Genomic DNA, 46,145 nt, shown 5'->3' with positions numbered 1-46,145 from the left:
TTTGTTACCGAATTATCTAACCTTTACAGAAATGACAAACGAGGCGAAGTGAGTATGTCGAAATAAAACTCAATAAAAAAGGCTTTCAGATTTCTGAAAGCCTTTTTCTATGATAACAGTTTAAATCTGTGTAATTCGTGTTTTTAATCCAAACTAAAATTATAAATAATTTTTCCAACTTGTTTAGCAGGAGCATCACTATCAGATTCCCATTTGGTATTCATTGCGGCAATCCTTGCTTGATCTAGTAAACATTTCGCAGTATTTGTTGTTCCTTTAATTCCAGCTGTTGCGCTTATTGTTTTTCCGTTCTGATCCACGCTAACTTCAACCACAACTTTACCTTCTTCATTACAAGTATATTTTGGTGCCGGTTTAGATAATGCTTTTCTGTTTCCTAAAGAATATCCAGTTCCGCCGCCAGAACCGCCACCAGTTCCTGCTCCGTAACCGCTTCCGGTTCCAATGCCATTTCCGGTTCCGTTACCGCCACCAGTTCCTCCACCAGAACCACCACTTCCGTAGTAACCGCTAGAGTTTAAACTTCCGTTAGATTTTCCTTTATTTCCTGCTGCTTTATCGTCTCCGTCACCACCTTTGTTCGAACCCTTCATAATGCTGGCTAATGCATCGTTTGTCGAATTAGAAACTTTTGGTTTCTCCGGTACAGGTTTTTGTATCGGTTTTTCTACTGGAACAGGTTTCTTTGGTTTTTCTTTGGTCGGAATTACAACATCATTATCGGCAGTTGTGTTTTCCTGTGTAATTATCGATTCTTCTTCTGGAGTTGCTTTTGCAGGAGCTTGTTTTACATTGTTTTTTACATCCAGAACTTCGCTTTTATAATTAGCGCCAGAACCTAAATCGCTGTCTCCAAAATTTATGGTTACGCCACCGCCACCTCCGCCACCATCAGCAAGAGCTACGTTATTTTCTGGATTGTATGGAGGCCAGAAACGTATAAAAAACAGCAATAGAATTATTATTGCATAAATAGCTGTTGTGAATAGCAATGATTTCTTTTGATCTGAAGAAATAGACGAACTCATTTAGATTCTAAATTTTGAAATGTATTATTTTAAAAACGTTTAAAAGTAGTAAAAATTGTTTAGAATGAAAGGAGAATTTAATCGCGCATTAAGTGTTTTTAGAAATTAATTATAACGCAAAGTTCACAAAGGCTTACGCAAAGAAACGCAAAGTTTTTATCTGTTTAATTTGAGAAATCTTTAGATAAAAGTTCACAAAGTTTATATAGACACAGCTTTGCGAACTTAATATTTAGATATTGTAAAATATCTTAGCGTGCTTTACGTTAAAATCTATGGGTACAAAAAAAACGAGCCAAATAAAAATCTGGCTCGTTATATATTAAAGTATAAAATATATTACACTAACTGTTTCAATGCAATCTCAAAAGCAGTTGCACTGATATTTGTTTTAGACGAACTCAAAGCATGCGCTTTAACGATCGCATTTTTAATAGTTTCTGAAGTGTCATTAAAAATTGCCTCGTCTGTCATTTGAACTTTTTTCTCCATGAAGTAAGCAAAAACTCTTGCCATTCCGCAGTTTGAAATAAAGTCAGGAATCAAACTTACTTTGCTGTCTACTTCTTCCATAATAGAACCAAAGAAAATTTCTTTGTCAGCAAAAGGAACATTTGCTCCACATGAAATAACTTCCAATCCGTTTGCAACTAAACTGTCAATTTGAGCTTGAGTTACCAATCTTGAAGCGGCGCAAGGCGTGAAAATCTCAGCGCCAATTGTCCAGATTTTAGAATTGATTTCCTCAAACGGAATCATATTGTCGGCAACTAATTTGTTTCCGTCTTTGTTTAAAAACAAAGTTCTGATTTCTTCAAAGGAAAAACCTTCTTCTTTTATTAATCCGCCATCGCGGTCAATAATTCCGATAACTTTTGCTCCCATTTCAGCTAAATAGAAAGCCGCTGCAGAGCCTACGTTTCCGAAACCTTGCACAATTGCTTTTTTATCTTTAATGTCTCCACCATAAGTTGCATAAAAATGACGAACTGCTTCGGCAACACCAAAACCAGTAATCATATCAGCAACTGTATATTTTCTAGTTACGTCTGGTGAGAATTTTGGGTTCTCGATAACCTTAATTACACCTTGACGCAATTGCCCGATTCTATTAATTTTATCAGCTTCTGTAGGTTTAAAATGTCCGTTGAAAACTCCTTCTTGCGGATGCCAAACACCACATTCTTCTGTCATTGGAATTACTTCGTGAATCTCATCAACATTCAAGTCTCCTCCAGTTCCGTAGTAGCTTTTCAATAAAGGAGAAACCGCTTTGTACCAACGCTGTAAAACACCTTTTTTGCGAGGATCGTTCGGATCAAAATTTATTCCAGATTTAGCGCCACCAATTGCAGGACCAGAAACAGAGAATTTAACTTCCATTGTTTTTGCTAAAGACAAAACTTCATTCATGTCTAAGCCTTTTCTCATTCTTGTTCCTCCACCAGCAGCTCCTCCGCGAAGTGAATTAATAACAGTCCACCCTTCGGCTTCTGTTTCTGAATCTTTCCAATTGAAAACAATTTCAGGTGCTTTGTTTTCAAATTGTTGTAATAAATCTTTCATTTTGTTGTGATATGTTTATTTTGCGTAAATGTATAAAATAGAATAATGCGAATAATGTATTTTGCATCAAATTTATAAAACAAAAAATAAAAGCCGAAAACTATTTGGTTTTCGGCTTTCAGAATATTTAAAAAATTAAGACTTATTGTCCTAATAAGTGTTTTTTCAAAGTTTCGTCTACTGGTTTATCAGAAAGCCAGATTCCGAATAATGCTTTTTTGAAATCGAATCCAGGAATTTTTCCTTTTAAAACTTCATTTTTACTCACATAAACATTTTGATCTAACGGATTGTAAGCTAAAATGAAAACATCTTTTTCTGTAATGGCATCGCTTAAAAAGCTCTTTAATTGCTCAATTCTAGGGCGCAATTGTTCCAAATTTGCACCAGCAGATTTTTCAAAACCTGTATTCATTGCTTTTGTTAATTTGCTAGAAGAAACCATAGAAGAAGTGATTTCGATTCTCACAGCCATTTCTGTGTCACTGTCAATAATGAATTGTGGATCTTGAGTTAATTGAGATAAATACAATGCCTGAACATAAACTTCTAACCACATTTTTGATCTTCCGCCTGCTCCGTTTAATTGTAATGACTTGCCTAGAAATTCTATTTTTCTAGGAACTGTAACGCCATTAACATCGATTTGAGTTTGTGCTGAAACAGTAGAAAATTGCAAGCTTAGAAGGATTGTCAGTAAAAGTAAAATCTTTTTCATATTCATCAATTTTTTATTTTTAGGGCAAAAATAATAGTAATTTATCAATATTTAGGTCACATTGAAAATGTTTTTTTACTAAAATTTTCATGTTTAATTTTTGTATTGCATTAGCAATCAATTTAGTAAGAGTAGGTTTACGTAGTTTTACTGATTTTAAGAATTGTTTAATTTTCTGACTGATTAAAAACGGCTTTTTTTAGAATTAAATACTCTTTCTGAACCAATTTTTCAATTAAAAATTTTAGAGAAATTGTTGTCAAATTGATGCTCTTTTGAAAAAAAATATAAATAATAACGAAAACGTTATCGTAATCTTTGCTGATCTATTAATTTTATATGCGCGCATTGTAATTTAAACATTAAAAAATTATCTTTGGAAGCCTTTGCACAAAATAATAAGGCATCGAAAAAACACAAAAAGCATAAAAAAATCATCAACTATAGAAATCTGTTTTGAAATCTGGTTGAGAAAAACATTTAAAGTAAACTACTATGGATTTTAATCTTACCGAAGAACATTTAATGATTCAGCAGGCAGCAAGAGATTTTGCTCAAAATGAATTATTGCCGGGAGTTATTGAACGTGACGAAAAACAAATTTTTCCAAGTGAGCAAATCAAAAAAATGGGTGAGCTTGGATTTATGGGAATGATGGTTGATCCTAAATACGGAGGAAGTGGCCTTGACGCTATTTCTTATGTGATTGCAATGGAGGAAATTTCTAAAGTTGATGCTTCTGCTTCTGTTGTAATGTCGGTAAACAATTCATTGGTTTGCTGGGGATTACAAGAATATGGAACTGAAGAGCAAAAACAAAAATATCTGCCGGGTCTAGCGTCTGGAGAAATTCACGGTGCATTTTGCTTAAGTGAACCTGAAGCTGGAAGTGATGCAACTTCGCAAAAAACGACTGCAATCGATATGGGAGATCATTATTTAGTTAATGGTACAAAAAACTGGATTACAAACGGAAATACTGCATCTGTATATTTAGTAATTGCACAGACTCATCCAGAATTAAAGCACAAAGGAATTAATGCTTTGATTATGACCAAAGATATGCCAGGTTTTTCAATTGGCCCGAAAGAGCAAAAAATGGGAATCCGTGGTTCTGATACGCATTCTTTAATGTTTTCTGATGTGAAAGTTCCAAAAGAAAACAGAATCGGTGAGGATGGTTTCGGATTTAAATTTGCGATGAAAACTCTTGCTGGAGGTAGAATTGGTATTGCATCTCAAGCTTTAGGAATCGCTTCTGGAGCTTATGAGTTGGCTCTAAAATATTCTAAAGAGCGTAAAGCTTTTGGAACTGAAATCTGCAACCACCAAGCAATTGCTTTTAAATTGGCAGATATGGCAGTTAATATTGAAGCAGCACGTCATTTATGTATGAAAGCAGCTTGGGATAAAGATCAGCATAAGAGTTATGACGTAAGCGGTGCAATGGCTAAGCTTTTTGCTTCGCAAGTTGCAATGGATACAACGGTTGAGGCTGTTCAGATTCACGGAGGTAACGGATATGTAAAAGAATATCATGTAGAGCGTTTAATGCGTGATGCAAAAATCACTCAGATTTATGAAGGAACTTCTGAAATTCAGAAAATTGTAATTTCTAGAGCGGTTATTGCTGGATAAATAATCTTAGAATTTTTTTTATACCCTTTCGGCTTTTAGTTGAAAGGGTTTTTTTATGAATATTCTATTACTTTTCATAAGTTTATACTCCAATAAATTATATAATCAATCATCAATAAAAAACAGAAAACCATGAGAAAGCTATACTTTTTGCTTCCAGTTATTTTTTTAGCCTGTAAATCGGGAACTTCAACAACAAAGGAAAATGAAGTAAAAACAGATTCAAAGCCAATAGAAATCAGCTATAAAGTAAAAGAAAATGAAATCTCAGATTTTCTTAAATACCTTTCTTCTGATGAATTAGAAGGTCGTGAAACCGGAACAAAAGGAATTGAAAAAGCTGCGGTTTTCTTGGAAGATTTTTTGAAGAAAAATAAAATCAAACCTTATTTTAAAACCTATAGAGATACGTTAACAAATTTTGAACCGGTAGCTTTTAATATTGTTGGTGTTATTGAAGGAACTGATCCTGAACTTAAAAAAGAGTTTGTGGTATTGAGTGCGCATTACGATCATATTGGTATTGAGAAAAAAGATCAGGCCGATAAAATAAATAATGGTGCAAATGACGATGCTTCGGGGGTGACTTCTGTAGCGGCAATGGCAAAATATTTTAGCGAAACAAAATCGAATAAGAGAAGCATTTTAATTGCGTTTTTTGCTGGCGAAGAAAAAGGATTATTAGGATCTAAAAGTTTAGTTCAGAAATTGAAAAAACAGAATTTTAATCTTTATACCCAATTAAATATTGAAATGATTGGTGTTCCGATGAAAAGAGATTACCTAGCTTATATTACTGGTTTCGATAAATCTAATATGGCGCAAAAAATAAATGAATACACTGGGAAAAACACTATCGGCTTTTTGCCAAAAGAAGCAGAATATCAATTGTTCTACCGTTCTGATAATTATTCATTCTTTCAAGCTTTTGGCAAACCATGTCAATCTTTAAGTACTTTTGATTTTGAAAATTTTGATTTTTATCACCATGTTTCAGATGAATTTAAAGTAATGGACATTCCTCATATAACTAGATTCACACAAGAGTTATTGCCAGCCGTTACCAAAATTGCGGTTTCGCCTAAGCAAGAAATAACCATGAATAAATAAGAGGCTGTTTTACAGCATTTGATTATTTTTGCTCCATGAAAAATATTATCGTTACAGGAACAAGCAGAGGAATTGGTTATGAATTAGCCTTGAAATTTGCTGAAGCCGGCCATCAAGTTTTGGCCATTTCCAGAAAAATACCGCAAGCACTTTTAGAAAATAAAAACATAACTTGTCTATCTGTTGATTTGGCAGATGAAACTGCTTTAGATCAAGTTGAAAATTTCCTTTCTTCAACTTGGAAAAAAGTAGATGCAGTAGTTCATAATGCAGGAGCCTTACTTTTAAAGCCTTTTGCAGAAACTACTCAAGCAGATTTTGAAAGTATTTATAAAGTGAATGTTTTTGCAGTGGCGAATTTAACCCGTATCTGTATTCCGTATTTAGAAAAAGGAAGCCATGTTGTTACGATTAGTTCTATTGGCGGAGTTCGCGGAAGTTTGAAATTTGCAGGATTAGCGGCTTACAGTTCTAGTAAAGGAGCAGTAATAACTTTAACTGAATTGCTAGCAGAAGAATATAAAGAAAAAGGAATTTCTTTTAACGTTTTGGCTCTTGGCTCTGTTCAAACCGAAATGCTAAACGAAGCTTTCCCTGGTTATCAAGCGCCAATTTCAGCAGAAGGAATGGCAACTTATATTTATGATTTTACGCTTAACGGAAATAAGTATTTTAACGGAAAAGTTTTAGAAGTCTCTTCAACAAACCCTTAGTTAATTATAAATTATGAGTTATGAATTATGAGTGAGAGTATTGTGAAAACTAAAAGTTTTGAGTTAGCTGTAAGAGGAGTTAATTTTTATAAATGGCTAGTTGCGGAAAGGAAAGAATTTATAATGAGTAAACAATTTTTACGTTCTGTTACCTCTGTTGGTGCAAATGTTCGTGAAGCTGTAAATGCACAAAGCAAACCTGATTTTATTCATAAACTGTCAATTTCTCAAAAAGAATGTGATGAGTCAATGTATTGGTTAGAAATATTAATTGCAACAAATTATATTTCTAATGCTGAATTTGAATCAATTCATAAGCAATGTGAGGAAGTGCTAAAGATCATAAAAAGTATAATCATAACGTCAAAGAAAAAACTCAAAACTCATAATTCATAATTACCTTGAGCGAAACTTTAGCTAAATATATTCCAGAACATGCGGTAAAACCCGTTTTCGATTTGATAGTGGCCAATCAGGTTCATTTGAAAATTGTAAACGAACGCCAGACGCGTCATGGAGATTATAGACGCGGTCCGAGTGGAAAGCATGAAATTACGGTTAATGCTAGTTTGAATAAATACAGGTTTTTAATCACTTTAATTCATGAAATTGCACATTTGGTTGCTTTTGAAAGGTTTGGAAGAAATATAAAACCGCATGGTAATGAATGGAAATTTACTTTTCAAAGATTGATGGTTCCTTTTATTCGGCCAGAAATATTTCCAGGACATATTTTACCTTTGTTGGCGAGGCATTTCAAAAATCCTTCAGCAAGTAGTGATACAGATACAACTCTTTCTTTGGCTTTAAAGCAATATGACAAAGAGAATGACAAGAACTATGTTTTTGAAATTCCCTATGGGAGTATTTTTAGAATCAAAAATGGTAAAGTTTTTAAGAAAATAGCTGTTCGCACAAAACGTTTTGAGTGTTTAGAAATCAGCTCAGGAAAAACCTATCTTTTTAATCCAAATGCGGAGGTTGAATTAATTACTTTAAAAAATTCCAATACATAAATTTCAAATTCCAATAATTGGAAAAATCAATAAAAAAATCCCAAATTCCAAGTTTACTACCATTGGAATTTGGGATTTTAAAATATTGGAATTTAAAAGACTATAATCCTTTCAAATAAGCTTCACGTACTTTCTTAAATAAGTTTGAAGAATAAACGAATTTGACGATTGCTTCATTATCGGTTCTAAAGATTTCTTCTTTAGTTCCCTGCCAAGCTTTTAATCCTTTCTTTAAGAAAACGATATTTTCACCGATTTCCATTACAGAGTTCATATCGTGCGTGTTGATTACGGTAGTGATATTGTACTCTTTTGTGATTTCCTGAATCAAGTTATCAATCAAAATCGAAGTATTTGGATCTAAACCTGAGTTTGGCTCATCGCAAAATAAATATTTGGGATTGTTTACAATAGCTCGCGCAATTGCCACACGTTTCTGCATACCTCCAGAAATTTCAGAAGGTAATTTTTTATGAGCGTCTACCAGATTTACTCTTTCTAAAACAAAATCAACACGTTCTTTGATTTGTCCTTTGCTATTATTGGTAAACATTTTTAATGGAAAAGCCACATTTTCTTCAACAGTCATAGAGTCAAATAATGCAGAACCTTGAAATACCATTCCGATTTCAGTTCTCAAGTCACGTTTTTCATCTTTATCTAAGTCAGAATAAACTCTTCCGTCAAATTCAATTGTTCCTGAGTCTGGCGTGTGAATTCCTAACAACGTTTTTAATAAAACTGTTTTTCCAGATCCACTTTGTCCAATAATCAAATTGGTTTTTCCAGTTTCAAAGACCGTCGAAACGCCTTTTAAAACTTTGCTGTCACCAAATGATTTTTCTATATTTTTTACTTCTATCATTATCCTAATAATAATTGAGTTAATATATAATTTAGAAGGATAATAGTAACCGATGTCCATACAAACGATGTTGTACTTGCTTTACCAACTTCTAATGCACCACCCTTCATATAATAACCATGAAAAGACGGAATTGTTGCCAATAACATAGCAAAGATTAAAGTCTTGATAAAGGCATACGTAATATGAAAGGGTATGAAATCTTTCTGTGCTCCCATAATAAAATCTGCGCCCGTTGAAAATCCTCCGTAAGCGCAAGCAAGCCATCCTCCAAAAATTCCTAAAAACATACTAATCCCGATTACAAAAGGGTACATTAATAAAGCTATAATTTTAGGAAAAACAAGGTAGTTTACTGAGTTAACTCCCATAACTTCTAAAGCATCAATTTGTTCTGTTACACGCATTGTTCCGATACTTGAAGTAATGTAAGATCCCATTTTTCCAGCCATAATTACCGAAATAAAAGTAGGAGCAAACTCCAAAACTACAGATTGACGCGTTGCAAAACCAATTAGATATTTTGGAATCAAAGGATTAGTTAAGTTTAATGCCGTTTGGATAGCAACAACTCCTCCAATGAAGAAAGAAATAAAGCATACAATTCCAAGTGAATCAATAATCAAATCGTCTATTTCTTTGAAAATTAAATTTTTCATAACCGACCATTTGGTCTGTTTATTGAAAATTTCTTTCAGCATTAAAAAATATTTTCCTATTTGGGATAAATAACGAATTAGCATCATAAGTTTTAAATATTGGCTAAGGTAAAAAGAAGTTATGAGTTTTGGGTTATGAGTTCAGTTTTTTCGAGTGTTTTACTACTCAAATTAACTTTTCTTTCATTTTTTTTAAACGATAATTTCTAATAAACGTAGCTTGTTCAGGAGTTACAAGTAAAGGAGTTTTGGCGCTTTTAGCTTTCATAAATCCTTTAATGTAATCTAAAAATAGAAATGGTTTTTTCTTCATCATCGCCAGTTTTGCCGAAGCAATTGCCGTAATCCAAAAACCATAACCTAAAGTATAAAAAGCTTCGCCTTGTTTATAACGAGCTGTTTTGTTGTAATTTGCACCAGTCGGTTTTAGATGTTTTACATGCAAAGATTGGTCTGTAACTATTTTCCAATCGTAATATTTGCAAAGTAATTCATCTACAGTATCCCAACCCATCGCTGGTTTTAAACCGCCAATTTGCTGAAAAGTTTCTTTGCGATACGCTTTCAAAGCTCCGCGAATATGATCTTTATCTGTTAGATTTTCTAAAACCCATTCGCCGTTTTTATCAATATAACAAAATCCGCCAACCATTCCGATTTTTGGATCAGATTCGAAATGTTTGATTATGGTTTCAAAGTAGTTTGGAGGAAAAATTAAATCGCCATCTATTTTTACAATAATATCGTAATCAGAATCCAGAGTTTCAAAACCTTTTTGAAATGCCTGAATTACTTTGCTTCCTGGCAAATGAATCGCATCTGAAGTTTTGTTTACAACAGAAATGTATGGATTTTCTTTTGCAAATCCTAAAACAACTTCTTCTGTTTTATCAGTTGAATTATCATTTACGACTACAACCTTTGAAGGCAAAACGGTTTGTGTAATCAAAGATTGTAAAGTCAAGCCAATTAAGTCTTGCTCATTATGTGCCGGAATGACGATATAATATTTCATTTTGAGAATTTTAGATTTTAGATTTTAGATTCTGTGAAAGTTATCTAAAAATCAAAAATCGTTAATCAGCAATCTTAGTTCTTAACTTTTTCCGCAACAACAATATAATATCTCGGAGTGAAATATCTTAATAATGGTCTTAATCCAAGTTTTTTTACTGGATGTGTAAACTGCAGACGGTCTGTTATTTTCCATCCCGTTTTTTCTAAAAGCCAGTCCAATTGCCAATCTTCAAATTCATGGTAATGTCTGTCCCACATATCGGTTTTAGAACGATATGCTGGCGAGAACCATAAGCGTAACGGAATTGAGATTAACAATTTGTCACATTTTACATTCTGTAAAATCGTGTAAGGATTTAGTAAATGTTCGAAAATTTCAAATGCTGTAAAAACAGTGTATTCTTCTGTTTGTAAGGCAGTATGATCGTTGTCTAAATCTTCTCCTTTAGTGTTTTTTACAGTATAACCGTTTTCTTCCATTATTTTAGAAAATGGATTTGGTACGCCAAAATCAAAAATGGTTTCAGATGTGCTAACGTGTTTTTTTAAAAACTCTAAAGTAAGTTTGAATCTTTTATTCGGAAACGTTTTTTCGTACATAGTAATTGCGAACGAATCTCTCGTTCATGAATTGTTAATTAGGTCGCAAATATACTAAAAAAGTCCGCACTATAAGATGCGGACTTTTTTTAGTTTTCAGTCTCAGTCACAGTTTACAGTTAGTTAAACTGAATACTGCGACTGCAAACTGCGACTAGTATCGGTAAACAAAAGCATTAATATTCATTCCAGCCCCAACTGAAGCAAAAATAAGAACATCACCTTTGTTGATTTCGTGGCCTTCAACTTTTCCTTGAAGAATTAAATCGTATAAAGTAGGAACAGTTGCAACACTGCTGTTTCCTAAATCGTGAATACTCATTGGCATGATATCTTTAGGAGCTGTTTTGTCGTATAATTTGTAGAAACGTTCGATGATCGCTTCGTCCATTTTTTCGTTTGCTTGATGAATAAGGATTTTTTTAACTTCATCTATTGCAATTCCGCTTTTATCTAAACAGCTTTTCATTGCGCACGGAACATTGCTTAAAGCAAATTCGTAAATTTTACGTCCGTACATTTTAATGTATTTCGTATCTGGATCTAAATTTTTATTGTATGATTTTCCAAAGAAAAGATAATTAGCTTCATCAGTTGCGTAAGTGGCACTTTCGTAAGCCAATAATCCTGTTTCGTCTGTTGAGGCTTCTAAAATTGAAGCGCCAGCGCCGTCAGAATAAATCATAGAATCACGATCATGATCATCAACAACTCTTGATAAAGTTTCGGCTCCAATTACCATTACTCTTTTTGCCATTCCAGATTTGATGAAAGCATTCGCTTGTAAAACGCCTTCAATCCATCCTGGACATCCAAAAATAATATCGTAAGCCACACACTTAGGATTTTTAATTCCTAGTTTGTGTTTAACACGTGTTGCTAAACTCGGTAAAATATCAGATTGAGTAGTTCCTGGTTTTACATCTCCAAAATTATGGGCGATGATAATATAGTCTAAAGTTTCTGCATCGATAGCAGCATTTGCAATTGCTTTTTCAGCAGCAAAGAAAGCTAGATCAGAAGCATTGTATTGTGGTTCGGCATAACGGCGATTTTCAATTCCGGTAATGCCTTTAAATTTTTTAATTACAACTTCATTAGGATAACCAAAAGGAGTTCCGTCCTCATTTAAAAAAACATGCTTATCAAAATCTGTGTTTTTTACTTCTAGATTAGGAATATAACTCCCAATACCAATAATTTTTATTTTCATTTTTCCTTTCTATTATCCGATAAATTTAGCGCTAATGTATAAATAATATTATGATAACAATCATAAAAAATAGTATGCATGCATATAATTATGAAAAAACGATTTTTCAGTTGATATATTGTTTTTTCTCTAATGATTTTTTAATATTTCCTAGATTTCAAACGATTGAAGACGATTTTTGAGGAGAAGTTTTTTTGATGTTATTTTGATTTTATGAAAATAATTTCACAAAACATTGGCTAAAAGTTATGTTTCTTTAAATCAGATTTCTTCTTTGGTGTTTTCTTTGAAAAAAGTTTCAGGTTTCAGGTTTCACGTTATGTTGAAACCTGAAACCTGAAACCTGAAACTTGAAACAAAACAAAACCCGACAAGTTTTAAAAACCTGTCGGGTTTGGATATTTATTAGAAAACTAATTTTTAGCTTTCCATGTAAGCTTCAATAGGAGCACAGCTGCAAACTAAATTTCTGTCACCGTAAGCGTCATCTACACGACGAACAGATGGCCAGAATTTATTGTCAGCGATATAATCTAATGGGTAAGCTGCAGTTTCTCTAGAATAAGGGAAATCCCAAGAATCAGAAGTTAACATTGCTAATGTGTGCGGTGCATTTTTCAATACGTTGTTTTTATCATCTGCAGTTGCTGCTTCGATTTCTTTTCTGATTGAAATTAAAGCATCACAGAAACGGTCTAACTCAGCTAAATCTTCAGATTCAGTTGGCTCGATCATTAAAGTTCCAGCCACAGGGAAAGAAACCGTAGGAGCGTGGAAACCGTAATCCATTAAACGTTTAGCGATATCACCAACTTCAATTCCGTTTTCTTTGAATGCGCGGCAATCTAAAATCATTTCGTGAGCAGCTCTTCCGCATTCTCCAGTGTAAAGAATTGGGTAGTGTCCTTCGAAACGAGATTTCATGTAGTTAGCATTCAAGATCGCATGCTCTGTAGCACTTTTTAGTCCTTCAGCTCCCATCATCGTGATGTAACCGTAAGAGATTAAACAAACTAAAGCAGATCCATAAGGTGCAGATGAAATAGCTGTAATCGCTTGCTCACCGCCTACTTTTAAGATTGGATTTGTTGGCAAGAACGGAACTAATTTTTCGTTCACACAAATTGGTCCAACACCAGGTCCGCCACCACCGTGAGGAATAGCGAATGTTTTGTGTAAGTTTAAGTGACAAACGTCAGCGCCAATTGTAGCAGGATTTGTTAATCCAACTTGTGCGTTCATGTTTGCACCATCCATATATACTAATCCGCCGTTTTCGTGGATTAATTTTGTGATTTCAATAATTGAAGATTCGTAAACTCCGTGAGTAGAAGGATACGTTACCATTAAACAAGATAAGTCATCTTTGTGTTCAATAGCTTTTGCTCTTAAATCTTCTACGTCAATATTTCCTTCTGGAGTTGTTTTAGTAACAATGATTTTCATTCCAGCCATCGCAGCAGAAGCAGGATTTGTTCCGTGAGCTGATGAAGGAATTAAACATACATTACGGTGACCTTCATTTCTTGACATGTGGTAAGCACGTATTGCCATTAAACCAGCATATTCTCCTTGAGCTCCAGAGTTTGGCTGTAAAGTTGTTCCAGCAAAACCAGTAATAACATTTAATTGCTGCTCTAATTTTTTAAGCATTGTAATGTAACCTTCCGCTTGTTCAACTGGTGCAAACGGGTGAATGCTGTTCCAGTTTGGCATTGAAAGCGGCAACATTTCAGAAGCAGCGTTTAATTTCATCGTACAAGAACCTAATGAAATCATCGAATGATTCAATGATAAATCTTTACGCTCTAATTTTTTGATGTAACGCATTAATTGACTTTCTGAATGATGATTGTTAAATACATCATGCGTTAAGAAAGAAGAAGTTCTTTCTAATGAAGCCGGTAATTGACTAGTTTCAGTTAATTCAGAAACAGAAACCGTTTCTTTTCCTAAAGCCTCAGCAAAAATCGCAATAATTTGGTTGATGTCAGAAATCGAAGTTGTTTCGTTAAATGAAATCGAAACTGAATCAGCATCAGGATAGAAGAAGTTTACTTCGTTTTTCTCAGCAACTGCTTTTACTTTTTGAGCATCAGCTTTTACTAAGATTGTATCAAAGTAAGCTGAGTTAGTTTGGTAAACTCCTAATTTATTTAAAGCTTCAGCAGTAGTCACCGCAGAGGCGTGAACTTTGTTTGCAATGTATTTCAAACCTTCTGGTCCGTGATAAACCGCGTACATTCCAGCCATAACTGCTAATAAAACTTGAGCTGTACAGATATTTGAAGTTGCTTTTTCACGTTTGATGTGCTGTTCACGAGTTCCTAAAGCCATACGTAAAGCACGGTTTCCGTTTGTATCAACAGAAACTCCGATGATACGACCTGGCATAGAACGTTTGTACTCATCTTTGGTTGCAAAATATGCAGCGTGAGGACCACCGTAACCCATTGGTACACCAAAACGCTGAGTAGTTCCAACCACTACAGCAGCTCCCATTTCTCCAGGAGAAGTTAAAGTTGCAAGTGATAAAATATCAGCTGCAAAAGCAACTTTGATTTCGTTTTCTTTTGCTTTAGCAACAAAAGCACTGTAATCGTTTACCTGACCGTATTTTCCTGGGTATTGTAAAATTGCTCCGAAGAATTCGTTTGAAAAATCAAATGTTTCGTGATTTCCAATAACCAATTCAATTCCGATTGGAGTTGAACGTGTTTGAAGAACAGATAAAGTTTGTGGTAAAATTTCTTCAGAAACGAAGAATTTGTGTGTATTGTTTTTCTTTTGATCTCTTGTACGAACATCAAATAATAAAGCCATAGCTTCTGCAGCAGCAGTTCCTTCATCAAGTAAAGAAGCGTTGGCGATTTCCATTCCTGTTAATTCAATAACAGTAGTTTGGAAATTTAAAATAGCTTCTAAACGACCTTGTGCAATTTCTGCTTGGTAAGGCGTGTAAGCTGTGTACCATCCTGGATTTTCAAAGATATTTCTTTGAATTGGAGCTGGAACAATAGTTGGGTGATAACCCAAACCGATATACGATTTGAATACTTTATTTTTCTTTCCTAATTCCTGAATATGATTTGCAAATTCATACTCTGTCATTGCAGGATCTAAATTCAAAGGTGCTTTTAAACGAATATCATCCGGAAGGGTTTCATAAACAAGTTGCTCAATTGAGTCAACTCCAATTGTTTTCAGCATATGCTGAAGATCGGTTTCTCTTGGACCAATGTGTCTTAAAGCAAAAGCATCTGTTTTCATGTAGCTATTTATGTTTTTTAAATTAATGTGTTCGAACACCATTTTGCTGTACGAATCACATTTAAAAGTAAATGTGTTGTTTTTTGTGGCGCAAAATTAAGTATTATTAATAATTTATTAGGTATTTTTAACTTCATTTTTTATCAAATTTCTAACTAATGGTATGATTTGTTAATAAAAGATTAGATTTGAGGTATGATAGTATCAAAACGCATCTTAGATTTTTATCTAAATAGCAGTATTCATGTGGCTTTGTCGTGTTATGCACTTGTGCGAATAACATTTCATGTGTTTCATATTCAATATGATGAGCCAATGGCGCTTTTTGTTTTTTTTGGAACAATTGTAGGATATAATTTCGTAAAATATGATGCGCTGGTTCGCGTAAAGAAAAATCCAATAGGAACGCAGCTAAAAATTATTGCCGTTTTGAGTTTTATCTCGGTAGTTTTAGTCGGTTATTATTTTTTCCATTTGAAGAGAATTACACAAATAGTCTCGGTCGGAATTTTTGCCATAACGGCGCTTTATACTTTACCTTTTTTTCCAAACAGAAAAAATGCCAGAAACTGGGCTGGTGTCAAAATTTATATTGTCGCACTTTGTTGGGTTGGAGCAACTTTAGTTTTACCATTAATAAATGCTGAAATTCTGTTTACAACAGATTTCTTTATTAAATGCATTCAGCGTTTTATATTGGTTTTTGTATTGATTCTGGTTTTCGAAATTTTAGATTTAGCCAACGATGACCCACATTTACAAACCGTTCCGCAGACAATCGGAGTAAAAAGAACCAAAATTTTAGGACTTTCACTTTTAGTGCCGTTTTGGTTTTTGGAGATTTTCGTGTCAACTTTTAATTATCATGATGCCTTCATCAATTTGATAATGGTCATTATGCTAATGCTTTTTATCATTTTCGCCAATCCAAACCGATCTAAGTATTATACTTCTTTTTGGGTAGAAGCTGTTCCGATTTTTTGGTGGCTGATGGTGGTTTTTTTATAAAGATATTTTGGGCGTGCCCCCGATAATAAAAGCGGGCAAAATTACTTTGAACATATTCGCCCGCTTGTATTATCGGGGTCGGACTATCCGCGCTACTTCGGTAGCTTGCTTCTATCCCTCACGCAAAACGTAAAATGAAAAGATTCATTTTTAAGAGATAATTTGATCGTCTATTTTTTGACTGTTTATAGTTTTAAGTGAAAGCATTCTTAAATTAAGTTACTAGATATTTTGCACAATCTTGTCATTTCGACGGAGGAGAAATCTCCACAAGGAGCTCCGTACAGAATGTCGCAAATCTTTGTAGATTTACTCGTGAAGATTTCTCCTCCGTCGAAATAACAAAACTATGCGAATTTGAGGTCTATATTAAATCTCGAAAAGTTCTATCAATATCTCCAAACTTAAACTGAAACCCATTTTCCAAAAGTTGTTTCGGAATCACATTTCTGCTTTTCAAAACCAATTCCGTTTCCGTTCGAATGATAAAAGAACCAATTTCTAGAAAGAATTTATTCAAAGGAATTCCAAACGGGAAACCAACTGCCTTTCTAAGTTTCAGCATAAAATCTTTATTTCGAATCGGCTCTGGAGAAACAACATTTACAATTCCTGAAATTTCTTTTTCAATAATAAAATCAACCGCATTTGCAAAATCATCTTCATGAATCCAGCTCACAAACTGATTGCCATTTCCTTGTTTTCCTCCAAAACCAATTTTTGCCAAATTCTTTAATGGAATAAAAGCGCCACCATTTTTGCCTAAAACAATAGAAGTTCGCAAAGCTGTTTTTAACGTCCTTGGAGTTTCAGTTTTAAAAAATGCTTTTTCCCAAGAAAGGGCAACATTTATAGAAAAGTCATTTCCAATTTCACCATCAGTTTCGTCCATTTGTTTATCTAATGAAAAACGATAAATAGTTGCGGTTGATGAATTCAGCCAATGTTTAGGCGGATTTTGACATTTTAAAATTGCTTTGTTTAGAATTTTCGTGCTTTCAATTCTAGACCAAAGAATTTCTTTTTTATTCTCTTTCGTATAACGGCAATCAACCGATTTTCCTGCGAGATTAATTAAAACCGTTGCATTCTCTAATTCCTTTTCCCAACCTGTAAAAGTTCTGGCATTCCAGTTTACATATTTAATTCTGTCAATTGTCTGAGATTTTCCTCGAGTCAGAATTACAATTTCTTCAAATTTATTTTTGAAATGATTTACTAAAACTTGTCCGAGAAAACCAGTTCCAGATGCTATAATGAGTTTGTTCATTGTGTTGATTTTTTTAGCCACGAATTACACGAATTTTTAAAATGTGTACAGTCTGCATTAAAAATAATTAGTGAAAATTTGTGTAATTAGTGGCAAATCCTTACAGTAAATATTTAAGCTTTAAAAACCAATCTTTCTTCTTGCTGCGCTTCCTTAGCTTTTCTTTTTCCTCTAAAAAAGAAATATATATTGAAGAACAACATTATGCCAAGATAAATAGAAAATCCACCAATTTTATAACTCAATCTTTCAATTAATTCCTGATAACTGTCTTGGCTTAATTGCAGTTCTAGAATCATTAACGCAAAACCAATATTTAAAAGATAGAATCCGGTTTCAAATAGTTTGTTGGTTGCTTCAGCGATTTCTTCTCGGCCTTTAAATATATCTAGCATAAAGATTTTTCCGTTTTTGAAAAGCGTTTTAGAAACATAATAAGTTAAAAATAAAGCAACTGGTAAATAAATTCCGTATCCGATTAAGATTTTTGTAGTTTCCATAATATTTGAATTTTAGTTGTTATTTGATTAATTTTTGAATGTACTTGGTTATGATAAATATGTTGAGGTAATGTAATATCGAAATGATGAATACAATAATGGATGTTTTGATTCCGATGGTTTCAATCAATTGAGAAAATGAAATGATTTTTTGCCAGGAAATCAATGTCATCGCACAATAACCAATGTTTAAAAGATAGTAGGCCAAGAGCAAAATCTGATTTATCCTTTGACAAATATCCGCGTGATTTGGGATTAAATCTGCAACGTAAATATTTCCGTTTTTGTAGCAGATTTTTCCAACTTTTAGAATGATGAAAGTTGTAATGCCGAGATAGATTAAATATCCAATAATGTTGAAATTCATAATTTCTTTTTTTGATTATAGATAATAAACGTTAGAAAGAATATTAAGGCAACTGGTAATAAGAAAAGCCAAGTAAATTCTCCATCCCAGATCAAAAAGAAAAAGATTACGAGTGAGAAATAAATGTAAATGAATTTGTTTTTCGGAAACAAAATAAGAAATAGAAATGCAGCTAAAACTTGTAATGCTCCTGTAATTGTTATTCCATAAGCACCTGCGAGTAAAAACGTTAATGCACAAATATTGATAATTTCCATTATTTTAAAAGTTGTTTTCATAGTTACTATTGTTTTTAAACTTTCAGAAAAAATTGAAAGTTTGAATTAAATTTTTTTTATTTCATCATTTTTATAAACAATTTCCCAAGCCAGTTATCATTAAATTCAGTCATTTTGTCCAACATATTATCTGCTTTTAAAACAAAATCATAGAGTTTAGTGGTTTGATCAACGAAGTGTTTTTCTTCTGCCGAATCTTTAGCTTCAATTGTCGAAACTTCTTTTAAGATTTTCAGCGTTGGCTTAATTTCTCTTTTGCTTCTTTCTCTAGAAATTTTAACTGCTAATTCGTCCAAATCTTTTTCAGCTGTAAAGAATTCTTTTCTTTCGCCTGCTTTAAATTCTTTGTATACAATTCCCCAATCCATTAAAGCTCTTAGGTTCATACTTGCGTTGCCACGCGAAATTTGCAATTCTTCCATAATGTCTTCCATAGAAACAGGCTCGTTTGAGACCATTAATAAAGCATGGATTTGCGCCATCGTTTTATTAATTCCCCATTGAGAACCTAATGCTCCCCAGGTTTGTACAAACTTATTTTTTGCTTCTTTGAATTCCATGAGTCAAATGTAGGTGAAAGTTTTTAAACTTTCAAAAATAATTGAAACTTATTTAACAAATTATAAAGTTGTGTTAATTCAAACCCTGAAATTTTTGATTAAATAATGATACAGCTATTTTTGTAAAAATCACATTTTATGGAATTATACTACACATTTTCGGTGCTAATTGTATTGGCATCATTCTTCGCCTATTTAAATTTAAGATTTTTAAAACTTCCAGGAACCATCGGAATCATGATTATTGCCATGTTGGTTTCAGTTGGAATTCGCCTGTTAGGAGATTCTTATTTTCCTGCTACGACAAAACACTTTTTTGATCTGATAAAAGAATTTGATTTCAACGAAATCCTGATGGGAGCAATGTTGAACTTTCTTTTATTCGCAGGAGCTTTGCACGTAAACATGTTTGATTTGAAAGAACAAAAAGTTCCTATCATGATTTATTCGACAGTAAGTGTCGTTTTATCAGCTTTAATTATTTCTGTTCTACTTTATTATATCGCACCGCTTTTAGGAATTACAATTCCTTATATATTTTGTTTGGTTTTTGGAACCTTAATTTCTCCAACCGATCCAATTGTGGTTTTGGGAGTTTTAAAAGAAGCCAAAGTTCCAAAAAGAATAGAAACTAAAATTGTTGGTGAATCATTGTTTAATGATGGAGTTGCAGTTGTAATGTTTGCGGTTGTTCTAAAAATGGCAACCGATCCGACATTTGATGCTACTTTTGGTTCAATTAGTTGGTTGTTTATCAAAGAAGGAATTGGCGGACTTTTATTAGGAGCCATTTTCGGATTTACGGCATCAAAGGTGATGAAGAAAATAGATGATTATAAAGTTTCTGTTCTTATAACACTTTCTATTGTAATGGGAGGATTTTTAATTGCTCAAAGTTTGCACGTTTCTAGTCCACTAGCAATGGTTGTTGCTGGATTGATTATTGGGAATTATGGTAAAAAAGTGGCCATGAGTGAAGTGACTAAAGATTATTTAGGCAAATTCTGGGAACTTATTGATGAGATTTTAAATGCTATATTATTCTTATTTATTGGCTTCGAATTATTATTACTTCCTGATTTGAACAAACAATTACTGACAGGTTTTGTGGCAATTTTCATTGTACTTTTTTCAAGATTAACCTCAATAGTTTTACCATGGAAATTCTTCGATATATTCAAATTCTTCGGAATAAAATCTGCTTATAACAAAGGTTCTTTGATGGTTTTGGTTTGGGGCGGAATTCGCGGTGGAGTTTCTATTGCATTAGTGCTTTCTATGCCTGAAAGCGAATATAAAAATCTGCTTTTGGAAGTAACTTATATTGTGGTATTATTTTCAATTGTTGTTCAAGGATTGACAGTTGGAAAATTGGCCAATAGGGTTTTGGAGAAGGAGTAAGAAATATAGAGAAAAGAGCAAAGAGGAAAGATTTCTATTCTTTGTCTTTAGATTCTTAAACTGAAAACCCTGCAAGTTCTTTTGCAGGGTTTTGTTTTTTTATCGTTTATCGTCTTTCGAATAATTCGATTCTCCATTAATATTAATTTCTCCACCTAAAAAATGAGGTTCACGATTTCTTAAAACATCAAAAAAGGATTTAAAAATAGAGCCATATTCTCTAAAGCGAACATAATTATATCCTAAATATTCTCCTCGATTTGCAGAATATCCAGCCGATTTGATTCCAAGTTTTTGGCCAATATAAATGGCGCGATTCAAATGATATTCCTGTGAAATTAAAGTTGCTTTTTTAATCTTGAAAATATGTTTTGCACGATACATTGTTGAATACGTATCGAAACCTGCATAATCAATAAATATTTTGGTTGTGTCAACTCCGTGATTAAAACAGTAGTTTTTCATAACCGTTAATTCATCATATTCATCTCGGCCATTATCTCCCGAAAGCAGAATTTTATTAATGCGTTTTGCTTTCCAAAGCATAATTCCTGCATCCAAACGATCTTTTAAATATTTGCTGGGCTGATTTCCGTTAATGCCTGCACCAAAAATAATTCCGACATCATTTTTAGGAAACTTTTTTATGGAATAATAAATATTCTTTTTGGTTGAAGATTTCACGTAATAATTTACCGAAACAATGGCAATCAATCCAATAATGGCAAGATACAAGACTATTTTAAAATATTTTTTCAAGACGTATTTTGTAAGATTAAGATTTAAAAATACGAAGATAGGTAAAGTAAAATCAAATAAAAAACCGAAGCGTTTTTGCTTCGGTTTAATCTAAAATTTATTAGAGACAAAGATTAAAAATCTAAAATCTAAAGTCAGAAATCTAAAATTACAAAAGTCCCGCTCTTTTCAACAAAGCCTCAGGTTTTGGTTCTTGTCCTCTGAAACGTTTGTACAAAGTCATTGGATGTTCTGTTCCTCCTTTAGAAAGAACATTGTCTTTGAATTTTTTCGCAATTTCTTCATTAAAGATTCCATTTTCTTGGAAATATTCAAAAGCGTCAGCGTCTAGAACTTCTGCCCATTTGTAGCTGTAATATCCAGAAGAATATCCACCTTGGAAAATATGAGAAAATGCCGTACTCATCGCATTTTCTTTTACATCAGGATACAATTGCGTATTGGCAAATTGTTCTGTTTCGAAAGCTTTTAAATCTGTGATAGAAGTTGGATCTTGTCCGTGCCAAGCCATATCTAATAATCCGAAACTTAACTGACGTAAAGTCGCTAAACCTTCTTGGAAACTTGCACTTTCTTTAATTTTCTGAACATATTCGATTGGAATAATTTCTCCCGTTTCGTAATGATTCGCAAACAAAGCCAAAGCTTCCGGTTCGTAACACCAATTCTCCATAATCTGACTTGGTAATTCTACGAAATCCCAATAAACAGAAGTTCCAGATAAACTTGGGTAAACCGTGTCAGCCAACATTCCGTGCAATCCGTGACCGAATTCATGGAATAAAGTTGTTACTTCATTAAAAGTCAATAATGAAGGTTTTGTTTCGGTTGGTTTTGTGAAGTTGCAAACATTAGAGATGTGCGGTCTTTCGTTTACGCCATCTTTTACATATTGCGATTTGAATGAAGTCATCCAGGCACCATTTCTTTTCCCCTTTCTTGGGAAGAAGTCTGCGTAGAAAATAGAAACTAAATTGCCATCAGCGTCTTTTACTTCGTAAGTCGTAACTTCTTCATGATATTTATCAATATCAAAAACTTCGGTAAAAGTTAAACCGTATAATTTTTTGGCAACTGTAAAAGCGCCGTCCAAAACTTTTTCTAATTGAAAATAAGGTTTCAGTTTTTCATCATCTAAATTAAAAAGCTGTTGTTTTAATTTTTCAGAATAATAAGCACCGTCCCATTTTTCTAATTGGTCGATTCCGTCTAATTCTTTCGCGAAAGCAGTCAATTCAGCAAACTCTTTTTGAGCTGCAGGTTTTGCTTTTGCAAGTAAATCATTTAAAAAAGAAAAAACTTTTTCCGGACTTTCGGCCATTCTTTCTTCCAGAACAAAATGCGCGTGCGTTTTATAACCTAATAAATTTGCTCTTTCGTGACGAAGTTTAGCAATCTTCAAAACGTTTTCTTCATTGTTGAATTCGTTCTTCTGGAAACCTTTTGCTCCAAAAGCAATTGCCATTTTTTTACGCAATTCACGATTGTCAGCATAAGTCAAAAACGGAACATAACTTGGATGATCTAAAGTAAAGATCCAGCCTTCTTTTTCCTGATTTTTAGCTAATAGTCTTGCGGCTTCGATTGTGCCCTCTGGTAAACCTGATAAGTCTTTTTCATCAGTTAAATGCAATTCGAAGTTGTTGGTTTCAGCCAAAACATTTTCGCCAAACTGTAAACTCAATTTCGATAATTCTTTGTCGATTTCTCGTAATTGATTCTTTTTTTCTTCTGGAAGATTGGCTCCGTTTCTTGAAAAGCTTTTGTATTTTTTATCTAGTAAAGTCGTTTGTTCCGCGTTGAGGTTCAAACTTTCTTTTTGATCATAAACGGCTTTTACTTTCGCAAACAAATCAGCATTCAAACGAATGTCGTTTCCGAATTCTGAAAGCCAAGGTGAAACTTCCTGAGCAATTTTCTGCATTTCGTCATTCGTTTCAGCTGAATTCAAATTGAAGAAAATACTTGAAAGACGATCCAAAATATCGCCCGAAAAATCCATTGCTACAATGGTATTTTCAAAAGTCGGCGTATCTGGATTATTTACAATTGCATCAATTTCGGCTTTCGCCAAAGCAATTCCTTCCTGAAAAGCAGGAACGTAATCTTCGATTTTTATCTGCGAAAAAGGTGCTGTGTTATGTTTGGTGTTGAAGTATTGTGTTAATACGCTCATAGTGTTGTGGTGTTATGCAAAGTTTCGCTTAGAAGACACAGAGCTTCGCAAAGTTTTTTAAATTATTCTTTGCGAAGCTTTGCGTTTGTTTTTGCGAATCTCTGTGGAATTAACTTATTTATTAAGACTTTCAGCCGCTTTATTAACAGCTGCTTTTAATTCTTCTTTATAAGAAATAATAGTATCTAAAACTTTTTTATCGTGGCTTCCGATGATTTGCGCTGCTAAAATTCCAGCATTCTTTGCTCCGTTTAAAGCGACAGTTGCTACAGGAACGCCGCCCGGCATTTGAAGAATCGATAATACAGAATCCCAGCCGTCAATTGAATTACTTGATTTTACCGGAACTCCAATTACTGGAAGGGGAGACATTGAAGCTACCATTCCAGGTAAATGCGCCGCACCGCCCGCACCGGCAATAATTACCGAAATACCGCGCGTATGTGCATTTTTACTGAAATCGAATAGTTTTTCCGGCGTTCTGTGTGCCGAAACGATATCTACTTCAACTTCTACATTAAATTGTTTTAATATGTCGATTGCATCCTGCATAACTGGCATGTCGGAGATGCTTCCCATTATAATAGCTACTTTGCTCATTTTGTTTTTGTTTCAGGTTTAAAGTTTCAAGTTTAGAATTGAAACTGAAAAGTTATTTTGTTTAAAGACGTTTTAATAATTTGTAAATCAGAAATGAAATTCCTAAAACTAATGCAATAAAGCATAATGTTAATATTGTGAATGAAAAGAAACTTTTTATTCGTTCTCCTAAATATTCATTCTTATCTGTAAATTTTGCAAAATGAATTTTAAACAAATTCGAATTGTTAGTTACATTTAGAAAGTTAATTATTGAATCTAGAAAATCCATTTTTTAACTGGTTACTAATTACTGACCACTGATCACTCTAATAGTATTCTTCACTTCCTGTGCAATTCTTCTAGCCTCAGCCATATCTTCATTTACAATCGTCACGTGACCCATTTTTCTGAAAGGGCGAGTTTGTTTTTTTCCGTAAATATGTGGTGTAACGCCGTTCCATCCTAAAATAGTTTCGATGTTTTCATAAACTACATTTCCTGAATGACCTTCGGCACCAACTAAATTGACCATAATTCCGGCAACTTTACTGTCTGTGTTTCCTAACGGAAGATCTAAGATAGCACGTAAATGATTTTCGAATTGTGAAGTATAACTTGCTTCGATTGAATAATGTCCAGAATTGTGAGGGCGAGGTGCTACTTCATTTACTAAAATTTCATCGTCCTGAGTCTGGAACATTTCAACTGCTAAAAGACCAACGTGATTGAAGTTTTCTGAAACTTTTAAGGCAACTGCTCTTGCTTTTTCAGCTACTTTATCGTCGATTCTTGCCGGGCAGATTACGTATTCAACTTGGTTTGCTTCTGGATGAAATTCCATTTCGACAACCGGATACGTTTTCATTTCTCCTGATGGATTTCTAACCACAATTACCGCCAATTCGTTTTTGAACGGAACCATAGTTTCTGCAATGCATTCTACATTTGGCAAGGTGTCCAAATCTGATGCTTGACGAACTATTTTCACTCCGTTTCCGTCATAACCGAATTCGGTGCATTTCCAAACAAAAGGCATCTCGACTCCGCTCGATGTGACAGCAGTTTTTAATTTATCTAAATTTTCAAATCTTTCGAAAGGTGCGGTTGGGATATTATTTTTAGCGTAAAAATCTTTTTGAACGCCTTTATTCTGAATTCCTTTTAAGGTTTTTGGAGACGGATATACTTTTAAACCTTCATTTTCCAATTGCGTTAAAGCTTCAAGGTTTACCAATTCGATTTCGAAAGTCAAAACATCGACTTGTTTCCCGAAGTTGTAAACGGTTTCATAATCCATTAAATCACCTTGAAAAAACTTGTTGCAGGCAATTTTACTTGGCGCTTCATCACTCGGATCTAGAACGTAAGTTTGTATGTCAAATTTTCTAGTGTCGAACAAAAGCATTTTACCTAATTGTCCGCCACCTAATATTCCTAATTTAAAATCAGAAGAAAAATAATTCATTGTTTTATAGTGTGTTAAGAAATTCATCTGGAGTGTAAACATTGATTTCAGAAAATTTAAAGTCTTTCAAATCTCTAGTAATAATACAATCCATTGAATTTATTGATTGAGCTGATATAATCTGAATTGCATCTTCAAAATCTTTATGGTTGGATTTTAAACTTTTTTTCAAAATCGATTCAGTCACTGCTATTATTGAAATTGTGTCTAGCAAATCTTCAATAATGGAACGCAACTCTTTTTCATCAACCACTTTTTTTGCAATATAATGTACAGTTGCAATAGAGTGCGATGTAGAATACATTTTAATTTTATGACGTTGGCAATAGTCGAAAATTGAAATAGCATTTTTTGAAAATGGGAATCTATTCGCAACAATATCAACCAGAATATTAGTATCGAGAAAAATGTTTTTAAAGGCCATATTTCTCTCTATAGTGTTCCTCTTTTACTTTTTCTTCATCAAAATCTGGTGGTAATGTAATTCTTCCAATCAGTTTTTTAACTTTAGGATGAATATCATCGTAAGTTTGTTCTTTTTCTGTTAGATTTTTAAAATAACTTTCTACCAGTTCAGATAAACTTCTGCCTGTTTTTTTTGCATACGATTTTGCCTGCTCGATAACTTCTTTCTCTAAAGATAATGTGAGTTTAGTATTCATATACGTAATGTTTTTGCAAATATACGTAAAATAATTATTTTGCATTTTTTTTTCCGCCCCGAATTCACAAATTTATCTTTTGCTTTGTGCATAAAAATAATTCGTGAATTCGTGGCTATCAAAAACTATTTTATTTTCTTCAAAACTTCTTTGGCTACGGCTTTGTAGGCTGCGGAATGGTCTCCGAAATCTTTATCGATTATTACTTTTAGTTCGGGATGAATCCAGTCGTAATAATTTCCTAGAATATATAAAGTTCTTATCGAATACGCTTTTGTAGCGACTTTGGTATCGTTGATTAGCCAATCAAAAGAAGCTTCGATGCAGTTTTGAAGATTTTCTTCGGAGAGTTTTATGCCGTTTTCGTTTTTCTTATAATGGGATTTTACCAATAGTTGCGTCACTTTTGCAATTGGTCGCAAGGAACTTTCATCTTTTAAAATTTTAAGATTCGAACAGAAAAAATCAAGATGAGGCTGGAGCCAATGCAATTCTTCATAAGAAACAAATTCTAAAATCCAGCAGGCTTTATGATTATTTTTGTCTTCGGGCGAAAAGCAAATCGAAACCAATTCGCTGAAAAGCGAAGGGTTTTCTAAAACATCCTGTGCCGTTTTGAGACGATTTTCTCTGTAAGCATTTACATAATCCAGTTTTTTCTGCAGTTCGGAAAGCATTGTTTTTGATCTTTATTATGTCGCTAAAATAAGTAATTTAATGAGATAATTCCGTAATAGTTTATTGGTAAACCTGGATAATAGAATCTTGGCTGTGCATTTCCAACTCCTGTTGCATTGGTCAAAATCATGGAAGCGTATTTTTCGTTTGTCACATTATTTATTCCTGCGTCTAAATGAGCTATTAGACTTGATAAAATTTCAAATTGGTAACCTGTTTTTAAGTTTAATAAAGAATAAGAATCGGAATAATTTGCATTTGAATCGTTCATCGGAATTTTATCTGTAAATTGAAAATCGGCTGAAAAATAGAAGCCTGAATTCGTATTGAAATTAAAACCTGCACTTGCAGTATTGGCAGGAACTCCAGTTAGTTTATTTCCAGAATAATCATTCCCGTTGTCGACAAATTCTTTGAATTCATAATTTCCGATTGAAGTTCCGATGTATGAGTTTAAAAAGAAAACTTTATTAATTGGCCAATTGTGCTTTAATGCAATTTCAATTCCTTCATGAAAAGTTTTTCCCGCATTTACACCTTCGTATTGATCGTCTCCGATTCTTTTGGAAACCAATAAATCTTTAATTTCCATTCGGTAAACGGCAATTTCGGTGTAGAGTTTTTTGTTGAAAAAATGCAATTTTCCTCCCAATTCAAAGTTATAACCGGTTTCGGGTTTTATGTCTGGATTGATATTTCCTGTTGAGGTTAAAGTTTCTTCGGTTGCGGGAAGAGAAAATCCTCGGCTTGCAGAAAAGTAAAAAGTTTGAATTTCATTCGGTTTAAATAAAAAAGAAAGCTGTGGCGAAAAAATGCCATCATAACTATATTCTTCCTTTGGATTATTCGCGGAAGCGGGAAAATCATTCTGCAATTCAAATTTGGTTTTGTTGTAATTTAAACCGGCTTGAATTTCAAATCTATCGGAAAGCAAAGTTCTAATTTGCGAAAAAATATTATAAAAATGCCTTTTTTGGTCGGTTGCAGTAAGCTGATCGCCTTGGAGACTTCCATTTCCATTATTTTGCTGATATAAGTTTTCGAAAGTATTTCCGCTATAATTATCTCTGAAATATTCTAATCCCGCAATAAATTGATTTTTGATTTTTCCGATATTGAAATCTCCCGAAAATTGAGTTCGTACACCCGAGGCAAAAGTATATTGGCGCAAAATATCAAAAGGTCGCGGTTCGTTGCTGTCTTTATAATTGATGAAAACTGAAGTCGAATTTTTTAAGTTTTCATTAATTGAAAAATCATAAGCCAGTCCGCCCAAAGTTGATTTGTATTCTTTAAAACCTTGTGAAGCAACCCAAGTCGGCGCACCTGCCTGTGGATTATTTTCGAAAGTTGTTTTGTTGATCGAACTCGGAATGTAAGCTTTCAAATAAGTGTAGTTTGAAAAGTACGTCAGTTTGCTGTTTTTCTTTCTGAATAATTCTCCGCCAAGCGTAATTCCTTCGCGATTGTAAGCGCTGTTTTCGCGCCAGCCGTCGGTTTTTAAATTGTGATAACTCAGATTTAAAGAAGCATTTTTTTCATTCAAATTAAAAGAAACTCTATTTTTCAATAATCCAAAAGATCCAAAAACAGAACTGACTTCAGTTTGATAATTTCCTTTATTGAATGTTTGGGGCGAAATCAAAATCGCACCGCCCAAACCCGCGCCGTAAACACTCGAAAGCGGTCCTTTTATAATTTCAATTTGATTGATGTTTTGAAGATCAATATCGTCAATTACGGTTTCGCTATTTCCAGAAGTTAGCGGAATGCTTCCGTAAAAAGCTCTGATTTTATTAGTTCCGTACGGAGTTCTTGCACCAATTCCGCGAATCGAAATTCGGGTTGTGGTAATATTCGACGATTGCATAAAAACGCCAGGAATCGTATTTATGACATTGCTGATGTCTGTAGTGTTATTTTGAAGTAATTCTTTTTCGGATAAAACTCCAATAGAAGCGGGACTATTTTGTAAATCACGATTAATATGAAGCGGACTTATTAAAACTTCGTTCAGTTTTTGAGTTTTGACAGAATCAATATTTTGGACTTCTTTTTCTTGTGCGGAACTATTTTTAGAAATAAAAAGCACAAAAAGAAGAAGAAAATATTTTTTGAAAGGCATAAAAGGAAATGGATTAAAGTGCGGTTTAATTTTAACACATAGAAACATAGTAATGATTGAGGCAAAAAAGGCGTTTTACTTGTCAAAAGCCACATAGTAACTATGTGTGAAAACTTGTTTTCTTAGTAACATCTTTTTAAACAAAAATCTATGTCTCTATGTGTTTAAAATCTTTATAGTTTGTGCCGAAAGCAATCAAATTTAAAAATCAATATATTTTTTAACCGCAAATTCACGCAAATTGATTTGTGAAAATCTGTGTAATTTGTGGTTGAAATTAAGTGATTTATTTCACTGTCACTTTCCAAATAGTATTACTGCTGTCGTCGTTTACCAAAAGCGATCCGTCATTCATAACCGTTACTGCAACTGGACGCCCGTAAACTTCTGCTTTGTTTTCGTTAGAAATAAATCCGGTTAAAAAATCTTCTGGTTTTCCTGAAGGTTTCCCATCCTTAAAAGGAACGAATAAAACTTTATAGCCTGAAATTTTTGAACGGTTCCAAGAACCATGCTGTCCCACAAAAGCTCCGTTTTTATATTTTGCTGGAAATTTATCTTTAGTGTAAAATGCTAATCCTAGTGAAGCAGTATGAGAACCAACAGGAACATCGGGAACTATTGCTTTTTCAACCAAATCTTTTCTTTCGCCTTTCATTCTTGGATCTGGAATACTTCCAAAATACGAATATGGCCAACCGTAGAAACCGTCTCTTTTTACACTGGTAATATAATCAGGAACAAGTTCGTCTCCTAATTCGTCACGTTCGTTTACTGCTGTCCAAAGTTCTTTATTCACAGGATTCCAATCCATTCCAACAGGATTTCTTAGTCCCGAAGCAAAGATTTTTTCTCCTGTTCCGTCAGGATTAATTTCGAGAATTGCCGCACGACGAACTTCTTTGTCCATTCCGTTTTCTCCATTATTACTTCCAGAACCTACAGAGACATAAATTTTACTTCCGTCAGGACTTGCCAATAAATTTCTAGTCCAATGATTATTGTAGCCGCCTGCAGGAAGTTCAAGGATTTTTTCTCCTTTTGTTTCCAGTTTCAGCGGATTGTTTTTATAAGGATAGCGGTATAATCCATCGGTATTAGCAATGTAGAAAAAGTCTTTTAAAACTAACATTCCAAAAGGTTTGTTGAGTCCAGAAATAAAAACTTCGCGAGTTTCAAATTTTCCGTCTTTGTCTTTATCTCTTAAAACTGTGATTTGATTTTTACTCGATCTCGTTCCGCTTTCAACCACAAAAATATCTTGGTTTGGCGCAATATAAGTCCAACGCGGATTTTCGAATCCGTCAGCAAATTTGGTTACCGTAAAACCTTCAGGTGCTTTTGGTGTCTTGCCAGCTGGCCATCCAATTACTTTACTATTATTCGTTTTAGATTCGGTTGCATAGGGCGGAGGAAGCGTAATATCTCCAATGGCAGTTTTTACAACATTGCCTGGCTGTTTGCCAAGCGCTTCTTTTTCTTCTTTTTTTACTTGCCCATTGCAGGCAGTCATTAAGGCTAGTAGGGGTATAGATAATAGGGATAAGGGTTTTTTCATCGGTTTTTTGTAGTTAAATGATTATATCACAACAATTTACTGAAATTTAGAATAGGGTCAAAAAATAATTTGTAAACATTAACTGATATTTAACATTCATAAAAAATATCTCGATACAGTTTATTTTGATAGAAGCTGTTAAGTTCTAATTCTTTATCTTTGTCCATTATTTTAAAAAGAAAAATAATGATACAACTTCACGATAAACAATTTGTTCCGTTTATTTCGGCTAAAGAAATTGATTTTGCTTTAACTAAAATGGTGGCTCAGGTAGAAGACGATTTTGGCGATGACACACCAATTTTTATTGGGGTTCTTAATGGCGCTTTTATGGTAGTGTCAGATTTTCTGAAAAAATATAAAAAGCCTTGTGAAGTTTCATTTATAAAAATGGCTTCGTACGAAGGAACTGAAACGACAAATACCGTTAAGGAATTAATTGGAATCAATCAGGATCTTTCAGGAAGAACAGTAATTATCATCGAAGATATTATTGATACTGGAAATACTATTGAAGAATTAAAGCATTTGTTTAAAGCACAAAACGTAAAGCATTTTAAAATCGCGACTTTGTTCTTTAAGCCAGAAGCATACAAAAAAGACATCAAAATAGATTATATCGGAATTCGAATTCCGAATAAATTTATTGTTGGTTACGGTTTAGATTACGATGGTTTAGGAAGAAACCTAACCGAAATTTACAAATTAGCAGAATAACAAAATACAACTAAATATTCATTTAAAGACTTCTGAAAGACAGAAGTAACAACACTCATTTCAATTATGATTAACATCGTTTTATTTGGAAAGCCTGGTGCAGGAAAAGGAACTCAGGCAGAATTTTTAAAAGAGAAATACAATTTAACGCACCTTTCGACAGGAGATATTTTTCGTTTCAATTTAAAAAATGATACTGAACTAGGAAAACAAGCAAGAGTTTTTATGGACAATGGAGAATTGGTTCCTTGCGAAGTAACAACTGCAATGTTAATTGATGAGGTGAAAAAACACCCAGATACAGCAGGATTTTTGTTTGACGGTTACCCAAGAACAATCAACCAAGCTGAAGCTTTAGACAAATTTTTGCCAACAATCGGATCTAGCGTAACAGCTACAATTGCTTTAGAAGCTGATGATGAAATTTTGGTAAAACGTCTATTAGAAAGAGGAAAAACAAGCGGAAGAGCTGACGATCAAGACGAAGAAAAAATTCGTGTGAGATATCAGGAATACAATGAGAAAACAGCTCCTCTAATTGGATATTATAAAGAACAAGGTAAGTTTCATGCTGTTGATGGTATTGGAACTATCGAACAAATTACAGAGCGCTTAACGTCAGTTATAGATAATTTGTAGAAGCTTTCCAGCTGTACGTTACATTCCGATAGTTATCGGGACGCAAAAAAAACTATTTTTCTAACTCTAAAACGGGCTTTTCAAATGTTTTTGACAATCAATGTTTTTGGGTTAGAAAAATTAGTTTTTTAATTGACAGCCATTTATATTTAAGATTACAAATTACATTTAACAAGACCATTTTATAACGAATCCACTATCAATTGGAAATACTAATTATATTTTTTCTAATTCTATTAAACGGAGTTTTCTCCATGTCTGAAATCGCATTGATTTCGGCCCGTAAAAACAGGTTGGAAACAGCAGCGAAAAAAGGCAACAAAAGTGCTAAAACAGCACTCGATTTAGCCAATTCCCCAAATAAGTTTTTATCTACAGTACAAATCGGAATTACCTTAATCGGAATTTTGACGGGTATTTATTCTGGTGACAAAATCACAGCAGATGTTGAACTTTTTGTGGCAGGAATTGCGGTTCTAAAACCTTATGCGCATTCAATCGCAGTGGGAATTGTAGTTGTAGTTTTAACTTTCTTTTCTTTGGTTTTAGGAGAATTACTTCCAAAACGAATCGGATTAAATTATCCAGAAGCAATTGCAAAAATGGTTGCAATGCCAATGAAAGTGATTTCGATTATTACAGCTCCATTTATTTGGTTGTTGACTTCATCAACAGATTTCTTGTTGAATGTTTTTCAGATCAAACCAACTGCTGACGGAAAAGTTACCGAAGAAGAAATTAAAGCCATCATTAAAGAAGGAACAGAAGTTGGAGAAGTTCAAGAAATTGAACAAGATATTGTGGAGCGTGTTTTTCATATCGGTGATAGAAAAGTAAATTCTTTAATGACGCACCGCAAATCGGTTGACATGTTGCCATTAAAAGCCGATAAAGACAAAATTAAAGAGCTGGTTGTTCAGGATCTTCATGCAGTTTATCCAGTATACAACGATAATTATGATGATATAGTTGGAGTTGCAACGTTAAAAAATATTTTCGCCAATATTGAAAATGATAATTTTGATTTTTCATCTATAATAACTGAAGCGCCTTATTTAATGGAGCAGACTACAGCTTATAAAGCTTTAGAAAACTTCAAGAAAACAGGAATTCACTACGCTTTGGTTTCGGACGAGTATGGAGTTTTTCAAGGTATGATTACGTTGAATGATATTCTGGAAGCTTTAGTAGGTGATGCCTCGGAATTTTACAAAGACGAATTCCAGCTTATAGAGAGAGAAGACGGTTCATGGCTAGTTGACGGACATTATTCGTTACACGATTTTTTAACGTATTTCGAATTAGATGAGCTGACAAACGATTACGAAGTAAACACCGTAAGCGGAATGATTATGACTGAGCTTTCGCATATTCCAAAAGAAGGCGAAAAATTGGTTTGGCAAAAATTCGTTCTAGAAGTAATCGATATGGACGGCGTTAAGATTGATAAAGTTTTAGTAAAAACGCTTAAAGAGTAAAATTTGTTTCAAGTTTAAAGTTTCAAGTTGGTTGACGTTCTGTTGACTTGAAACTTGAAACATGAAACTACACATAAACAAGAAAAAATGACAGAAGGAAATTTTGTAGATTACGTTAAGATATATGTTTCTTCCGGAAAAGGAGGGAAAGGATCTACGCATTTACATAGAGAGAAATTTATTGAAAAAGGTGGTCCGGACGGTGGAGATGGCGGTCGCGGAGGACATGTGTATTTGGTTGGAAATAAAGGACTCTGGACATTATTTCATTTAAAGTTTGCACGTCACATTAAAGCAGGTCACGGTGGAGATGGAGGTTCTGACAGAAGTACAGGTGCAGACGGAGAAGATAAAATCATTGAAGTGCCACTAGGAACTGTTGTAAAAGACAAAGAAACTGGAGAAACACTTTTTGAAATTACAGAACACGGAGAGAAACAAATTCTAGCAAGAGGAGGAAAAGGAGGTTTAGGAAACTGGCATTTTAGAAGTTCTACAAACCAGACACCTCGTTATGCACAGCCAGGTTTGTTGGGTGTAGAAATGGATGTGATTTTGGAATTGAAAGTTTTGGCCGATGTTGGTTTAGTTGGTTTTCCAAATGCTGGAAAATCTACTTTATTATCTGTTTTGACTTCTGCAAAACCAAAAATCGCCGATTATCCGTTTACGACTTTAAAGCCAAATTTAGGAATTGTTGCGTATAGAGATTTTCAATCTTTTGTAATTGCTGATATTCCTGGAATTATTGAAGGAGCCGCAGAAGGAAAAGGTTTAGGTCATTATTTCTTGCGTCATATTGAGCGTAATTCGACTTTATTATTTTTAATTCCAGTGGATACTGCTGATATTAAAGGCGAATATGATATTTTGGTAAACGAATTGACTAAGTATAATCCTGAAATGTTGGATAAAGAACGTCTGGTTGTGATTTCAAAATGCGATATGTTAGATGATGAATTGAAAGCAGAATTGAAAGCAGAATTAGATGTTTCTTTCAAGGATGTTCCTTATATGTTTATTTCGTCTGTTGCGCAGCAAGGTTTAACAGATTTGAAAGACAGGCTTTGGAAAATGCTTAACGAATAAGATTCTGAGTTTGTGAGATTCTAAGCTCAAAGCAGAAAATTTAGAATCTTAGTATCTTAGTAACTTTTCAAAAAAGGTGTTCTGTTCTCAGAGCACCTTTTTTGTTTTATAATGTTAAATTCGTAATAAACTGCTAAAAATATAGTGTCATTTTTAATTTTAAGATTGTTTAGGTTGAGATAATTGCTAAAATGGCTTATATTCGCATCACTTAAACAATATAACATGAAAAAAGTAATTTTATTCTTGACCATGTGCCTTATGGCTTTCCCGATGAGAGCCGATGAAGGAATGTGGTTTTTGATGTTTATCGAAAGATTGAACCATAGAGATATGGAAAAAATGGGCTTGCAATTGACAGCCGAAGAAATTTACAGCATTAATCACCATAGCTTAAAAGATGCGATTGTACAATTCAATGGAGGATGTACTGCAGAAATCGTTTCAAATACTGGTTTGGTATTAACTAATCACCACTGTGGATACGGTGCGATTGCAGAGCTTTCAACTGCAGAACAAAATCATTTAAAAGATGGTTTTTGGGCAAAAAGCCGTTCTGAAGAATTGAAACCAAAATCTTTGTTTGTTCGTTTCTTCGTTCGTATGGATGATGTTTCTAAAAGAATCTTATCTAAAGTAAACGATCAAATGACTGAAACGGAAAGAAACAAAGCGATTCAACAAGAAATCAGTTTGATCGAAAAAGAGAACAGCGAAAACGGAAAATATACAGTTTCTGTTCGTCCTTTCTTTCAAGGAAATGAATATTACTATTTTGTTTACCAAGATTATACAGACGTTCGTTTAGTTGGAACGCCTCCTGAAAGCGTTGGTAAGTTTGGTGGAGATACAGACAACTGGGAATGGCCTCGTCAAACAGGAGATTTCTCTATGTTTAGAGTTTATGCTGACAAAGACGGAAATCCAGCTGCTTATTCTAAAGATAATGTGCCATTACAGCCAAAACACTATTTGCCTGTAAGTTTAAAAGGTGTTAAAGAAAATGATTTTGCAATGATCTTAGGTTATCCAGGAAGAACAAATCGTTGGATGCCAGCTGGAGGAATTGAGCAAAACATTAAATATGCTTATCCTGCATGGGTTGAAGGTGCTAAAACCGGAATGGATGTTATGAAAAAGTATATGGATAAAGATGCAACTGTTCGTTTACAGTACGCTTCTAAATATGCTTCGACTGCAAACTACTGGAAAAACCGTCAGGGTATGATCGATGCTTTAACAAAAGCAGGAACGGTTGATACAAAAGCAGAACAAGAAGATAAATTCTATGAGTGGGCAAGTAAACCTGCAAATAAAGAAAAGTACGAGAATGTAATTCCGACTATCAACGATTATTACAGAGAAACAAATTTAAAAGCGCGTCATGATAATTATTTGACTCAGCTTTTACGTACTTCTGCTTATGCTACAGGACCAGCTAATTTAGGTAATGCCTTAATTGCTTACTACAAAGAAAATGATGCTAAAAAAGCTGAAATGCTTCCTAAAATCAATGCAATGGTAGAAAGCATTTATGGAGATTTTTATGCACCATTAGAAAAAGATGTTCTAACGGCTCAATTGAATTTATATGCTTCTAAAGCTGCTGAGTATGGACTTGCTCCAGAAATTGCAAAAATGAAAACGGCTAACAATGGTGACTTTACTGCTGATGTAGCAAAAGCAACTGAAATTAGCTATTTTACAACTAAAGAAAAAGTATTAGCATTTTTAGCTGATCCAAAACCATTGGCAATTGTACACGATCCGTTGTATATTATTTCTAATGATTTATTGACAAAATACCGTGCTAAAACAGATGATCAGGCAAAAGCAGACGATGGTTTTGCAACGGCTTACCGTAAATTGGTAGAAGGTTTAAGAGAATCTAAATTAAACGCAATTAAATATCCTGATGCAAACTCTACTTTGAGATTGACTTACGGAAAAGTTCGCGCTTTACCTGCAGATCCTCGTAACGATGCAAAAATCAACAACTATACAACAATGGAAAGTATGGTTAAAAAATACAAAGCGGGAGATCAAGAATTTGATTTGCCAGCTCGTTTATTAGAATTAAACAAGAAAAAAGATTACGGACAATATGCTGATAAAGCAGGTTACATGCCAGTAAACTTCTTGACAGATAATGATATTACAGGAGGGAATTCAGGTTCACCAGTTCTTAACGGAAAAGGAGAATTAATCGGAATTGCTTTTGACGGAAATATCGAAGCAATGGCTGGAGACGTAATTTTCGATTCTAAATTACAAAGAACTATCAACGTTGATATTCGTTACGTACTTTGGATTATAGACAAATACGCTGGAGCTAAAAACATTATCGACGAGTTGACGATTGCTAAATAATCTTAAATTCTGAATTCTGAATATAAAGCCCGACAGGTTTCTGAAACTTGTCGGGTTTTTTATTTTCTTCTAATTAATTTATCTCCAAAACCAAATGTGGCATATTATATTTCCTTATTTTTGAAGAATAATATAGTTAGAGAATCTACGATATAAAATAATCAAATGACAAATTCGGGTTTGGGATTTGGAATTTAAATTTTGGAATTTTTAAATGAAAACACATTTCATCGCCATCGGCGGAAGCGCAATGCACAATCTGGCATTAGCATTACATAATAAAGGATACCAAGTTACTGGAAGCGACGATGCTATTTTTGAACCTTCAAAATCAAGACTAGAAAAAAAAGGAATTCTTCCTTCAGAGCTGGGTTGGTTTCCAGAAAAAATTACTTCTGATATTGATGCTGTTATTTTAGGAATGCATGCAAAAGCAGATAATCCTGAATTGTTGAAAGCGCAAGAATTAGGTCTGAAAATCTATTCTTATCCAGAATTTTTATACGAACAATCTAAGAATAAAACGCGCGTTGTAATTGGAGGTTCTCACGGGAAAACGACTATTACATCGATGATTTTGCATGTTATGAATTATCATAATATCGCTGTCGATTATATGGTAGGAGCACAGCTGGAAGGCTTCGACACGATGGTTCATTTAACTGAAGAAAATGATTTTATGGTTTTGGAAGGCGATGAGTATTTGTCTTCTCCTATTGACAGACGCCCAAAATTTCATTTATATCAGCCAAATATTGCTTTAATTTCTGGGATTGCTTGGGATCATATCAATGTTTTTCCAACGTATGAAAACTATGTCGAACAGTTTGAGATTTTCATCGAAAAAATTACAAATGGCGGAATTTTGGTTTACAATGAAAATGATCCAGAAGTAAAACGTGTTTCTGAGGCAGCAACAAATCCGATTAGAAAAATTGCATATTCAACTCCAGAATATTCTGTAAGTGATGGTGTGACTTTATTAAAAACTCCAGAAGGCGATATGCCGATTGAAGTTTTTGGAGCGCACAACTTAAACAATCTTGCAGGAGCAAAATGGATTTGTCAAAATATGGGCGTTGACGAAGCTGATTTCTACGAAGCAATTGCAAGTTTCAAAGGCGCCTCTAAACGTTTAGAAAAAATTGCTGAAGGAAAAGGTAAAGTAGCTTACAAAGATTTTGCGCATTCTCCAAGTAAAGTGGCTGCGACAACAAAAGCAGTGAAAGAACAATATCCGAACAGAACTTTGGTGGCATGTTTAGAATTGCATACATACAGCAGTTTAAATGCGGCATTTTTAAAAGAATACGAAGGCGCTTTAGATAATGCTGATGTTGCAGTTGTTTTCTATTCGCCAGATGCTGTGAAAATTAAACAGCTTGAAGAAGTGACTTATGAACAGATTGCTGCTGCTTTCAACAGAAAAGATTTAATCATTTATACCAATCCAGCAGAATTTAAAAAATATTTATTCAACTTAAATTTAGATAATTCGGCTCTTTTATTAATGAGTTCTGGAAATTATGGAGGTTTGAATTTTGATGAGGTAAAAGGATTGATTTCTTAAGTAGTCAATTAGAAAATTAGATAATGTGTCAATTGCTTTGCAGTTGGCACATTTTTTTTAATTATCTCACTACGTTTTTGAAAGATTTTTCTTGTTTTTTTAAGTATCTTCGCATCTTAAAATCATAATTATGGAAGTGGGACATTTCGCTATAAAAAATTGGTCAGATGATGATAAACCTCGCGAAAAATTAATGCTTAAAGGGAAAGACGCTTTGAGTGACGCTGAATTATTAGCAATTTTAATCGGGTCAGGAAGTCGTAATGAATCTGCGGTTGCATTAAGCCAACGAATTTTAGCCTTTACAAAAAATCTAACTGCTTTGGGAAGAATGTCTATTTCGCAATTGATGCAATTTAAGGGTATAGGTGAAGCAAAAGCGGTTTCAATAGTTTCGGCTTTAGAACTAGGCAGAAGGCAGAGAATAGAAGACGTTTTAAAGGTTAAAAAAATAACTTCAAGCAAAGGTGTTTTTGATATTATGCAACCCATTATCGGAGAACTTCCGCATGAAGAATTTTGGGTGCTTTTTCTTAATAATTCTAATAAAGTAATTTATAAATCACAATTAAGCAAAGGAGGTATCGCGGGAACAATTGTAGATATACGCTTGGTTTTTAAATTAGCTTTAGAAAATGGTGCTACAGGCTTGATTTTGTGCCATAATCATCCTTCTGGAAGTTTAGTTCCAAGTAGTGCTGATAAACAAATCACCAAGAAAATTAAAACTGCAGGAGAAATTTTAGATGTTAAAGTTTTAGACCATGTTATTATTACTGAATCAAAATATTATAGTTTTGTAGATGAAGGAATTTTTTAATACATGAACACCAATATTACTGACATCTTTTTTGATTTAGATCATACGCTTTGGGATTTTGATAAAAACTCAGAAATGGCTTTTGATCGAATCTTTAAAAGTAAATATCAAGAAATCGCTACTCAAGATTTTATTAAAGAATATATTCCGATCAATCAAGAATGTTGGAGATTGTATCAGAATGATAAAATTACACATCAGGAGTTGCGTTATAATCGTTTAAAGCTATCTTTTGATGCTTTAAATTATGCAGTTTCAGAAGAGAATATTTTTGAAATTGCCAACGATTATATTGAGTTTCTTACTGATAATAATTATCTTTTTGATGGAGCAATTGAAGTTTTGGAATATTTAAAACCAAAATATAAACTGCATATAATTACAAACGGATTTGCACATGTGCAGGAAAAGAAAATTAATAACGCTTCGCTTGGAGGTTATTTTAGTACAATTACAAATTCGGAACTAGCAGGTGTTAAAAAGCCAAATAGTATTATATTTGATTATGCATTAAAATTGGCTAATACTTCAAAGGAAAACAGCATTATGATTGGAGACGATTTTGAGGCAGACGTAAATGGAGCTTTAAATGCTGGTTTGGATGCTATTTTCTTTAATGAAAAAAAGATAGATGTTTCTGGGAATTATAAACAAATTAACCATTTATTAGAACTAAAAAAATATTTATAATGATGAAGATTAAATTTTTACTCGCAGCAATTTTATGTTCAGTTGTTGGATTTGCGCAATCTATTAATGATTACAAAGCTGTAATTATACCTTTAAGATACGAGTTTATGAAGACTGACAATCAATATCGTTTGGCGACTTTAAGTAAACAGAATTTAGTTAAAGCTGGTTTTGAGGCTTTTTATTCAAATGAACAGCTTCCTGATGGTTATACTGATCGTTGTCAAGTTTTGTATATTGACGTGAAAAAAGATAATGCTTTTTTGGTGACTAAACTTTTTGTTGAATTTAAGGATTGTTACGGACAGGTGGTTTATACATCTGAGGTAGGTAAAAGTAGAGAAAAAGAATATGAAGTTGCTTATAAAGAAGCGTTAGATAATGCTTTTACATCAGTTTATGCTTTGCATTATAAATATAGCGGTAAATCTCTTGCTTCGGCTAAAGTTGCACAGAAAATTACAGCAGAAAGTTTGGCAGCAACAGCCTCTGTTGCTCCTGCAGCAGCGGCAGTAAAAGTGGCAACAACGCCTGCAGCTCCCTCGCCAGATTTAAAAGATCCAAATTTATTGTATGCTCAACCTACAGAATCAGGTTACCAATTAATCGATAAAACACCAAAGGTGGTAATGAAGCTTTTTAAAACATCGCAACCAAATGTTTATATTGCTTCCAAAGATAATGTTCAAGGTTCTTTAATCCTAAAAGAAGATGGACAATGGTATTTTGAATCTTATCAGAATGATAAATTAGTTTCAGAGAAAATTGTAGTTAAATTCTAAAATACAAAATACGGTTTAATAACCGTATTTATCTTTCCAACGGTTCTTTAAAAATTCGCGGGTACTGTTCTCTCTAGAATTGTTTCCGGGATTGTAAAGAACCGTTTCTTTTATTGCATCTGGCAAGAATTCTTGTTCGGCAAAATTGTTGGCATAATCATGCGAATATTTATATTCATCTCCATATCCTAGTTCTTTCATTAATTTAGTAGGAGCATTTCGCAAATGAAGTGGAACAGGCAAATCGCCAGTTTGTTTTACCAATTGTTGTGCGTTTCCAATTGCCATATACGAGGCATTGCTTTTCGGAGAAGTAGCTAAATAAATTGCACATTGGCTTAATATGATTCTGCTCTCCGGATATCCAATAGTGGTAACAGCCTGGAAAGTATTATTGGCCATTATTAAAGCTGTCGGATTGGCATTGCCAATATCTTCGCTCGCCAGAATTAGCATTCTTCTAGCGATGAATTTAACATCTTCGCCGCCTTCAATCATTCTGGCTAGCCAATAAACAGCTCCATTTGGATCGCTGCCGCGAATAGATTTTATAAATGCAGAAATAATATCATAATGCTGTTCGCCAGTTTTGTCATAAAGAACAGTATTTTGCTGTACAAGTTCCAAAACACGATCATTGGTTATTGTGATTTCGTCACCAGCAGAAGCATTAACAACCAATTCAAATACATTTAGAAGTTTTCGTCCGTCACCACCCGAAATTCGAAGTAAAGCTTCTGTTTCTTTTAGATTTATTTTTTTTGTCAATAAATAGGTGTCAGTTTTCATTGCTCGCTCTAACAGAGCTTCTAAATCGGCTTTTGTAAACGCGTTTAATATATAAACTTGACAACGTGACAATAATGCAGGAATCACTTCAAAACTTGGGTTTTCGGTTGTAGCGCCAACCAAAGTTATCCAGCCTTTTTCTACAGCGGCTAAAAGTGAATCTTGCTGTGATTTGCTAAATCTGTGAATTTCATCAATAAATAGAATGGGATTTTTAGCAGTAAAAAGTCCACCACTTTGTTTTGCTTTATCGATAACATCACGAATGTCTTTTACCCCTGAGTTTATAGCGCTAAGAATATAAAAAGGTCTTTTAGATTCTTGTGCAATGATTTGGGCTAAGGTTGTTTTACCTGTACCTGGAGGCCCCCAGAAAATCAATGAAGGAATTATTCCTTTTGAAATCTGTTGTGTTAGAGAGCCAGTTGGCCCAACCAAATGCTGCTGGCTGATATAATCTTCTAATTTTTGCGGACGAATACGCTCTGCTAAAGGTGCTTCCATACTACAAAATTACTATTTTAAGATTTAAATATCATTCATTCAAAGTTAAAACGATTTGCAGAGAAAAGGATTGTTCCAATTTGAGACATTTTTTTAGTGGATATGACAAAATATCAGTAAAATATTTTTGGATAGTTTTTTGAGTTCTCTTAAATGTTATTCTGTAAAATATGAGCGATACTAATTTTAAGTTTTCAAATTCGGTTGTTGGACTTCCGCTGTTTTGTGTTCTTTTTTTATGGGTTGTGTATTGGCTTCAGATTCGGTTCGATTTTGATTTTTATCGATACGGAATTTATCCTCGAGATCTTTTAGGGCTTCGTGGTGTTTTGTTCAGTCCATTTATTCATGAGAATTTAGATCATTTATATAATAATAGTATTCCGCTTGTAATACTCTTGGCTGCGATGCAGTTTTTTTATCCAAAACAAACATTTGGTGTTATTGGTTATGGTATTCTTTTTTCGGGATTGATTACTTGGGTTGTTGGAAGAGAGAATTTCCACATCGGTGCCAGCGGATTGATTTATGTTCTTGTTAGTTTTATTTTTTTTAAAGGTATTCAAACTAAATATTACCGATTGGTAGCTTTGTCCTTGACAGTAATTCTATTGTATGGCGGAATGATATGGTATGTTTTTCCAGATGTCGATCAATCTATTTCTTGGGAAGGACATTTGGCAGGACTTATTACGGGTTTTGTTTTGACTCTGTTTTATAAAGCACCTGAATATGCAAAACCAATTGTTTATGACTGGCAACGCCCTGATTTTGATCCAAGCAATGATCCTTTTATGAGGCATTTTGATGAAGATGGAAATTTTGTTACTTTCTTTCATGAAGAGGAAGAAAAACAGGAGGAATACTTTTTTTCTAGTCATCCAGTAAATTATATTATAACTAAAAAAGAAGAACAAGAAGAGCAAGAAGAGCAAGAAGAAATCTGATCAATATTTATTTTGAAATAAAAAGGTTAAATTTGTTAGATAACGATTTAATCTTTTGAGCATTATGAAGAAAATAAAGTTTTTGGTTTTGTTCTTGTGTTTTGTTATTTACACAAAAGGCATTGCTCAATGTGAAATAAAAAATAGGGTGCAGGCAGATGGAAGTATGATATACTATTTTGAGCCAGCCGTATTTTATACTACCAAATCAAAATCATTAAAAATTAATATTGTCACTGATAAAGAACATTATTTTGTTGCATTACAGCCAACACCATTTCCTGAAAAGAAAGTTGGAAAAAAAATCAAAGACGATTTAATAATTCATTTGGCAGATAATAAAACTTATAAGTTAGCTCATTACGATACACAATATCGACGTAACGATTCCATCATGCAAGTCCTTTATTTGATTGATGATAAAGACCTCGAGTCATTTTCTAATTATGAGGCTATTAGTGCAGAAATAAATATGCAAGGGACTGAATTTGTTCGAAGCTATAATTTTAAGCTTCATAAAAATGCTATTGCGGAACAACTTAAATGTTTTTTAAAGAAGGAAGAAAACTAAATTATTCTTCGTCCTTTATTTCAGGATGTTTTTTGGTTTCTATTTTCTTTTGAAGATTTCGAAAAAGATTATTGAAGGTTACAGTAAGAGAAGCAGCATTGGTTGTTTGATTTCCATTATTCCTTGGAAGATACTCGTTGCAATAAGTTAATTCTAGCTGAAAATCATCCGAGAATAAATAACCGGCGCCAATATTCAACCGATTCCGATCAAAGAAACTTTCACCTGTAACTTTTGCGCCAGATTTGAAATAGAGTTCATCTGAAGCAATTGCATATACTACACCTTCTCTTAGTATTTTACTATTGATTGGTTTTATATATTTAATCTGCTGACGATATCTAAAAACATTTTCATATTGATCGTCTTCATTTCTAATGTGACGATATTCAGTACGCATTCTTGTGCTTAAAGTGTAACCGGTTTTATGAAAGTAATAAATGCCTTGAAGAGCAAAACGCCATTCAGGAGATTCAAATTGACCTATCTCAGGAACATCTCGATTGTTGAAATAGGCAATAAAAGCAGAGAATTTCCATCTCGGAGAAAAGTAGTAATGTCCCCAACCTCTAATAGATCTTTGAATGGTATTCTCAAATAAGTTGCCTGAAGATTCTGTACTGCTGTAAGCGGCGGCAAAATCTATTTCAGTTGCCCATTTTTTGCTTAAAGTTTGGTTAAACTGAATTTCATTCCAGAACTGATTGTACGTAGTATTTTGTCCGTAGCTGTTTGTAATTAATGAAATTACAAACAGGCATCGGAATATTATAACTTTTGATTTTGAATTAGATTTTGAAAGCATTAATTAAAGGTATTTAATTATTTCATTCGCATCTTAATCTCTCAATGTATTTTTAGGTTCTTTGTCGAACGGCTTCGTATAGGAAAGCACCACAGGCAACAGATACGTTTAAAGATCCTATAGATCCAAACATGGGTAACTTAGCTTTTTCGTCTACTATTTTCAAAACAGAAGGGTTTATCCCTCGATCTTCAGATCCCATAATAATTGCTACTGGCTCAGCTAATGAGATGTCATATATGTTTTGATCTGTTTTTTCAGTCGCAGCTACTGTTTTTATTCCAGAGCCTTGTAGATAAAAGATAGCATCTTTTATATGTTCTACTTTGCAAATAGGAACATTAAATACTGCCCCAGCAGAAGTTTTAACGGTATCTCCATTTACTGGTGCAGAACCTGCTTTTTGTATAATGATTCCGTTTACACCAGTACATTCTGCTGTTCTAATAATTGCGCCAAAATTTCTAGCATCTGATATTTGGTCCAAGATAAGAAAAAGAGGTTTTTTACCTGACTCTATTGTAGATTCAACTAGATGTTCTAAATCTATAAAACCAATAGGAGAGATGGTGGCTACAGCTCCTTGATGATTATTTGGAGTAAGACGATTTAGTTTTTCTACAGGCACATAAGAGAAGTTAACGTTTGCACGTTTCATTACCTTCATTAAATCTTTCATAAGCTCACCAGAAATATCTTTCTGTATGAAAACTTTATCCACTTCTTTTCCTGCCTGAATTGCTTCTATGATGGCTCTAATGCCAAATATTTGATGTTCTTTTTCCATTGGACAAATATAGGTAATATGTTTATATAAAAAAACCACCCCAAATTAATGGGGTGGTTTAATATTTAGACTACTTGAATAAAAATTTTAGTATTCGTCTTCGTAGAAACCAGTTCTTTTATGACCTTCATAAAGAATATCATAACCAGCAGGATCATAATCAAAATGAGCTCTGAATGAGATTTTGTCTACTTTATGTCCACCTTTTGATGTTGCAGCTCCCTTTTCAATTTTTCCATTTGTAATAGTAACTTTAGATCCATCTAATAGGTTGTCTGCAGAAGTAGCTGAGAAAGTACCTGTTTTAACATCAACAACTACTTTACATTTAATCCAATATCCGTGTTTTGCATCATCAATCCACATTGTATTGTCATTAGCTGCGGTATTATAAGTTTCGTGTAATGCGTTAGCTACGACCACTTTTCCATCACTATCTGTAAGTGTTATGAACCAGTCACCTGACATAGATTCTACTGATGTTCCTCCTGGATCTGTATCTCCAACTTCATCACAAGCTACAAATGACGTAAGTACAAGCATTGCTACAAGTACACGTGTTATATTTAGTTTTAATTTTTTCATTGTAATGTGTTTTATTATCGTTTAAATATTCTTTCTGCTGTTCCAAATACTGCTGAAGCATAGATAACCCATTTCCAGTTGTTTTTGTCAGTGATAGTTCCTATGTTGCTTTCTGCAGATATTCCTGATTCAGAAGCGCTTGGGTTGTAAGGAGCATAAACCTGTTTGTCATCTATGTT

At 33.7% G+C, this 46,145-nt stretch carries 46 protein-coding genes (1 of these 46 cut by a window edge); 18 read left to right on the top strand and 28 right to left on the bottom strand.

What is annotated here, in order from left to right; genetic code table 11:
* Nucleotides 1–143: 143 nt before the first annotated feature.
* The 3 genes from NU08_RS15275 to NU08_RS15265 form a co-directional block, all read right to left on the bottom strand.
* On the bottom strand, nt 144–1,049 hold the full coding sequence (locus NU08_RS15275; protein WP_129748003.1) for an energy transducer TonB: 906 nt from the start codon (nt 1,047–1,049) through the stop codon (nt 144–146).
* Nucleotides 1,050–1,388: 339 nt separating this feature from the next.
* Complete coding sequence (locus NU08_RS15270) at nt 1,389–2,615, bottom strand: Glu/Leu/Phe/Val dehydrogenase dimerization domain-containing protein (RefSeq protein ID WP_129748002.1); 1,227 nt, start codon at nt 2,613–2,615, stop codon at nt 1,389–1,391.
* A gap of 142 nt (nt 2,616–2,757) precedes the next feature.
* A complete protein-coding gene (locus NU08_RS15265) occupies nt 2,758–3,333 on the bottom strand; it encodes a chalcone isomerase family protein (RefSeq protein WP_129748001.1) in 576 nt (191 codons plus the stop codon).
* 495 nt (nt 3,334–3,828) lie between these two features.
* Here NU08_RS15265 and NU08_RS15260 point away from each other — a divergent pair, with 495 nt between their 5' ends.
* The 5 genes from NU08_RS15260 (at nt 3,829) to NU08_RS15240 (ending at nt 7,810) form a co-directional block, all read left to right on the top strand.
* Nucleotides 3,829–4,971: an acyl-CoA dehydrogenase gene (locus NU08_RS15260; protein WP_129748000.1), complete on the top strand. Its 1,143-nt coding sequence runs from the start codon at nt 3,829–3,831 to the stop codon at nt 4,969–4,971.
* A gap of 132 nt (nt 4,972–5,103) precedes the next feature.
* On the top strand, nt 5,104–6,081 hold the full coding sequence (locus NU08_RS15255) for a M28 family peptidase (RefSeq protein ID WP_129747999.1): 978 nt from the start codon (nt 5,104–5,106) through the stop codon (nt 6,079–6,081).
* Between the two features lie 35 nt (nt 6,082–6,116).
* Entirely contained in the window at nt 6,117–6,794 is a 678-nt protein-coding gene (locus NU08_RS15250) for an SDR family NAD(P)-dependent oxidoreductase (RefSeq protein WP_129747998.1), read from the top strand.
* A gap of 27 nt (nt 6,795–6,821) precedes the next feature.
* Nucleotides 6,822–7,190: a four helix bundle protein gene (locus tag NU08_RS15245; RefSeq protein ID WP_129747997.1), complete on the top strand. Its 369-nt coding sequence runs from the start codon at nt 6,822–6,824 to the stop codon at nt 7,188–7,190.
* 5 nt (nt 7,191–7,195) lie between these two features.
* Nucleotides 7,196–7,810, top strand: a complete 615-nt coding sequence (locus NU08_RS15240) for a SprT-like domain-containing protein (RefSeq protein ID WP_129747996.1) — start codon at nt 7,196–7,198, stop codon at nt 7,808–7,810.
* A gap of 100 nt (nt 7,811–7,910) precedes the next feature.
* Here NU08_RS15240 and NU08_RS15235 read toward each other — a convergent pair whose 3' ends face one another.
* The 6 genes from NU08_RS15235 to gcvP all read right to left on the bottom strand — a co-directional run bounded on the left by NU08_RS15235 (nt 7,911) and on the right by gcvP (nt 15,434).
* Nucleotides 7,911–8,675: an ABC transporter ATP-binding protein gene (locus NU08_RS15235; RefSeq protein WP_008464208.1), complete on the bottom strand. Its 765-nt coding sequence runs from the start codon at nt 8,673–8,675 to the stop codon at nt 7,911–7,913.
* Nucleotides 8,675–9,421: an MlaE family ABC transporter permease gene (locus NU08_RS15230; RefSeq protein ID WP_008464210.1), complete on the bottom strand. Its 747-nt coding sequence runs from the start codon at nt 9,419–9,421 to the stop codon at nt 8,675–8,677. Before NU08_RS15230 ends, NU08_RS15235 begins: the two co-directional genes overlap by 1 nt.
* A gap of 79 nt (nt 9,422–9,500) precedes the next feature.
* The gene (locus NU08_RS15225) at nt 9,501–10,349 is read right to left on the bottom strand and encodes a glycosyltransferase (protein ID WP_129747995.1); all 849 of its coding nucleotides are present in this window, start codon (nt 10,347–10,349) and stop codon (nt 9,501–9,503) included.
* A gap of 74 nt (nt 10,350–10,423) precedes the next feature.
* Entirely contained in the window at nt 10,424–10,951 is a 528-nt protein-coding gene (locus NU08_RS15220) for a methyltransferase (protein ID WP_129747994.1), read from the bottom strand.
* A 154-nt stretch (nt 10,952–11,105) separates the two neighbouring features.
* Entirely contained in the window at nt 11,106–12,164 is a 1,059-nt protein-coding gene (locus NU08_RS15215; protein ID WP_129747993.1) for a 3-oxoacyl-ACP synthase III family protein, read from the bottom strand.
* Nucleotides 12,165–12,584: 420 nt separating this feature from the next.
* Complete coding sequence (gene gcvP / locus NU08_RS15210; protein ID WP_129747992.1) at nt 12,585–15,434, bottom strand: aminomethyl-transferring glycine dehydrogenase; 2,850 nt, start codon at nt 15,432–15,434, stop codon at nt 12,585–12,587.
* 195 nt (nt 15,435–15,629) lie between these two features.
* Here gcvP and NU08_RS15205 point away from each other — a divergent pair, with 195 nt between their 5' ends.
* Entirely contained in the window at nt 15,630–16,442 is an 813-nt protein-coding gene (locus NU08_RS15205; RefSeq protein ID WP_129747991.1) for a hypothetical protein, read from the top strand.
* 364 nt (nt 16,443–16,806) lie between these two features.
* On the opposite strand, the gene NU08_RS15200 is transcribed toward NU08_RS15205, so the two are convergent.
* From NU08_RS15200 to NU08_RS15180, 5 genes are all read right to left on the bottom strand, one after another.
* Nucleotides 16,807–17,712 carry a TIGR01777 family oxidoreductase gene (locus NU08_RS15200; RefSeq protein ID WP_129747990.1) on the bottom strand — a complete coding sequence of 302 codons (906 nt, stop codon included), beginning with the start codon at nt 17,710–17,712 and terminating at the stop codon, nt 16,807–16,809.
* Between the two features lie 113 nt (nt 17,713–17,825).
* The gene (locus NU08_RS15195; RefSeq protein WP_129747989.1) at nt 17,826–18,212 is read right to left on the bottom strand and encodes a hypothetical protein; all 387 of its coding nucleotides are present in this window, start codon (nt 18,210–18,212) and stop codon (nt 17,826–17,828) included.
* Nucleotides 18,213–18,231: 19 nt separating this feature from the next.
* Nucleotides 18,232–18,579, bottom strand: a complete 348-nt coding sequence (locus NU08_RS15190) for a hypothetical protein (protein WP_129747988.1) — start codon at nt 18,577–18,579, stop codon at nt 18,232–18,234.
* Nucleotides 18,576–18,857: a hypothetical protein gene (locus NU08_RS15185; RefSeq protein ID WP_129747987.1), complete on the bottom strand. Its 282-nt coding sequence runs from the start codon at nt 18,855–18,857 to the stop codon at nt 18,576–18,578. The genes NU08_RS15190 and NU08_RS15185 overlap by 4 nt, the downstream gene beginning before the upstream one ends.
* 56 nt (nt 18,858–18,913) lie before the next feature.
* Nucleotides 18,914–19,417 (bottom strand): GbsR/MarR family transcriptional regulator, encoded by a 504-nt coding sequence (locus NU08_RS15180; RefSeq protein ID WP_129747986.1) that lies wholly within the window; start codon nt 19,415–19,417, stop codon nt 18,914–18,916.
* Nucleotides 19,418–19,555: 138 nt separating this feature from the next.
* On the opposite strand from NU08_RS15180, the gene NU08_RS15175 reads away from it, so the two are divergent.
* Nucleotides 19,556–20,818 carry a cation:proton antiporter gene (locus tag NU08_RS15175; RefSeq protein WP_129747985.1) on the top strand — a complete coding sequence of 421 codons (1,263 nt, stop codon included), beginning with the start codon at nt 19,556–19,558 and terminating at the stop codon, nt 20,816–20,818.
* Between the two features lie 99 nt (nt 20,819–20,917).
* Here the strand turns inward: NU08_RS15175 and NU08_RS15170 are convergent, their stop codons facing one another.
* From NU08_RS15170 to NU08_RS15130, 9 genes are all read right to left on the bottom strand, one after another.
* Entirely contained in the window at nt 20,918–21,577 is a 660-nt protein-coding gene (locus NU08_RS15170; RefSeq protein ID WP_129747984.1) for a vancomycin high temperature exclusion protein, read from the bottom strand.
* A 148-nt stretch (nt 21,578–21,725) separates the two neighbouring features.
* Nucleotides 21,726–23,753 carry a M3 family metallopeptidase gene (locus NU08_RS15165; protein ID WP_129747983.1) on the bottom strand — a complete coding sequence of 676 codons (2,028 nt, stop codon included), beginning with the start codon at nt 23,751–23,753 and terminating at the stop codon, nt 21,726–21,728.
* A gap of 114 nt (nt 23,754–23,867) precedes the next feature.
* On the bottom strand, nt 23,868–24,353 hold the full coding sequence (purE, locus tag NU08_RS15160) for a 5-(carboxyamino)imidazole ribonucleotide mutase (protein ID WP_129747982.1): 486 nt from the start codon (nt 24,351–24,353) through the stop codon (nt 23,868–23,870).
* A 289-nt stretch (nt 24,354–24,642) separates the two neighbouring features.
* Nucleotides 24,643–25,800 carry a 5-(carboxyamino)imidazole ribonucleotide synthase gene (locus NU08_RS15155; RefSeq protein WP_129747981.1) on the bottom strand — a complete coding sequence of 386 codons (1,158 nt, stop codon included), beginning with the start codon at nt 25,798–25,800 and terminating at the stop codon, nt 24,643–24,645.
* Nucleotides 25,801–25,804: 4 nt separating this feature from the next.
* On the bottom strand, nt 25,805–26,224 hold the full coding sequence (locus tag NU08_RS15150) for a type II toxin-antitoxin system VapC family toxin (protein ID WP_008464241.1): 420 nt from the start codon (nt 26,222–26,224) through the stop codon (nt 25,805–25,807).
* Entirely contained in the window at nt 26,214–26,462 is a 249-nt protein-coding gene (locus tag NU08_RS15145; protein WP_008464242.1) for a DUF6364 family protein, read from the bottom strand. Before NU08_RS15145 ends, NU08_RS15150 begins: the two co-directional genes overlap by 11 nt.
* 125 nt (nt 26,463–26,587) lie before the next feature.
* Complete coding sequence (locus NU08_RS15140; protein ID WP_129747980.1) at nt 26,588–27,139, bottom strand: hypothetical protein; 552 nt, start codon at nt 27,137–27,139, stop codon at nt 26,588–26,590.
* Nucleotides 27,140–27,162: 23 nt separating this feature from the next.
* Complete coding sequence (locus tag NU08_RS15135; protein ID WP_129747979.1) at nt 27,163–29,265, bottom strand: TonB-dependent receptor; 2,103 nt, start codon at nt 29,263–29,265, stop codon at nt 27,163–27,165.
* Between the two features lie 286 nt (nt 29,266–29,551).
* Nucleotides 29,552–30,823 carry a PQQ-dependent sugar dehydrogenase gene (locus tag NU08_RS15130; protein ID WP_129747978.1) on the bottom strand — a complete coding sequence of 424 codons (1,272 nt, stop codon included), beginning with the start codon at nt 30,821–30,823 and terminating at the stop codon, nt 29,552–29,554.
* A gap of 186 nt (nt 30,824–31,009) precedes the next feature.
* Here NU08_RS15130 and hpt point away from each other — a divergent pair, with 186 nt between their 5' ends.
* The 9 genes from hpt (at nt 31,010) to NU08_RS15090 (ending at nt 40,978) form a co-directional block, all read left to right on the top strand.
* The gene (gene hpt / locus NU08_RS22510) at nt 31,010–31,540 is read left to right on the top strand and encodes a hypoxanthine phosphoribosyltransferase (RefSeq protein WP_160782686.1); all 531 of its coding nucleotides are present in this window, start codon (nt 31,010–31,012) and stop codon (nt 31,538–31,540) included.
* Nucleotides 31,541–31,606: 66 nt separating this feature from the next.
* Complete coding sequence (locus tag NU08_RS22505) at nt 31,607–32,179, top strand: adenylate kinase (protein WP_239452933.1); 573 nt, start codon at nt 31,607–31,609, stop codon at nt 32,177–32,179.
* 203 nt (nt 32,180–32,382) lie between these two features.
* Entirely contained in the window at nt 32,383–33,657 is a 1,275-nt protein-coding gene (locus tag NU08_RS15120; protein WP_129747977.1) for a hemolysin family protein, read from the top strand.
* An 87-nt stretch (nt 33,658–33,744) separates the two neighbouring features.
* Entirely contained in the window at nt 33,745–34,746 is a 1,002-nt protein-coding gene (gene obgE / locus NU08_RS15115) for a GTPase ObgE (protein ID WP_119793062.1), read from the top strand.
* Nucleotides 34,747–34,971: 225 nt separating this feature from the next.
* Entirely contained in the window at nt 34,972–37,116 is a 2,145-nt protein-coding gene (locus NU08_RS15110) for a S46 family peptidase (protein ID WP_129747976.1), read from the top strand.
* A 214-nt stretch (nt 37,117–37,330) separates the two neighbouring features.
* A complete protein-coding gene (locus tag NU08_RS15105) occupies nt 37,331–38,686 on the top strand; it encodes a UDP-N-acetylmuramate--L-alanine ligase (RefSeq protein ID WP_129747975.1) in 1,356 nt (451 codons plus the stop codon).
* A 130-nt stretch (nt 38,687–38,816) separates the two neighbouring features.
* Nucleotides 38,817–39,506 carry a RadC family protein gene (gene radC, locus NU08_RS15100; protein WP_129747974.1) on the top strand — a complete coding sequence of 230 codons (690 nt, stop codon included), beginning with the start codon at nt 38,817–38,819 and terminating at the stop codon, nt 39,504–39,506.
* A gap of 3 nt (nt 39,507–39,509) precedes the next feature.
* Nucleotides 39,510–40,196: a YjjG family noncanonical pyrimidine nucleotidase gene (locus NU08_RS15095; RefSeq protein ID WP_129747973.1), complete on the top strand. Its 687-nt coding sequence runs from the start codon at nt 39,510–39,512 to the stop codon at nt 40,194–40,196.
* Nucleotides 40,197–40,198: 2 nt separating this feature from the next.
* The gene (locus tag NU08_RS15090) at nt 40,199–40,978 is read left to right on the top strand and encodes a hypothetical protein (RefSeq protein ID WP_165352462.1); all 780 of its coding nucleotides are present in this window, start codon (nt 40,199–40,201) and stop codon (nt 40,976–40,978) included.
* 15 nt (nt 40,979–40,993) lie between these two features.
* Here the strand turns inward: NU08_RS15090 and NU08_RS15085 are convergent, their stop codons facing one another.
* On the bottom strand, nt 40,994–42,271 hold the full coding sequence (locus NU08_RS15085; protein ID WP_129747971.1) for a replication-associated recombination protein A: 1,278 nt from the start codon (nt 42,269–42,271) through the stop codon (nt 40,994–40,996).
* A 170-nt stretch (nt 42,272–42,441) separates the two neighbouring features.
* On the opposite strand from NU08_RS15085, the gene NU08_RS15080 reads away from it, so the two are divergent.
* Nucleotides 42,442–43,218 carry a rhomboid family intramembrane serine protease gene (locus NU08_RS15080; RefSeq protein WP_129747970.1) on the top strand — a complete coding sequence of 259 codons (777 nt, stop codon included), beginning with the start codon at nt 42,442–42,444 and terminating at the stop codon, nt 43,216–43,218.
* Nucleotides 43,219–43,282: 64 nt separating this feature from the next.
* Nucleotides 43,283–43,789 carry a hypothetical protein gene (locus tag NU08_RS15075; protein WP_165352460.1) on the top strand — a complete coding sequence of 169 codons (507 nt, stop codon included), beginning with the start codon at nt 43,283–43,285 and terminating at the stop codon, nt 43,787–43,789.
* Between the two features lies 1 nt (nt 43,790).
* On the opposite strand, the gene NU08_RS15070 is transcribed toward NU08_RS15075, so the two are convergent.
* The 4 genes from NU08_RS15070 to NU08_RS15055 form a co-directional block, all read right to left on the bottom strand.
* Nucleotides 43,791–44,594 carry a DUF2490 domain-containing protein gene (locus NU08_RS15070; protein WP_129747969.1) on the bottom strand — a complete coding sequence of 268 codons (804 nt, stop codon included), beginning with the start codon at nt 44,592–44,594 and terminating at the stop codon, nt 43,791–43,793.
* A 52-nt stretch (nt 44,595–44,646) separates the two neighbouring features.
* The gene (gene rlmB / locus NU08_RS15065; protein WP_129747968.1) at nt 44,647–45,381 is read right to left on the bottom strand and encodes a 23S rRNA (guanosine(2251)-2'-O)-methyltransferase RlmB; all 735 of its coding nucleotides are present in this window, start codon (nt 45,379–45,381) and stop codon (nt 44,647–44,649) included.
* Nucleotides 45,382–45,468: 87 nt separating this feature from the next.
* Complete coding sequence (locus NU08_RS15060; RefSeq protein ID WP_129747967.1) at nt 45,469–45,966, bottom strand: lipid-binding protein; 498 nt, start codon at nt 45,964–45,966, stop codon at nt 45,469–45,471.
* Between the two features lie 14 nt (nt 45,967–45,980).
* Nucleotides 45,981–46,145, bottom strand: the final stretch of a protein-coding gene (locus NU08_RS15055; protein WP_129747966.1) for an immunoglobulin-like domain-containing protein. The gene runs 462 nt beyond the window's last position; 165 of the gene's 627 nt are visible here — the last part of the coding sequence; its start codon lies off the right edge, out of view; its stop codon occupies nt 45,981–45,983.

Origin of the sequence: Flavobacterium anhuiense (assembly GCF_004151235.1) — a bacterium.
Taxonomy (GTDB): domain Bacteria; phylum Bacteroidota; class Bacteroidia; order Flavobacteriales; family Flavobacteriaceae; genus Flavobacterium; species Flavobacterium anhuiense_A.
Note: the sequence above shows the minus strand (reverse complement) of the source record. Positions and strands in the feature narration are given on the sequence as shown.

Excerpts from the sequence above, each read along its gene's own strand:
- NU08_RS15275 (WP_129748003.1), bottom strand. The coding sequence starts at position 1,049 with ATGAGTTCGTCTATTTCTTCAGATCAAAAGAAATCATTGCTATTCACA.
- NU08_RS15270 (WP_129748002.1), bottom strand. The coding sequence starts at position 2,615 with ATGAAAGATTTATTACAACAATTTGAAAACAAAGCACCTGAAATTGTT.
- NU08_RS15265 (WP_129748001.1), bottom strand. The coding sequence starts at position 3,333 with ATGAAAAAGATTTTACTTTTACTGACAATCCTTCTAAGCTTGCAATTT.
- NU08_RS15260 (WP_129748000.1), top strand. The coding sequence starts at position 3,829 with ATGGATTTTAATCTTACCGAAGAACATTTAATGATTCAGCAGGCAGCA.
- NU08_RS15255 (WP_129747999.1), top strand. The coding sequence starts at position 5,104 with ATGAGAAAGCTATACTTTTTGCTTCCAGTTATTTTTTTAGCCTGTAAA.
- NU08_RS15250 (WP_129747998.1), top strand. The coding sequence starts at position 6,117 with ATGAAAAATATTATCGTTACAGGAACAAGCAGAGGAATTGGTTATGAA.
- NU08_RS15245 (WP_129747997.1), top strand. The coding sequence starts at position 6,822 with ATGAGTGAGAGTATTGTGAAAACTAAAAGTTTTGAGTTAGCTGTAAGA.
- NU08_RS15235 (WP_008464208.1), bottom strand. The coding sequence starts at position 8,675 with ATGATAGAAGTAAAAAATATAGAAAAATCATTTGGTGACAGCAAAGTT.
- NU08_RS15230 (WP_008464210.1), bottom strand. The coding sequence starts at position 9,421 with ATGATGCTAATTCGTTATTTATCCCAAATAGGAAAATATTTTTTAATG.
- NU08_RS15225 (WP_129747995.1), bottom strand. The coding sequence starts at position 10,349 with ATGAAATATTATATCGTCATTCCGGCACATAATGAGCAAGACTTAATT.
- NU08_RS15220 (WP_129747994.1), bottom strand. The coding sequence starts at position 10,951 with ATGTACGAAAAAACGTTTCCGAATAAAAGATTCAAACTTACTTTAGAG.
- NU08_RS15215 (WP_129747993.1), bottom strand. The coding sequence starts at position 12,164 with ATGAAAATAAAAATTATTGGTATTGGGAGTTATATTCCTAATCTAGAA.
- gcvP (WP_129747992.1), bottom strand. The coding sequence starts at position 15,434 with ATGAAAACAGATGCTTTTGCTTTAAGACACATTGGTCCAAGAGAAACC.
- NU08_RS15205 (WP_129747991.1), top strand. The coding sequence starts at position 15,630 with ATGATAGTATCAAAACGCATCTTAGATTTTTATCTAAATAGCAGTATT.
- NU08_RS15200 (WP_129747990.1), bottom strand. The coding sequence starts at position 17,712 with ATGAACAAACTCATTATAGCATCTGGAACTGGTTTTCTCGGACAAGTT.
- NU08_RS15195 (WP_129747989.1), bottom strand. The coding sequence starts at position 18,212 with ATGGAAACTACAAAAATCTTAATCGGATACGGAATTTATTTACCAGTT.
- NU08_RS15190 (WP_129747988.1), bottom strand. The coding sequence starts at position 18,579 with ATGAATTTCAACATTATTGGATATTTAATCTATCTCGGCATTACAACT.
- NU08_RS15185 (WP_129747987.1), bottom strand. The coding sequence starts at position 18,857 with ATGAAAACAACTTTTAAAATAATGGAAATTATCAATATTTGTGCATTA.
- NU08_RS15180 (WP_129747986.1), bottom strand. The coding sequence starts at position 19,417 with ATGGAATTCAAAGAAGCAAAAAATAAGTTTGTACAAACCTGGGGAGCA.
- NU08_RS15175 (WP_129747985.1), top strand. The coding sequence starts at position 19,556 with ATGGAATTATACTACACATTTTCGGTGCTAATTGTATTGGCATCATTC.
- NU08_RS15165 (WP_129747983.1), bottom strand. The coding sequence starts at position 23,753 with ATGAGCGTATTAACACAATACTTCAACACCAAACATAACACAGCACCT.
- purE (WP_129747982.1), bottom strand. The coding sequence starts at position 24,353 with ATGAGCAAAGTAGCTATTATAATGGGAAGCATCTCCGACATGCCAGTT.
- NU08_RS15155 (WP_129747981.1), bottom strand. The coding sequence starts at position 25,800 with ATGAATTATTTTTCTTCTGATTTTAAATTAGGAATATTAGGTGGCGGA.
- NU08_RS15150 (WP_008464241.1), bottom strand. The coding sequence starts at position 26,224 with ATGGCCTTTAAAAACATTTTTCTCGATACTAATATTCTGGTTGATATT.
- NU08_RS15145 (WP_008464242.1), bottom strand. The coding sequence starts at position 26,462 with ATGAATACTAAACTCACATTATCTTTAGAGAAAGAAGTTATCGAGCAG.
- NU08_RS15140 (WP_129747980.1), bottom strand. The coding sequence starts at position 27,139 with ATGCTTTCCGAACTGCAGAAAAAACTGGATTATGTAAATGCTTACAGA.
- NU08_RS15135 (WP_129747979.1), bottom strand. The coding sequence starts at position 29,265 with ATGCCTTTCAAAAAATATTTTCTTCTTCTTTTTGTGCTTTTTATTTCT.
- NU08_RS15130 (WP_129747978.1), bottom strand. The coding sequence starts at position 30,823 with ATGAAAAAACCCTTATCCCTATTATCTATACCCCTACTAGCCTTAATG.
- hpt (WP_160782686.1), top strand. The coding sequence starts at position 31,010 with ATGATACAACTTCACGATAAACAATTTGTTCCGTTTATTTCGGCTAAA.
- NU08_RS22505 (WP_239452933.1), top strand. The coding sequence starts at position 31,607 with ATGATTAACATCGTTTTATTTGGAAAGCCTGGTGCAGGAAAAGGAACT.
- obgE (WP_119793062.1), top strand. The coding sequence starts at position 33,745 with ATGACAGAAGGAAATTTTGTAGATTACGTTAAGATATATGTTTCTTCC.
- NU08_RS15110 (WP_129747976.1), top strand. The coding sequence starts at position 34,972 with ATGAAAAAAGTAATTTTATTCTTGACCATGTGCCTTATGGCTTTCCCG.
- NU08_RS15105 (WP_129747975.1), top strand. The coding sequence starts at position 37,331 with ATGAAAACACATTTCATCGCCATCGGCGGAAGCGCAATGCACAATCTG.
- radC (WP_129747974.1), top strand. The coding sequence starts at position 38,817 with ATGGAAGTGGGACATTTCGCTATAAAAAATTGGTCAGATGATGATAAA.
- NU08_RS15095 (WP_129747973.1), top strand. The coding sequence starts at position 39,510 with ATGAACACCAATATTACTGACATCTTTTTTGATTTAGATCATACGCTT.
- NU08_RS15090 (WP_165352462.1), top strand. The coding sequence starts at position 40,199 with ATGAAGATTAAATTTTTACTCGCAGCAATTTTATGTTCAGTTGTTGGA.
- NU08_RS15085 (WP_129747971.1), bottom strand. The coding sequence starts at position 42,271 with ATGGAAGCACCTTTAGCAGAGCGTATTCGTCCGCAAAAATTAGAAGAT.
- NU08_RS15080 (WP_129747970.1), top strand. The coding sequence starts at position 42,442 with ATGAGCGATACTAATTTTAAGTTTTCAAATTCGGTTGTTGGACTTCCG.
- NU08_RS15075 (WP_165352460.1), top strand. The coding sequence starts at position 43,283 with ATGAAGAAAATAAAGTTTTTGGTTTTGTTCTTGTGTTTTGTTATTTAC.
- NU08_RS15070 (WP_129747969.1), bottom strand. The coding sequence starts at position 44,594 with ATGCTTTCAAAATCTAATTCAAAATCAAAAGTTATAATATTCCGATGC.
- rlmB (WP_129747968.1), bottom strand. The coding sequence starts at position 45,381 with ATGGAAAAAGAACATCAAATATTTGGCATTAGAGCCATCATAGAAGCA.
- NU08_RS15060 (WP_129747967.1), bottom strand. The coding sequence starts at position 45,966 with ATGAAAAAATTAAAACTAAATATAACACGTGTACTTGTAGCAATGCTT.